The 56277-nt window shown below is 64.6% G+C and carries 53 protein-coding genes and 1 pseudogene; 24 read left to right on the top strand and 30 right to left on the bottom strand.

Going from position 1 to position 56277, the window contains the following annotated elements; translation table 11 throughout:
• Positions 1-100: 100 nt before the first annotated feature.
• The 4 genes from ada to AC0L3E_RS04820 all read left to right on the top strand — a co-directional run bounded on the left by ada (position 101) and on the right by AC0L3E_RS04820 (position 3080).
• Positions 101-1216 (top strand): bifunctional DNA-binding transcriptional regulator/O6-methylguanine-DNA methyltransferase Ada, encoded by a 1116-nt coding sequence (ada, locus tag AC0L3E_RS04835; protein ID WP_473604375.1) that lies wholly within the window; start codon positions 101-103, stop codon positions 1214-1216.
• Positions 1217-1234: 18 nt separating this feature from the next.
• Entirely contained in the window at positions 1235-1453 is a 219-nt protein-coding gene (locus tag AC0L3E_RS04830) for a hypothetical protein (protein WP_473604355.1), read from the top strand.
• Between the two features lie 332 nt (positions 1454-1785).
• Positions 1786-2340, top strand: a complete 555-nt coding sequence (locus AC0L3E_RS04825; RefSeq protein WP_473604354.1) for a methylated-DNA--[protein]-cysteine S-methyltransferase — start codon at positions 1786-1788, stop codon at positions 2338-2340.
• Positions 2337-3080 carry a 2OG-Fe(II) oxygenase gene (locus AC0L3E_RS04820; protein WP_473604353.1) on the top strand — a complete coding sequence of 248 codons (744 nt, stop codon included), beginning with the start codon at positions 2337-2339 and terminating at the stop codon, positions 3078-3080. The genes AC0L3E_RS04825 and AC0L3E_RS04820 overlap by 4 nt, the downstream gene beginning before the upstream one ends.
• A gap of 24 nt (positions 3081-3104) precedes the next feature.
• Here the strand turns inward: AC0L3E_RS04820 and AC0L3E_RS04815 are convergent, their stop codons facing one another.
• Positions 3105-3704, bottom strand: a complete 600-nt coding sequence (locus tag AC0L3E_RS04815) for a dihydrofolate reductase family protein (RefSeq protein ID WP_473604352.1) — start codon at positions 3702-3704, stop codon at positions 3105-3107.
• A gap of 103 nt (positions 3705-3807) precedes the next feature.
• On the opposite strand from AC0L3E_RS04815, the gene AC0L3E_RS04810 reads away from it, so the two are divergent.
• Both AC0L3E_RS04810 and dinB read left to right on the top strand, forming a co-directional pair.
• Entirely contained in the window at positions 3808-4224 is a 417-nt protein-coding gene (locus AC0L3E_RS04810; RefSeq protein WP_473604351.1) for a winged helix-turn-helix transcriptional regulator, read from the top strand.
• Between the two features lie 117 nt (positions 4225-4341).
• Positions 4342-5589 (top strand): DNA polymerase IV, encoded by a 1248-nt coding sequence (dinB, locus tag AC0L3E_RS04805; protein WP_127320207.1) that lies wholly within the window; start codon positions 4342-4344, stop codon positions 5587-5589.
• Between the two features lie 13 nt (positions 5590-5602).
• Here dinB and AC0L3E_RS04800 read toward each other — a convergent pair whose 3' ends face one another.
• The 12 genes from AC0L3E_RS04800 to groES all read right to left on the bottom strand — a co-directional run bounded on the left by AC0L3E_RS04800 (position 5603) and on the right by groES (position 17165).
• A complete protein-coding gene (locus AC0L3E_RS04800; RefSeq protein WP_127320209.1) occupies positions 5603-5944 on the bottom strand; it encodes an excalibur calcium-binding domain-containing protein in 342 nt (113 codons plus the stop codon).
• Between the two features lie 128 nt (positions 5945-6072).
• Positions 6073-7095, bottom strand: coding sequence for a cupin domain-containing protein (locus AC0L3E_RS04795; protein WP_473604349.1), 1023 nt, complete (start codon positions 7093-7095; stop codon positions 6073-6075).
• Positions 7096-7241: 146 nt separating this feature from the next.
• Positions 7242-8843, bottom strand: coding sequence for an FGGY-family carbohydrate kinase (locus tag AC0L3E_RS04790; protein WP_473604348.1), 1602 nt, complete (start codon positions 8841-8843; stop codon positions 7242-7244).
• Between the two features lie 153 nt (positions 8844-8996).
• A complete protein-coding gene (locus tag AC0L3E_RS04785; RefSeq protein ID WP_292336826.1) occupies positions 8997-9725 on the bottom strand; it encodes an SDR family oxidoreductase in 729 nt (242 codons plus the stop codon).
• Between the two features lie 22 nt (positions 9726-9747).
• Positions 9748-11007, bottom strand: coding sequence for a sugar ABC transporter permease (locus AC0L3E_RS04780; protein WP_292336825.1), 1260 nt, complete (start codon positions 11005-11007; stop codon positions 9748-9750).
• A complete protein-coding gene (locus tag AC0L3E_RS04775) occupies positions 11004-11825 on the bottom strand; it encodes an ATP-binding cassette domain-containing protein (RefSeq protein ID WP_352674192.1) in 822 nt (273 codons plus the stop codon). The genes AC0L3E_RS04780 and AC0L3E_RS04775 overlap by 4 nt, the downstream gene beginning before the upstream one ends.
• 93 nt (positions 11826-11918) lie before the next feature.
• Positions 11919-13007 carry an ABC transporter substrate-binding protein gene (locus AC0L3E_RS04770; RefSeq protein ID WP_127270010.1) on the bottom strand — a complete coding sequence of 363 codons (1089 nt, stop codon included), beginning with the start codon at positions 13005-13007 and terminating at the stop codon, positions 11919-11921.
• A gap of 247 nt (positions 13008-13254) precedes the next feature.
• Complete coding sequence (locus AC0L3E_RS04765; protein ID WP_473604347.1) at positions 13255-14139, bottom strand: helix-turn-helix domain-containing protein; 885 nt, start codon at positions 14137-14139, stop codon at positions 13255-13257.
• A gap of 331 nt (positions 14140-14470) precedes the next feature.
• Positions 14471-14767 carry a DUF982 domain-containing protein gene (locus AC0L3E_RS04760; protein ID WP_473604346.1) on the bottom strand — a complete coding sequence of 99 codons (297 nt, stop codon included), beginning with the start codon at positions 14765-14767 and terminating at the stop codon, positions 14471-14473.
• Between the two features lie 98 nt (positions 14768-14865).
• Positions 14866-15093: a hypothetical protein gene (locus AC0L3E_RS04755; RefSeq protein ID WP_013530720.1), complete on the bottom strand. Its 228-nt coding sequence runs from the start codon at positions 15091-15093 to the stop codon at positions 14866-14868.
• A gap of 69 nt (positions 15094-15162) precedes the next feature.
• Positions 15163-16794, bottom strand: coding sequence for a chaperonin GroEL (gene groL / locus AC0L3E_RS04750; RefSeq protein WP_127301758.1), 1632 nt, complete (start codon positions 16792-16794; stop codon positions 15163-15165).
• Between the two features lie 56 nt (positions 16795-16850).
• Entirely contained in the window at positions 16851-17165 is a 315-nt protein-coding gene (gene groES / locus AC0L3E_RS04745; protein WP_127255658.1) for a co-chaperone GroES, read from the bottom strand.
• 332 nt (positions 17166-17497) lie between these two features.
• Here groES and AC0L3E_RS04740 point away from each other — a divergent pair, with 332 nt between their 5' ends.
• Both AC0L3E_RS04740 and AC0L3E_RS04735 read left to right on the top strand, forming a co-directional pair.
• Positions 17498-17776, top strand: coding sequence for an usg protein (locus AC0L3E_RS04740; protein WP_127320453.1), 279 nt, complete (start codon positions 17498-17500; stop codon positions 17774-17776).
• Between the two features lie 173 nt (positions 17777-17949).
• Positions 17950-18732 (top strand): SDR family oxidoreductase, encoded by a 783-nt coding sequence (locus tag AC0L3E_RS04735; protein ID WP_128307829.1) that lies wholly within the window; start codon positions 17950-17952, stop codon positions 18730-18732.
• A 134-nt stretch (positions 18733-18866) separates the two neighbouring features.
• Here the strand turns inward: AC0L3E_RS04735 and AC0L3E_RS04730 are convergent, their stop codons facing one another.
• Entirely contained in the window at positions 18867-20369 is a 1503-nt protein-coding gene (locus tag AC0L3E_RS04730) for a helicase HerA domain-containing protein (RefSeq protein WP_127297074.1), read from the bottom strand.
• A gap of 208 nt (positions 20370-20577) precedes the next feature.
• Here AC0L3E_RS04730 and AC0L3E_RS04725 point away from each other — a divergent pair, with 208 nt between their 5' ends.
• On the top strand, positions 20578-20883 hold the full coding sequence (locus tag AC0L3E_RS04725) for a hypothetical protein (RefSeq protein WP_013530714.1): 306 nt from the start codon (positions 20578-20580) through the stop codon (positions 20881-20883).
• 73 nt (positions 20884-20956) lie between these two features.
• Here AC0L3E_RS04725 and AC0L3E_RS04720 read toward each other — a convergent pair whose 3' ends face one another.
• The 3 genes from AC0L3E_RS04720 to AC0L3E_RS04710 form a co-directional block, all read right to left on the bottom strand.
• Positions 20957-21805 (bottom strand): aldo/keto reductase, encoded by an 849-nt coding sequence (locus tag AC0L3E_RS04720; RefSeq protein WP_473604345.1) that lies wholly within the window; start codon positions 21803-21805, stop codon positions 20957-20959.
• A gap of 146 nt (positions 21806-21951) precedes the next feature.
• The gene (locus tag AC0L3E_RS04715) at positions 21952-22584 is read right to left on the bottom strand and encodes a Vgb family protein (protein ID WP_256746852.1); all 633 of its coding nucleotides are present in this window, start codon (positions 22582-22584) and stop codon (positions 21952-21954) included.
• A 36-nt stretch (positions 22585-22620) separates the two neighbouring features.
• Positions 22621-23841 carry a helix-turn-helix domain-containing protein gene (locus tag AC0L3E_RS04710; RefSeq protein WP_473604344.1) on the bottom strand — a complete coding sequence of 407 codons (1221 nt, stop codon included), beginning with the start codon at positions 23839-23841 and terminating at the stop codon, positions 22621-22623.
• 306 nt (positions 23842-24147) lie between these two features.
• Here AC0L3E_RS04710 and AC0L3E_RS04705 point away from each other — a divergent pair, with 306 nt between their 5' ends.
• From AC0L3E_RS04705 to AC0L3E_RS04695, 3 genes are all read left to right on the top strand, one after another.
• Complete coding sequence (locus AC0L3E_RS04705) at positions 24148-24900, top strand: DUF899 domain-containing protein (RefSeq protein WP_473604343.1); 753 nt, start codon at positions 24148-24150, stop codon at positions 24898-24900.
• 83 nt (positions 24901-24983) lie between these two features.
• The gene (locus AC0L3E_RS04700; protein ID WP_127267446.1) at positions 24984-25244 is read left to right on the top strand and encodes a hypothetical protein; all 261 of its coding nucleotides are present in this window, start codon (positions 24984-24986) and stop codon (positions 25242-25244) included.
• Between the two features lie 49 nt (positions 25245-25293).
• Complete coding sequence (locus AC0L3E_RS04695) at positions 25294-26298, top strand: zinc-dependent alcohol dehydrogenase family protein (protein ID WP_473604342.1); 1005 nt, start codon at positions 25294-25296, stop codon at positions 26296-26298.
• Between the two features lie 63 nt (positions 26299-26361).
• On the opposite strand, the gene AC0L3E_RS04690 is transcribed toward AC0L3E_RS04695, so the two are convergent.
• Together AC0L3E_RS04690 and AC0L3E_RS04685 are read right to left on the bottom strand one after the other, a co-directional pair.
• Entirely contained in the window at positions 26362-27360 is a 999-nt protein-coding gene (locus AC0L3E_RS04690; protein ID WP_473604341.1) for a bestrophin family protein, read from the bottom strand.
• A 53-nt stretch (positions 27361-27413) separates the two neighbouring features.
• Positions 27414-28034 (bottom strand): TetR/AcrR family transcriptional regulator, encoded by a 621-nt coding sequence (locus AC0L3E_RS04685; protein WP_473604340.1) that lies wholly within the window; start codon positions 28032-28034, stop codon positions 27414-27416.
• 484 nt (positions 28035-28518) lie between these two features.
• Between AC0L3E_RS04685 and AC0L3E_RS04680 the strand changes: the two genes are divergently transcribed.
• The 7 genes from AC0L3E_RS04680 to AC0L3E_RS04650 all read left to right on the top strand — a co-directional run bounded on the left by AC0L3E_RS04680 (position 28519) and on the right by AC0L3E_RS04650 (position 36759).
• Positions 28519-29016 carry a (2Fe-2S)-binding protein gene (locus AC0L3E_RS04680; protein ID WP_473604339.1) on the top strand — a complete coding sequence of 166 codons (498 nt, stop codon included), beginning with the start codon at positions 28519-28521 and terminating at the stop codon, positions 29014-29016.
• Positions 29013-30071, top strand: a complete 1059-nt coding sequence (locus AC0L3E_RS04675) for an FAD binding domain-containing protein (protein WP_473604338.1) — start codon at positions 29013-29015, stop codon at positions 30069-30071. Before AC0L3E_RS04680 ends, AC0L3E_RS04675 begins: the two co-directional genes overlap by 4 nt.
• On the top strand, positions 30061-32319 hold the full coding sequence (locus AC0L3E_RS04670; protein WP_473604337.1) for a xanthine dehydrogenase family protein molybdopterin-binding subunit: 2259 nt from the start codon (positions 30061-30063) through the stop codon (positions 32317-32319). Before AC0L3E_RS04675 ends, AC0L3E_RS04670 begins: the two co-directional genes overlap by 11 nt.
• Before the next feature lie 230 nt (positions 32320-32549).
• Positions 32550-33029 (top strand): (2Fe-2S)-binding protein, encoded by a 480-nt coding sequence (locus AC0L3E_RS04665; protein WP_128308262.1) that lies wholly within the window; start codon positions 32550-32552, stop codon positions 33027-33029.
• Positions 33026-34009: an FAD binding domain-containing protein gene (locus AC0L3E_RS04660; protein WP_128308261.1), complete on the top strand. Its 984-nt coding sequence runs from the start codon at positions 33026-33028 to the stop codon at positions 34007-34009. Before AC0L3E_RS04665 ends, AC0L3E_RS04660 begins: the two co-directional genes overlap by 4 nt.
• Positions 34006-36300, top strand: a complete 2295-nt coding sequence (locus AC0L3E_RS04655; protein WP_473604336.1) for a xanthine dehydrogenase family protein molybdopterin-binding subunit — start codon at positions 34006-34008, stop codon at positions 36298-36300. The genes AC0L3E_RS04660 and AC0L3E_RS04655 overlap by 4 nt, the downstream gene beginning before the upstream one ends.
• 123 nt (positions 36301-36423) lie before the next feature.
• Positions 36424-36759: a hypothetical protein gene (locus AC0L3E_RS04650; RefSeq protein WP_128308259.1), complete on the top strand. Its 336-nt coding sequence runs from the start codon at positions 36424-36426 to the stop codon at positions 36757-36759.
• 70 nt (positions 36760-36829) lie between these two features.
• Here the strand turns inward: AC0L3E_RS04650 and AC0L3E_RS04645 are convergent, their stop codons facing one another.
• Positions 36830-37891, bottom strand: coding sequence for an isopenicillin N synthase family dioxygenase (locus tag AC0L3E_RS04645; protein WP_164898615.1), 1062 nt, complete (start codon positions 37889-37891; stop codon positions 36830-36832).
• On the bottom strand, positions 37888-38847 hold the full coding sequence (locus tag AC0L3E_RS04640) for a LysR family transcriptional regulator (protein ID WP_127268795.1): 960 nt from the start codon (positions 38845-38847) through the stop codon (positions 37888-37890). The genes AC0L3E_RS04645 and AC0L3E_RS04640 overlap by 4 nt, the downstream gene beginning before the upstream one ends.
• Positions 38848-39067: 220 nt before the next feature.
• Here AC0L3E_RS04640 and AC0L3E_RS04635 point away from each other — a divergent pair, with 220 nt between their 5' ends.
• The 4 genes from AC0L3E_RS04635 (at position 39068) to AC0L3E_RS04620 (ending at position 43722) form a co-directional block, all read left to right on the top strand.
• Positions 39068-40183 (top strand): BMP family ABC transporter substrate-binding protein, encoded by a 1116-nt coding sequence (locus AC0L3E_RS04635; protein WP_164898614.1) that lies wholly within the window; start codon positions 39068-39070, stop codon positions 40181-40183.
• A 65-nt stretch (positions 40184-40248) separates the two neighbouring features.
• On the top strand, positions 40249-41733 hold the full coding sequence (locus tag AC0L3E_RS04630; RefSeq protein ID WP_473604334.1) for an ABC transporter ATP-binding protein: 1485 nt from the start codon (positions 40249-40251) through the stop codon (positions 41731-41733).
• Positions 41726-42784, top strand: coding sequence for an ABC transporter permease (locus tag AC0L3E_RS04625; RefSeq protein ID WP_127270302.1), 1059 nt, complete (start codon positions 41726-41728; stop codon positions 42782-42784). Before AC0L3E_RS04630 ends, AC0L3E_RS04625 begins: the two co-directional genes overlap by 8 nt.
• 14 nt (positions 42785-42798) lie before the next feature.
• Entirely contained in the window at positions 42799-43722 is a 924-nt protein-coding gene (locus tag AC0L3E_RS04620) for an ABC transporter permease (RefSeq protein WP_473604333.1), read from the top strand.
• 394 nt (positions 43723-44116) lie between these two features.
• Here the strand turns inward: AC0L3E_RS04620 and AC0L3E_RS04615 are convergent, their stop codons facing one another.
• The 9 genes from AC0L3E_RS04615 to AC0L3E_RS04575 form a co-directional block, all read right to left on the bottom strand.
• Positions 44117-44827 carry an outer membrane protein gene (locus tag AC0L3E_RS04615; RefSeq protein WP_164762590.1) on the bottom strand — a complete coding sequence of 237 codons (711 nt, stop codon included), beginning with the start codon at positions 44825-44827 and terminating at the stop codon, positions 44117-44119.
• Positions 44828-45042: 215 nt separating this feature from the next.
• On the bottom strand, positions 45043-46002 hold the full coding sequence (locus tag AC0L3E_RS04610) for an AraC family transcriptional regulator (RefSeq protein ID WP_127271117.1): 960 nt from the start codon (positions 46000-46002) through the stop codon (positions 45043-45045).
• A 207-nt stretch (positions 46003-46209) separates the two neighbouring features.
• Positions 46210-47091, bottom strand: a complete 882-nt coding sequence (locus tag AC0L3E_RS04605; RefSeq protein ID WP_128308255.1) for an EamA family transporter — start codon at positions 47089-47091, stop codon at positions 46210-46212.
• A 221-nt stretch (positions 47092-47312) separates the two neighbouring features.
• Entirely contained in the window at positions 47313-48395 is a 1083-nt protein-coding gene (locus AC0L3E_RS04600) for a sensor histidine kinase (RefSeq protein WP_128308254.1), read from the bottom strand.
• Positions 48396-48560: 165 nt separating this feature from the next.
• The gene (locus AC0L3E_RS04595; RefSeq protein ID WP_473604332.1) at positions 48561-50051 is read right to left on the bottom strand and encodes an efflux transporter outer membrane subunit; all 1491 of its coding nucleotides are present in this window, start codon (positions 50049-50051) and stop codon (positions 48561-48563) included.
• 12 nt (positions 50052-50063) lie between these two features.
• Positions 50064-53207: an efflux RND transporter permease subunit gene (locus tag AC0L3E_RS04590; protein ID WP_473604331.1), complete on the bottom strand. Its 3144-nt coding sequence runs from the start codon at positions 53205-53207 to the stop codon at positions 50064-50066.
• 3 nt (positions 53208-53210) lie between these two features.
• Positions 53211-54476, bottom strand: coding sequence for an efflux RND transporter periplasmic adaptor subunit (locus AC0L3E_RS04585; RefSeq protein ID WP_127327741.1), 1266 nt, complete (start codon positions 54474-54476; stop codon positions 53211-53213).
• Between the two features lie 243 nt (positions 54477-54719).
• Positions 54720-54908, bottom strand: coding sequence for a hypothetical protein (locus AC0L3E_RS04580; RefSeq protein WP_245469950.1), 189 nt, complete (start codon positions 54906-54908; stop codon positions 54720-54722).
• 170 nt (positions 54909-55078) lie between these two features.
• Positions 55079-55753: a hypothetical protein gene (locus AC0L3E_RS04575; protein WP_128308881.1), complete on the bottom strand. Its 675-nt coding sequence runs from the start codon at positions 55751-55753 to the stop codon at positions 55079-55081.
• A gap of 211 nt (positions 55754-55964) precedes the next feature.
• Here AC0L3E_RS04575 and AC0L3E_RS04570 point away from each other — a divergent pair.
• Positions 55965-56168 (top strand): annotated as a pseudogene (locus tag AC0L3E_RS04570) (response regulator); the annotation flags it as partial.
• Between the last annotated feature and the right edge of the window lie 109 nt (positions 56169-56277).

The raw sequence follows: 56277 nt of genomic DNA, 5'->3' as shown, positions 1-56277 counted from the left end.
GCTGCACCCATGCCCCAGTTCAGTGTGCTGTTCGTGTAGAAAGCTATGTAGCTGGAGATCATCTGGTCGGTCGGCCCCCCGACAAGCGTCGGGGTGATGTATTATACAAGTTCGAAGAAAAAAAACAAAACCCCCCCACCTCCACGCCCCCGATACCCGGCGGGGGGGGGGTATGGTCGTGCGCGACAAGTCGGCCGACGGCGCATTCTGGTATTCGGTGGCGACGACCGGCGTCTATTGCCGGCCTTCCTGCCCGTCTCGGCGCGCCAATCCGAAAAATGTGCAGTTGCACGACACGCTCGATCAGGCCAAGGCCACCGGCTTTCGCCCGTGCCGGCGCTGCCGACCGGATGGCCCGTCGCTCGAGGCCGGCAACGCGGCGATGGTCGCCGCTGCCTGCCGCAGGATCGAGCAGAGCGAGGAAGAACCATCGCTGGCTGAACTGGCTGATGCTGCCGGCCGCAGCACCGGTTATTTCCATCGTATCTTCAAGGCGGCCACCGGGCTGACACCGAAGGACTATGCCGCCGCGCACCGCGCCGCCAGGGTCCGCCAGGGCCTGGAAGACGGCGCCAGCGTGACGACGGCGATCTACGATGCCGGCTTCAATTCGAGCGGACGTTTTTATGAGAAATCCACTGGCATGCTCGGCATGACGCCGACGCGCTATCGCGCCGGCGGCGCCGATGAAGAGATCCGCTTCGCCGTCGGCGAGACCTCGCTCGGCGCCATCCTGGTCGCGTCCAGTCAAAAGGGCGTCGCCTCGATCCTGCTCGGCGACGATCCTGACGCACTGGTGCGCGACCTGCAGGACCGTTTCCCCAGGGCACGGCTAATCGGCGGCGATCACGACTACGAGGCGCTGGTCGCCCGCGTCGTCGGTTTCGTCGAAGTTCCGGCGCTCGGTCTCGATTTGCCGCTCGACGTGCGCGGCACGGCGTTCCAGCAGCGCGTCTGGCAGGCCTTGCGCGACATCCCCGTCGGCCGCACGGTTTCCTATGCCGAGATCGCGCAGCGCATCGGCGCGCCGAAGGCAACCCGCGCCATCGCCGCCGCCTGCGCGGCCAACAACCTTGCCGTCGCCATTCCCTGCCATCGCGTGATCCGCAGGGATGGCGCCCTGTCCGGCTATGCCTGGGGCGCGGAGCGCAAACGCGCGCTGCTGGAGCGTGAGGCCGGCGAATCTGACAGCGCCTACCGATCCGCGCGGAGATGACGGCCAAGCATGCGCGCGATGGCAAGATCTCATGACAGCGTCACCGATGGGACCACCCGCACCGCCGCCAGCCAACACGCCCAGGAGGCGAAGTCCCAGGTCATGGCCGCCATCGGCGGACTTGTCGATGAGGGTAAGGCTGAGTGGAACCACACCGCAACCGGCGACATCGAGCTGCGGCTGCTGAGCGGTGAGGTCTTCGTGCTCGGCGAAGTGTCGGTCACGCGTGTAGCATGAGCATGCTTGGCTGAAGTGCGGACGGTTCAAAATCAGCACTCTATGGCGCCCCCCTCTGTCCTGCCGGACATCTCCCCCACAAGGAGGCAGATTGGCAGTTCCGGCGCCGGCTCTCGTCCTGCAACGTTGGAGATTGGCGAAGGCGGTGGTGACAGCCAATCTCCCCACCCGTGGGGGAGATGTCCGGCAGGACAGAGAGGGGCGCCGTAGAGCGCTTACCTTGGGCGTCCTTCACCCTCGTACGCGGGCGATTGGAATTTGAAAGCAAGCATCGGAGTGAGCACCCGATCGGCGCACAGCTAGGGTTCGCGCACAGACAAAGGAGTAACGCAATGAACCTTATGCAAACCCAAATGGCGCCACCGGCGAGCGTCCCCAATGCCCTCGGCACCATCGCCTATGCCATCGGCGAATCCCCCATCGGCAAAATCCTGGCGGCGCGCAGCCAGATCGGCGTCTGCGCCATCCTGATCGGCTCGGATGCCGACACACTGGAGCAGGATCTCGCCAACCGCTTCCCAGGCAAGATACTGGCCAAGGACGAGGCCGCACTGCGCGACGATCTCGCGGCAATCGCGCGCTTCATCGAAATGCCCGGCGTCGGCTTCGACCCGCCGCTCGACCTGCGCCACGGCACGCCATTCCAGCAGCGCGTGTGGGAGGCGCTCCGAGGCATCCCTTGCGGCGCCACCATCACCTACACCGCGCTCGCCCGGCATATCGGCCAGCCGAACGGCGCCCGCGCCGTGGCGACGGCCTGTGCGGCCAATGCAATCGCGCTGGGCATTCCCTGTCACCGTGTTGTCCGCGCCGCCGGCACGCTGTCGGGCTACCGCTGGGGCGTCGAGCGCAAGCGCGCCCTGCTCTACAAGGAGGCTACGATATGAATGCCCATGCCAAAATTGCCGCATCGGCGGTTGAAGCTGCTCAGACACGTGTTGCTGATTACGACTGGCCCGCCCTTGCCGCCGAACTGGACGGCTTCGGCTGCGCGGTGATTGAAAAGCTGCTGTCGCCCGAAGAGTGCCGACAGATCGCCGACCTCTATCCCGAGGAGAAGCATTTCCGCAGCCACATCCATATGGCCAGGCACGGCTTCGGCAAGGGCGAGTACCGCTATTTCCGCTATCCCTTGCCCGACCTCCTGGGTGACCTGCGCAGCGCGCTCTATCCCAGGCTGGCCGAGGTCGCCAATCGGTGGAACGAGCGCATGGGGCAGGCCATGCGCTATCCCACGACGCATGCCGCGTTTCTCGAGCAGTGCCATGCCGCCGGCCAGACACGGCCGACGCCGCTGCTGCTGCAATATGTGCCTGGCGACTTCAACTGCCTGCACCAGGATCTCTATGGCGACCTCGCCTTTCCGCTGCAGGTGGCGATCCTGCTCTCCGAACCGGGCCGGGATTTCACAGGCGGCGAGTTCGCGCTGACCGAGCAGCGCCCGCGCATGCAGAGCCGAGTCGAAGTGGTGCCGCTGCGGCAGGGCGACGCCGTTGTGTTCGCCGTCCACAACCGGCCGGTGCAGGGCACCAAAGGCAACTACCGCGTCAATCTGCGCCACGGCGTCAGCCGGCTGCGCTCAGGCATGCGCCACACGGTAGGGATTATTTTCCACGATGCCAAGTGAGCAGGGAGAAGATGGAGGTTCCCCTCACCCCGCCGGTGCATAACGGCTGACCACCATGCCGCAGGCATAGGCCTTCGAGCCGAGCAGCCGCAGGTTCCTAAAACCGCCCTGATCAAAAATCCGGCGGCCCGCCCCCAGCACCGCCGGGTTGACGAACAGCTGGAACTCGTCGACCAGCCCGGCCGCGATCAGCGCTGACGCGAAACCGGCGCCGCCGAACACGGCAATGTCGCCACCCTCGCCCGTCTTCAGCGCGTTGACCTCGCGCGGCAGGTCGCCGCTGGCCACACTGGTGCGCTCCCAAGCCGACTCCCAGGCCGATTGCTTGAGCTTGTTGCTGAGCACCACCTTGCGGGCGTCGACGATGCGCTGCGCAAAGGCGTAGAACGGATCGTGCGGAAACTTCTTCGCCGCAGTGCCCCAATGGGTGAGGTAGCCCTCCTGTGCCATTTTGCGGCTGAGCAGGATGGTATCGACGCCTGCGAAGACAGCGTTGAAGTCCTGCTTCAGCGCGTCGTCCCAGGCGCTGTCGTCGCCCCATTCCCAGAGCTGCCAGGGATGGTCCTCATTGGCGCCGACAAAGCCGTCGACCGACGTCTGCATCTGCAGGACCAGCTTTTTCACCGTCATTCTCCCCACGGCCATCGCAAAACAGTTTACATTTGCAACCGTTGACGCAAGGCCAAAACGATGTCAATAGTAAAGTGATTTAAAAATGGAACCGTAGATGTCGACGCGCGAAAAATCCGGCTGCCCGATCAACCTGTCGCTCGAACTGATCGGCGACCGCTGGACGCTGCTCATCATCCGCGACATGGCCTTCGCCGGCAAAAGGCACTTTCGCGAATTCCTGCAATCCGACGAAGGCATCTCCTCGCGCACGCTGGCCGAGCGGCTGCAAACGCTTCAGGAGGAAGGCATCCTCACCAGAAGCGATGACCCGACGCATGGCTTGAGAACGGTCTACCGGCTGACCGAGGCAGGTATCGACCTCTTGCCGGTGCTGGCGACGCTCGGCGCCTGGGGCAGCAAGCACCGCAAGGCCGACGATAGGCTGGCGCGGATCGCCGACGAGTTGGCGGCGGGTGGCGAGGCGGAACTGGAACGAATGAAGGCGGCGCTGCGGGCGGAGCATATTGTCTAGGTGGTTGCGCTCGAACTGGCTTGGCTGTTGCTGCACAAATCGCCCTTCGCTTGACAACGACCCGTGCTTGTTCTTTATTTGTTCCAATTCTATCAGCAACTGTGATGTGCGGTCGGGATGGAAACGACAGCCACCATCCTGCATGCCGATCTCGACGCTTTCTACGCCTCGGTCGAGCAGTTGCTCGATCCGTCGCTGCGCGGCAAGCCGATCGCGGTGGGCGGCGGCGTCGTGCTCGCCGCTTCCTATGAGGCGCGCGCCTTCGGCGTGCGCGGCGGCATGCCAGGGCGCAAGGCGCGCGAACTCTGCCCGCATTTGATCTTCGTCGGCGGTAATTTCAGCCATTACCAGCGGCTGGGCGACGCGGCGATCAAGGTGCTCGACGATTTTACCCCGGTGGTCGAGCGCATCTCCATCGACGAGGCCTTTGCCGATGTCGCCGGCTGCACGCATCTGTTCGGCTCGCCGCAAGAGATCGCGACGACCATCCGCCGCCGCGTGCGGGCCGAACTCGGCCTGCCGATCTCGATCGGCGTGGCACGCACCAAGCATCTGGCCAAGATCGCCTCGCAGGTGGCCAAACCGGATGGGCTGGTGGTGGTCGACCCCGGCAGCGAGCTCGCTTTCCTGCACGACCTGCCGGTCGGGCTGATGTGGGGCGTCGGCCCGGCGACCAGGGCGCGGCTGGCGGAAATCGGCGTCGAGACCATCGGCCAGCTGGCCAGGACGCACAGCGGCGCACTGACGCGGCTGCTCGGTCCCGCCGCCGGCGAAAAGCTCGCCGCCTTGTCATGGAACCGCGACCCGCGAAAGCTCGAAACGCATCGCCGCGCGCATTCGGCCGGCGCCCAATCGGCGCTGGGCCAAAAACCCGCCGTGGCGCGGATCATCACACCCACTCTGCTGCATCTGGCCGACCGCGTCGCCAGCCGGCTGCGCGCCAAGGCGCGGCCCGGCCGCACGGTGACGGTGCGCGTGCGCTTTGCCGATCTCACCGCCGTCACGCGCTCGATCACGCTCGGCCAGCCGATCTCGGCGACCGCGATGCTGGCCGAGATCGCCGGCGATCTGGTGCGCGGCGTCCTCGCCGACAACCCCCACGAAAGAACGATCTCGCTGCTGGCGATCTCGGTGTCGCATCTTGAGGAAAGCTTCGAGCTGCAGCTCGAACTGCCGCTCGGCCTCGCCGACGAGAAACGCCGGCCCGGCACCCGAAAAGGCCTGGCACGCTTCGACGCCGACCGCGCCATCGACAAGATCCGCGAACGCTTCGGCAAACAGGCGGTCGGCTACGGCACGGTGGCACTGGAAGCGGCGCGCTCCGTGCCCGACGAATTCAGGGAGCTGGCGGAGAAGGAGCTTTGAGGCCAGGGCAAGGCTATGGGCCGGTACGCGAGTAGCGATGGACCCGGACGCCACTAGAGCTTGTCCCGTGCCAGGGCTCGCAGGCTATGCCGTCATGGTCGGCATCGTGAGTCGGCCAATAGCCAGGTTCGCCCCTATGCGCAGAGGCGAGACCAACGGCACGGGCGGCAGTGCAGTTCGGGAATGCCGCAAGGTGCCTCAGCACCGAGAGAGATGTATCAAACCGAATGCCGATGAAGCCATAGATGATATAGCCCGACAACAGAATGAACGGCGCAAACAAGGCCACCCATCTCAGCCTGCCAAGGCGGCGACGGTGATAGGGTGAAGGCCGTCGCAAGAATGGCAGGAGCATTCCCCGCCAACTCCCCGGTTGGAGTGCCCGAACCAGACTAGCGTCAACCAGGTACAGTAGCAATAACGGTCATCTCCGAACGGTTTCCTGCGTTCAGAGCACGGCTATTGGATAGCGAAACGCCAGTTCTATGCCTCGCCGTCCCAGTACCGCCTCACCGCTCCCATGTCGAAAATGCCGTCGCGCCGGCGCAAGGCGTCGACCGCCATCTTGTTGGAATCGGGATAGACGCAGACCTCGTTGGGATTTTTCTCGCCGATCATCAGATAGCGGCACGGTTCCGTACCGCTGTTGAGGAAGGAATGCCCGACCGCCAGGCCGGCGGGAAAGCAGACATAATCGCCGGCCTTCATCTCGTGACGCTCCTCGCCAAGCAGCAGCGTCACCTGCCCTTCCAGAATCAGCGCGTGCTCCTCTTCGAGCATGTGGTAGTGCCTGGGCGCCAGGCGCATGCCGGGGGCCGGCGCCTCGATCAGCATGCCGACATGATAGTCTGGTAGTCCCAAAGCCGCATAGGTCAGATGCCTGGACCGGCCGCCGAACCGCGGGCCTTCGCCCTCGACCTTCCATTCGACGGCATCGCTGGCGACAGGCGGGATCGGCACGGCTGGGAGTTTGGTGATACCGGACATCACATCCGACGGCAGCGGATCGCCGGCGGCAAGGCCGGTGTTCTCGCCGTCCCAGTAAGTTCGGGTTGCCGAGAGGTCGAAGATCGCGCGCCTGCCCAGCGCCCGCACCAGGACCTTGTTGGAGGCCGTGTAGACGACCACGTCATTCGGGTTGCGCTCGCCGACGATGACATAGCGGCACGGCGCGTCGCCGGTGTTGATGAGGCAATGCCCCGCCGCGGCACCAGCCGGAAAGCAGATGTAGTCGCCAGTCGTCATGGCATAGGCAGCGTCGCCGACATAAGCGGTCAGCATCCCTTCGAGGATGAAGACATGCTCTTCCTCGAAAATATGGTAATGCGCCGGCGACGTCTGCTTGCCCGGCGGCAGTTCCTCGATCGCCACGCCGACATGGTAATTCTCGCCGAGGGCGGCAAGCGAAAGATGCCGGTAGCGCACACCGAAGCGCGGCACATCGGACCATTCCGTCCATGGCACGCTGTCCGATGCGAATGGCACGGGCGCTTTATCGTCTGCCATAGGGCCTCCCTGGTCCTGTCCCCCTGCCCTCGTCGCACTGCCATGCTGCTAGAGGATCCACGACAGGACAAAGCTGCCAGCTTCCGGCTAAACCGCCAAGCGGTGTTCGCGACGCTCCTGACAAAGCCAGACAGGAATCGCTCGCTTCAACCCCTGATCGCCTTGCCGGCCTGCTGCAGCAGCTCGAATGCCGCGAAGCGCTTGGCGTGCCAGCCGGCCAGCGTGGCATCGGGATGATAGACCTCGCCGAGTTCCGACATGCCGGCCATCGCCCGCGTCAGATCCTTGTAGGCACCGGCGGCGACCGCGCCCAGCATCGCCGAGCCGAGCAGCACCGGTTCCGGCGAGGTCGACGCCACCACCACCATGCCTGTGGTATCGGCAAGCAGCTGGCGCACCAGCGGGCTTTGGCCGGCGCCGCCGCTGACCACGATGGTGTCGACGGCAATGCCCTTGTCATGCTCGGCCCGCACGATCTGGCGCGCGCCATAGCCCAGCCCGCAGACCCCGGCGACATAGAGCCCGACCAGGCTGTCGAGGCTGGTGTCGAGATCGAGCCCGGCGATCAGCGCTCGCGCCTCCGGGTCGGCGAAAGGTGCGCGGTTGCCGAGAAACTCCGGCACCACATGGATACCGCCGACCAGCGCCGGCGTCGCTGCGGCCCCGTTGCGGCCTTGCGCCTGCAACGACAGCCAGGCGCTGAGGCTGAGCCCCTCGGCTTGCGCCTTGGCGGTCGCTTCGCCAGCCGCGGGATGCATGCGCACCAGATGGTCGATAGCAGCACCGGCTGCCGACTGGCCGCCCTCGTTCAGCCACAGGCCCGGCACCATGGCCGAGAAATACGGACCCCAGACGCCGTCGACGAAGGCCGGCGCCGCGGTCGACGACATGGTGCAGGCCGAGGTGCCGAAAACATAGGCCATGCGCGACAGAACGCTGCCGAACTCGCCGCGCGCACCGACCGTACCGACGCCACCGGCATGCGCATCGATCAGGCCTGCCGCTACCGCGATGCCGGGGACGAGGCCAAGGTCCGCAGCCGCCTGCGCGGTCAGCCCGCTGCCAAGTGCGCCACCCGCCGGCACGATCTGCGTGCCGATGCGCGCGAATGCCTCGTCGGCCAGGCTCCCTAGTCCGATGGTGCGGAAATAGGCCTCGTCCCAGCGGCTTTCATGCGCCAGATAGGTCCATTTGCAAGTCACCGTGCAGACCGAGCGGGCAAGGCTGCCGGTCGCCCGCCAGGTGAGGAAATCGGGGAGGTCCATGAACTGCCAGGCGGCGTTGAACGTGTCGGGCAGGTTTTCGGCCAGCCAAAGGAGTTTCGGCGTTTCCATCTCCGGCGAGATGACGCCGCCGACATAATTCAGCACCGCCTCTCCGCTGCGGTTGATGCGGCGCGTCTGCTCGACCGCGCGGTGATCCATCCAGACGATGATGTTGCGTTCCGAATTGCCGGATCTGCTCACCGGCAGCGGCACGCCGCCCTCGCCCAGCACCACCAGCGAACAAGTGGCGTCGAACCCGATGCCGGCGATCGCCTCGGGCGCCACGCCCGATTGAGCGACCGCTTCCCGCGTGGCCGCGCAAACCGCCCGCCAGATGTCATTGCTCGACTGCTCGACAATGTCGCCGGCCTCGCGCCAGACCTCGATATCGCGCTTGGCAGAGGCGAGCATGTTTCCAGTGTGGTCGAACACCCCGGCCCGCGCGCTGCCGGTGCCGACGTCGATGCCGAGGAAATTAGGCATGGGGGAAACCTTCGGTTCAGGGCAGTAGGCAGTAGGCAGTAGGAGATTAGCGAGTTGGGATAGGGAGCAAGAAGCGTTTTCGACAGCAAGGTCGTGCCTTTATCTTCCCCCTACTGCCTACTGCCTACTGCCTATTCCCTATTCCTCACCCACTCACAAATCATTGCTCTGCGGCAAAATCACCAGATCGCGGATCGTCACGTTGCGCGGGCGGGTCAGCATGAACATCACCGCTTCGGCCACTTCGCGCGGCTGCATCAGGCCACCGGCGGCGAGTTCTTCCTCGAGCTTGGCCTTCGGCCAGTCGTCGACCAGCGCCGTCACCACCGGGCCGGGCGCCACCGCACCGACGCGCAGGCCGTGCTTGGCGACCTGCCGGCGCACCGTGTGGACGAAGGCCTGCACGGCGTGCTTGGAGGCCGTGTAGATCGGCTCCCAGACCACCGGAACCAGTCCGGCAATCGAACTGGTGACGATGACGTCGCCCGTCTTGCGCTCGATCATGTGCGGCAGCACCGCCTGGATCGAGCGGAAGCAGGCATTGATGTTGAGGTTGAGCATCCGGTCCCAGGCGTCGGGATCGCCGGTCGCCACCTCGCCGCCGACATAGGCGCCGGCATTGGCATGGAAGATGTCGAGTTGGCCGGCCTTCTCCAGAATCTGCGGCATCATGGTGGCGACGCTGGCCGGCTGCATCAGGTCGATGACCAGCGGGATCGCCTTGGGGCCGAGTTCGGCGCAGAGTTTGTTCAGGGTCGCCTCGGCACGGTCGACCAGCACCACGGTGGCGCCGGACGCCAGCATATGCCTGGCGCATTCGAGGCCGATGCCTGATGCCGCGCCGGTGACGGCGGCAACTTTTCCGGACAGTTCTTGGCTCATGTCTTGCTTCCTGTTGATGGGTTCAGGCCCGGCCATGGGAGACACGCGAGCGGCGTGCCAGCGAGTCGACGATGACAGCGATGGCAAGCACGGCGCCGGTGATCATGTACCGAAGCGACGAGGACAGATCGAGCAGCGTCAGGCCGCTGGCGATCGACTGGATGACGATGATGCCGAGCAGCGCCGAATACGCACTGCCGCGACCGCCGAACAGGCTGGTACCGCCTATGACGGCCGCCGCGATGGCGTTGAGGTTGACGTCGCCGGTGCCGGCCTGCTGGCTGGCCGAGGCCAGGCGGGCCGCCGACAGCACGCCGCCGAAAGCAGCCAGCATCGAGCACAGCACGAAGGCGCTGGAATAGATCAGCCGCACATTGATGCCGGCGCGCCTTGCCGCCTCGCGGTTACCGCCGACCGCCGACATCGAGCGGCCCCATTTGGTCCGCGTCAGCGCGTAATGCATCGATATGACCAGGCCGACGAACAGGCCGAACATCCACGGAATGCCGCGCGCCTGGTTGAGATAGAAGACGATGAGTTCGAGAATGACCGTGATCACCACCGCCCGTATAACCAGGCCGCCGGTCGACGGCGCCGACAGATTGGCGGCGCGGCGGCGCGTAACGGTGCGCAGGCCGGTGACCAGCATGACGATGCCGGGCACGGCCGCCAGGGCGAACGAAACGAATTTCGGCATCATCAGCAGCTGGCCGAAATTCACCAGGTTCGAGCCGTAGGGCAGATTGATCGAGCCGGTCGAGCCGAGGATGTAGAGCTGCAGGCCAAGCACCGCCAGCAGACCGGCCAGCGTCGAGACGAAGCTCGGCATGCCCAGCCGGTTGAACAGCAGCGCGTACAGTGCGCCGATAAAGCCGCCGACAGCGACAGCGGCCAGAATGGCGAGCGCCACCGGCCAGCCCTGGTTGACCCAAAGTGTGCCGACCATAGCCGAGGCAAAGCCGCTGATCGAACCGACAGACAGGTCGATCTCGCCGACCATCAAAACGCAGACGATGCCCAGCGCAATGACGCCCACGGTGGAGCAATCGAACAGCAGATTGACCAGATTGCTTGATGACAGGAAGATCGGGTTGATGCTGGCAAACACCGTCCAGATGATGACCAGCCCGACGATCACCGGCAGCGAGCCGAGATCGCCCGAGCGGACCCGGTCGAAGAACCTGCGGATGGCGCCGCCGATCCCCGCCTCATGCTTGACGCGCACATCGGCGCGGTCGAGCTGCGGCGGCACAGGGGCGGCCTGTTCGGCTTCGCGGCTCATGGGCGTGGCTCCTGGGTTTGGTCTTGCCTGGCCTGTCTGCGCTCGGCGCGCCGCGACACCGAATTGTTCGACGCGCCAGTGATGGCGCTGACCAGTTCCTGGTTCGAGGCGTCGGGCGAGAAGATGCCATTGTTGCGGCCAAGCCGCAGCACGACGATGCGGTCGGCGACGGCGCGCACGTCTTCCATATTGTGGCTGATGATGACGACGCCGAGACCGCGGTCGCGCACCCGCTCGATCAGGTTGAGGACTTCCGCCGTCTGCGCCACGCCAAGTGCCGCCGTCGGCTCGTCGAGCAGGATGAGCTTGGGTTCGAGCAGCAGCGAGCGGGCGATCGCCACCGTCTGGCGCTGGCCGCCCGACAGCGAAGCGACCACTTCGCGCACGCTTGGGATGCGCGCCGATAGCTCGTTGAGCAGCGTCCAGGCGCGCACTTCCATCGCCACCTCGTCCAGCCGCAGCGGGTTGAGCTCACGACCGAGAAAGATGTTGGCGACGATGTCGAGGTTCTCGCACAGCGCCAGGTCCTGGAACACGGTGGCTATGCCGAGCGTCAGCGCCGCACTTGGATCTGCAAGCGTCACCTGCTTGCCGCGAAAACTTATCGTGCCTGAGCTCGGCTGATGCACGCCGGCCAGGATCTTGACCAGGGTCGACTTGCCGGCGCCATTGTCGCCGACCAGCGCCACCACCTCGCCGGCATGGACATCGAGATCGATGTCGGTGAGCGCCGAAACGGCGCCGAAATTCTTCGAAACGCCGCGCAGGCTGAGCACCAGCTCGCCTGCCGGAACCGGTTCGTCCGGGGTATCGATCATGCCAGGAAGCCTTTCAAAACCGGTTCAAATGTCGGATGAGCGCTGCCTGGCCACCGCGCGGTGGCCAGGCAGCGGAGCGGGCAAGGGTCGCGGTCAGTTCCCGATGCCCAGCTTCTTGCAGCCTTCCGCGTAACGATCGACGCAGAGTTCGGCCGCGGTGTTGATCTTCTTGTCGATGATCTCGGCCTTCAGGTTTTCCTGCGTCACCACGGCTGGCGTGAACAGCTGCGAGGGCGTGTCGTACAGCGTCATCTCGGCCTTCGGCGTCTCGCCCGAAAGCAGCTTGATGGCGATGTTGGCGGCCGCCGCCGCCACGATCTCGCTCGGCTTGGAGATGGTGTTGTATTGGTCGCCGGCGATGATCAGCTGCAAGGCCGCGATCGTCGCGTCATTGCCGGTCACCGGCGGCACCGGATCGACGCCGGCCGCTTTGAAGGCCGCGATCGCGCCGCCGCCGGTGCCGTCATTGGCCGCAACCACGCCGAGGATTTTTGGTCCGAAGCGGGTGATCTGGCCGCCGGCCCATTGCTGCGCCTTCGGCGGCGCCCATTCCGGCGTGTCGTATTCGGCCAGGATCTTGTAGCCGCTATTGTCGAGGCCGGCATGGATGCCCTTCTTGATCAGGCCGGCCGCCGCGTCGGTCGGCGAGCCGTTGATCTGCAGCACGCCGCCGCTGGCCGGATCGACCTTCAGCGCCTTCAGGTGCTCGACCAGCGAGTCGGCGATGGCCTTGCCGATGCCTTCATTGTTGAACGACACATAGAAATCGGCCGGCGCGGTCGGGATCGGCCGGTCGTAGGCGATGACCTTGATGCCCTGGCTCTGCGCCAGCTTGACCAGCGAGGCGGCGGCGGTCGAGTCGACCGGGTCGAGCACGATCGCCTTGGCGCCCTGCGAGATCACCGAGTTGAACTGCTGCTGCTGGCGCGAGGCGTCGGCATCGGCATTCTGGTAGAGCACCTTGCAGCCCGGGCACAGCTTCTTCATCTCGGCGGCGAAGCCGGGATAATCATGCTGCTCGTAGCGGGTCGAGGCCTGGTCGGGCATCAGGAAGGCGACGGTCGCGTCGGTGACTTCGGCGGCCCTGGCGATAGCGGCGGTGCCGGCCAGCAGCGACAGCGCAAGGGCTGCCACGCCGGCGGACTTGCCAGCGGACTTCAATGAAGATGAAAGTTTGGTCATTCGGTCTTCTCCGTTTCTGGATATGGTTGTAAGAAGGTCGTTGACTGCTTTGGTCTGAAGACACCCATCCGCCCTCGCCCAAACTGCATTGGGAACCGGGACCCGGCGCCGGCCTTTCGAGCCGCGCCGACAACCTCCGCCGACGGAGGAATTCGAGACAAGCGTTCTCCATCGCGAACCGCTCCACGCGGCTCACGTCGTCATGCAAAAGAAAAAATCCTCCCTTGGTTCCTCCCTGGCTCCTCCGTTAAGCGGCTTTTCCCGCGTTGATGTTGTCGGCCAGCAGGCGCCTGAAGCGCGAGGGCGGCATGCCCTTCTCCGCCAGGAACTGCCGGTTGAAATTGGACAGATTGTTGAAGCCGACCTCGTAGCAGATGTCGGTGATCGAGGCCTGCTCGTCGCTCATCAGGATCTGGCAGGCAAGGTTGATGCGCAGCCGCTTCACATACTGCACCAGCGACATGCCGGTGTGACGGCGAAACGAGCGTGAGAAAGCGCCGGTCGATTGGCCGGCGATGGCGGCGAGGTCCGCCTCGTCGAACAGCTGCGTCAGGTTTTCCCTGATATAGGCGAGCGCCTTATTCATGCCGGCGGTCATGTAGCCGGAGGGATCGGGCCGGTAGCTGGCGCTGGCCAAAAGCTGGAATTCCTGGGCGCGGCTGAGCAGGCCGGCGATCATCATGAACAGCTCGATGCGGCGCACACCTTGTGCCTGCATCATCTCTTCCATCAGCGGCGCCAGCGCCTTGCTGGTGCGGCTGGAAAACAGCACGCCGCGCCGCGACGCCTCGAGCAGAGCCGCAAGTCCCGCCAACTCCGGCAGCACGTGCATGGCATCGCCGATGAAACTTTCTGAAAACTGGATGATGCGGCCGCGCAGCGGGATCGAACTGCCCCTGGCGATATCGCTGACCCAATTGTGCGGCAGGTTCGGCCCGGTCAGCACCAGATTGCCCGGCTCGAACTCGCCGATGAAGTCGCCGACGAAATAGCGGCCGTTGGTGAAGATCACCTGATGCAGTTCATATTCGGGATGGAAGTGCCAGCGCACCGTATGGAAGGGGTAGCCGTGCGACCACGCCTTGAAGGACTCACCGCGTCGTATCTGGACAACTTCCAGGTCCGGTTCCATGTCCGTTTCCTCCCGGGCCGGCACGGATATCTGCCGCGTTCGGCCCAATTCCCTAAACCGGCCGAATTGGTTTCGGCTCTGCATTTCAAGAGCCAAGGTACCGGCTCATGACAACAGGCGCCACCACGATTCAAGACAACGGATGATACTTTTTTAACCGGGAGGCGGCGCTCAGAAGCGCTATTCGGGCAGAACAGGTCAGTCTTGCTGACGCGTTCGCTCAATTGACCAACGAGGATGCCGCCCGCCTGGAAAGGAATTCCGGCGTCTCCGTGTTCGCCTGGCTTATCGCAAGACCATGGTCTTCAGGTGCTGTTGTAGCGCCGCATCGTCAGTTCACCTCGTGCGCAGCGCCACCCGTCACCGTCGCGAGGGGCGTGACCATGTCAGGCACCAGTATGTCGTGGCGGCGCGCGAAGCTGACCAGCGTGGCTCGCACCGTTTCCGGATCGATCTCGCCGACGATGCCCGCCTTGCAAGCGTTGAGCGCGACGGCATGGGCGCCGTTGCGGCCGGCGCTCGGCCAGTCCTGCAGCAGTGCGTAAGCTTCCATCACGCTGTCGATCTTCCTCGGAAAGCCCATGCCGACCAGAAGTGTGACCGGTTCCTCAAATTGCCCGTGATTCATGGCTTGTGCCTCCTCTCGATTGTTCAGGGCCTGCAGCGCGCCGAACACCGGGGAGCACGGCCCGCCGCGGATAGGTGAATGGACTGGCCGATTCCCGTTCAACCGCTGCCGGCGGATACCTCGGATGTTGCCGACACTTGCTGCGCGGCAAGGAACATCAGTGCCGACGCCGCGGTTCGCCGGTTCCAGCCGGCAGCTTCAGCCATGTCGAGCAGCCCTGCCAGCAGCGGCTTCAGCACGTTCCTGCATTCTGTTTCATAGGCCAGGAATTCCTTCGCCTGGTGCGTAGGAGCCGGTACGGATCCGAGGCCAGCCATTGCATCCATCTTTACCTCCACTTTCTCTTCGGATGACGCCCGCTCCCCGCCAGGGAAGCGGGCGGATTGGCCGTGACCTCAGAAGTCCATACCGGCGCCGGCGGGCATTGCCGGGGCGGCGGCTTCCTTCTTCGGCTTCTCGGCCACCATCGCCTCCGTGGTCACCAGCAGGCCGGCGACCGATGCCGCGTCCTGGAGAGCGGTGCGCACCACCTTGGCCGGGTCGATGACGCCCTGGCCGTAGAGATCGCCGAATTCGTTGGTCTGGGCGTTCCAGCCCCAGCCGAATTCGCTTTTCTCGCGCAGCTTGCCGACGATGATCGAGCCTTCGGCGCCGGCATTCTCGGCGATCTGCCGGACCGGCGTTTCGATGGCACGGCGCACGATATCGACGCCAGTCTTCTGGTCCGCATTGTCGGTCTGCACGGCATCGAGCGCCTTGGCTGCCCGCAGCAGCGCGACACCGCCGCCAGGCAGCACGCCCTCCTCGACGGCCGCGCGGGTCGCATGCAGCGCATCGTCGACGCGGTCCTTACGCTCCTTGACCTCGACCTCGGTCGAGCCGCCGACCCGGATCACCGCAACGCCGCCGGCGAGTTTGGCCAGCCGCTCCTGCAGCTTCTCGCGGTCGTAGTCGGAGGTGGTCTCCTCGATCTGCGCCTTGATCTGCGCGACACGGCCCTGGATCTCTTCCTTGCGGCCGACACCGTCGACGATGGTGGTGTTTTCCTTCTCGATTACCACTTTCTTGGCGCGGCCCAGCATCTGCAGCGTCACGTTTTCCAGCTTGATGCCGAGATCTTCCGAGATCGCGGTGCCGCCGGTGAGAATGGCGATGTCTTCCAGCATGGCCTTGCGGCGGTCGCCGAAGCCCGGCGCCTTGACGGCCGCGACCTTGAGGCCGCCGCGCAGCTTGTTGACGACCAGCGTCGCCAGCGCCTCGCCTTCCACATCCTCGGCGATGATCAAGAGCGGCTTGCCCGACTGCACCACGGCTTCAAGCACGGGCAGCATCGCTTGCAGGTTGGAGAGCTTCTTCTCGTGGATCAGCACATAAGGCTCATCGAGTTCGACGCGCATCTTGTCCTGGTTGGTGATGAAATAGGGCGAGAGATAGCCGCGGTCGAACTGCATGCCTTCCACGACTTCCAGTTCGGTCTCGGCGGTCTTGGCCTCCTCCACCGTGATGACGCCTTCATTGCCGACCTTCTCCATTGCCTCGGCGAGGAAACGGCCGATCTCGGCATCGCCATTGGCGGAGATCGTGCCTACCTGCGCGATCTCGTCGTTTCGGGTGACCTTGCGGGCATTGGTCTTCAGTTCGGCGACCACCGCATCGACCGCCTTGTCGATGCCGCGCTTCAAATCCATCGGGTTCATGCCCGAGGCAACCGCCTTGGCCCCTTCCCTGACGATCGCCTGTGCAAGCACCGTTGCGGTCGTCGTGCCGTCGCCGGCAAGGTCGTTGGTCTTGGAAGCCACTTCGCGCACCATCTGGGCGCCCATATTCTCGAACTTGTCTTCCAGTTCGATCTCCTTGGCCACGGTGACACCGTCCTTGGTGATGCGCGGCGCGCCGAACGACTTGTCGATGACGACATTGCGCCCCTTGGGACCGAGCGTCACCTTCACCGCATTGGCAAGGATATCGACGCCGCGCAGCATCTTCTCGCGCGCTTCGGTATGGAATTTCACTTCTTTGGCAGCCATTGGATCACTCCTTTATCTAGGCAGCATTCGTTGACTGGACGGATACGAAGAAGCCGTCAGGCGGCCTTCTTCACTTCGGCGATCTCATCGATGACACCCATCACGTCGCTTTCCTTCATGATGAGCAGGTCCTCGCCGTCGAGTTTGATTTCGGTGCCGGACCATTTGCCGAACAGGATGCGGTCGCCGACCTTGACATCGAGTTCGACAAGCTTGCCGCTGTCGTCGCGCGCGCCGGGACCGACGGCGAGCACTTCACCTTCCTGCGGTTTTTCCTTTGCGGTATCGGGGATGATGATGCCGCCGGAGGTCTTCTCCTCGGCTTCAAGGCGGCGGACCAGAATACGGTCATGCAATGGACGGAACGCCATGTCGTTCTCCTCGTGGACAAACAGGTTTTTGAGGTTCCTCCGCACCGAACCGGCAATATCGGACCGGTGCGGAACGCCCCGACCCTTCGTCAGGCATCGCGGCGCATATCGAGCTAGTTTTGCCGTTTTTCGGTTTCAAGAGACCGGCGAAAAAATTTTTCCATTCGACCAGAAAGGGCGCCAACGCACTGTTATGGCGCGGCTATTTTCGGAACCCCCGAGCTTCTCGCGACGTTGTTTGAAGAGGAACCGATCGTCCCGGCATGGCATCGGGCGAGTTCAATACGGACGTCGCGGGCTGGAGGCCTGAACGGAGAGAGAAGGAGAAAGACATGGCCGATACGGTCAGCAGCGAATTCCGCCTGCAAATGGAAGGTTATGGCCTGACGACGGCCGAAATCCACTATCACCTGCCTGATCATCCGAGCCTGCTTCAGCTCTATGTCTGGCAGGACTATGATCTCGCTCCGGCCTTTCCCGAACTCAAGGGCTTTCTCCAATATTGGGAGCGCGAACTCGACGGTCCGCTGCACTCGGTCCGCGTTGCTCATCACCGGCTCATCCGGCCTTCGGAGTGGCGAGCCGTCGAGGGCATCATCACGGTCCACTAGAGGTCTTTGGGACGGACTCCGCTCCTGCTTCGCCCCCGGAGCGACGACGTTGGAGCAGGCTCTTGCCGGCCCCACGCAGCGCCAACAATCTCCGCTCCAAGATTTCCAATTTCCATGTTGTAAAACGATCCTGCCGCGCTAGCCTGAAACCAGATGCGAGGTGGGGAAGAGGAATGGAGCTTCAGCTCAACGGCAAGGTGGCGCTGGTCACCGGCTCGACGCAAGGCATCGGCCGCGCCATCGCCGAGACGCTGGCGCGCTGCGGCGCCGGCGGCCTGCTCGTCACCGGGCGCGAGAAGACCCGCGGCGATGCCGTGGCGGAAGAGCTTTCGCGGCTCGGCACGCCGACGGTCTTCGTCGCCGCGGACCTCGCCGACCCGGCGGCCCCTGCCCTTTTGGCGCAAGCCTGCATCGAGCGCTTCGGCCGCATCGATGCGCTGGTCAACGCCGCAGGGCTGACCGACCGGGCCTCGTTCCTCGACGCCGATCTCGATGGCTGGGCCTCGCTGTTCGCGGTCAACGCGCGGGCACCGTTCTTCCTTATGCAGGCGGCCATCGCCGACATGAAGAAGCGTGGCCAGGGCGGCGCCATCGTCAACATCCTGTCGATCAACGCCCATTGCGGCTCGCCGGAACTCGCCGTCTATTCCGCCAGCAAGGGCGCGCTGGCCACGCTGACCAAAAACGCCGCCAACGCCCATCGCTTCGATCGCATCCGCGTCAACGGCATCAATGTCGGCTGGACCGACACGCCGGCCGAACGTGTCATGCAGGCCGACACGCTGGGCAACGGGCCGGGCTGGCTCGATGCCGCCAACGCTTCGCAACCCTTCGGCCGCCTGTTCTCGACGAGCGACATCGCCAACCTCGCCGTCTTCCTGCTTTCGGATGCTGCCGGGCCGATAACCGGCACGCTCGTCGACCAGGAACAGTGGGTGATCGGGGCGAACCGGTGAGCGCCATCGAAACGCATGCGCCCTGCATGACGCATTTCGGCGTCGGCGCTTTCACCGTTGCCGCCAGAAGTTGGTCGCGATGACGGTGACTGAAAACGCCTATCGCCTCATTCGCTCAAAGCACCCACGCCGCCTCACAGCGCCAGGCTCCCCTGCTCCACCTCCTCGGCATTTGGATCTCCCGGTGCGGTGGCCCAGGCCAATTCGACCAGCGTCACGGTGCGCCGGCCTGTCCCGTCGAGTTGGCAGACGATGAGCCCCTGCTCCTCGATATAGGTCAAGAGGCGCCGGGCGCGGCGCAGCGAGTGCGAGCCGTAGGCGCGGGCGATCGCGGCGTCGCTCGGGCATGGCCAGCCCTCTTTCGCCGCACGGGCGATCATCATGAACACGCCCTGCATGTCGTCGGGCAGCAGCGACGCGCGGACGGAAACGTCCCGCCACGCGTCATCCTGCGTCGTCTCGGAACCAAGGCCGGCACGGGCGCGCGTCAGCATGCGGCGGAACTCCGGCAGGTCCGGCACAACCGACGCGAGGCCTTCTATGCGGCAGCGAACCACGAATTCCTGATAGAGCACGCCGATCACGCGAAAACCGGCATCGGGCTGCGCCAGGATGGCGCGCAGCACACGGTCGACGCGCTCACGACGCTCGGCCAGATCCTCGGCGCTGATTTGCGGCTCCGCCGGCTCGGGGCGCATTTCCAGTGCCGCCGATTTGGCCGCCATCAGCTGGTCGAGCAGGTCCGGCGACGCCGGGCGGCGCGGCGTGCGCACCGTCTCGGGTGGCGGCGCCGCCAGGATGATCGCGCGTGCGTCTTCCAGCGCGGATTCCGGCATTGCCATGAGCCGCGGCGTGCCGTTGCGCGGGCTGGTGTCGGTCGGGCCGATGCGCAGCCCCAGCGGACGGCGCGACAGGGCCGGGCCGAGCGCCATGAACTGCCCGCGTTCCAGATCGCGGAACGCTTCCGCCTGGCGTCGCTCCATGCCCAGAAGATCGGCGGCACGCGCCATGTCGATATCGAGGAAGGTGCGGCCCATGAGAAAATTGGACGCCTCGGCGGCGACGTTCTTGGCGAGCTTGGCCAGCCGCTGGGTGGCAATGATGCCGGCCAGCCCGCGCTTGCGGCCACGACACATCAAATTGGTCATGGCGCCGAGCGAGAGCTTTCGCGCTTCGTCCGACACCTCTCCGGCCACCGCTGGCGCGAACAGCTGCGCCTCGTCCACCACCACCAGCATCGGATACCAGTGGTCACGGGCGACCTCGAACAGCCCGCCGAGGAAGGCGGCGGCACGCCGCATCTGGTTCTCGGCGTCGAGCCCCTCGAGATTGAGCACGGTGGAGACGCGATGCATGCGCGCCCGCTCGCCGGCCGCCTGCAGGCCGCGCTCGGTATGCTGCTCGGCATCGATCACCAGATGGCCGTAACGGTCGCCCAGCGAGACGAAGTCGCCCTCGGGATCGATGATGGTCTGCTGCACCCAGGGCGCGCTCTGCTCCAGCAGGCGCCGCAGCAGATGCGACTTGCCGGAGCCTGAATTGCCCTGCACCAAAAGGCGAGTCGCGAGCAGTTCCTCAAGATCCAGCTTCGCCGGGGCGCCCGCGGTCGTCTGTCCCATCTCGATCGCAACGGTCATCTCGACTCAGGCGCTCCTTTCGCAGACGGGCTTATCAACTGGGTCACAGCCCGTCGAGCGTGCATGACCGCCTGCGGCGTGTTGCGCACAACTGTGCAGGCACCGCCTGGAGGGGTCATCAGCCAATGCCTGGCGCAAACTTTGGGTTGACCCCTTCGGACCACGAGGCGACACTCCACCCAACGCTACGAGTGCGAGGAGGAATGCGATGGACGAGCCCGAACGGTGGCGCCACATGTCGACGGCGCCGAAGGATGGCAGCCGCATCCTGGTCACGGTGCGTCCGTCCGAACAGGGACCGGCGGAAGTAGACCTTGCCTATTGGTCGCGTGCCGACCAGTTCGCCTCGGAAGGCTGGCGCGCGTCGGACTCCTCGCCCGGGCGCGTCATCGAATATGCCGACCCGGAACTGAAGTGCTGGATGCCGTTGCCGACGGCCAACCTCAGCCGCGCGTCCATGCCAGCGCCCTGGGAAGGCGAAGACGCCCAGCAGCTGGATGGGTCCGGGATTTAAGCGCGCGGAGAGGCCGGAGATTGGCCAATCTCCCCCTCGTGCGGGAGATTGGCAGCTTCGCGGTCGGCAGTCCTCAGAACAGGAACGCGGCCGTGGCGGGGTTGGGCCCGTTGCGGCCTTCGGGCGAATCCATGCCGCGGATCGTCTGCAGGTCCTGGGCATCCAGTTCAAAATCGAAGACATCGAAATTGGCGGCGATGCGATCCCTGCGGATCGACTTTGGAATGACGATCAGCCCCTCTTGGAGATGCCAGCGGATGATCGCCTGGGCGACGGACTTGCCATGTTTTTTGGCGATGCCTGAAATGGTCGGATCGCCGAGCAGCCGGCCGCTGCCCAACGGGCTCCAGCTTTCGATACGGATGTCGTGCTTGGCGTGAAAGTCCCTGACACCGCGCTGCTGGAACTGGGGATGCAACTCGATCTGGTTGACGACGGGCGTCACGCCGGTTTCCGCGATGATCCGCTCCAGATGGTCCTGGTTGAAGTTCGAAACGCCGATCGACTTGATGCGGCCGGCCTGCAGGAGTTCGACCAGCGTCTTCCAGGCCTCGACATATTTGTCCTGGCTGGGCACAGGCCAGTGGATCAGGAACAGGTCGATCTGCTCAATGCCGAGCTTGGCCATGGTGTCATCGAAGGCGCGTAGCGCCGCATCGCGCTGGTGTGCGCCGTTGCGCAGTTTCGAGGTGATGAACAGCTCAGCCCGCGACACGCCGGCGCTGCGGATCGCCTCTCCGACCCCTTCCTCGTTCTGGTAGCCTTCGGCGGTGTCGATCAGACGATAGCCGGCCTCGATGCCCCAACCCACCACCTCGGCGGTAATATCCTGGTCGACCTGCCACACGCCAAGGCCGAGCTGGGGAATGGCGGAGCCGTCGTTCAATGCAATCTGTTCAGGCATGATGGGCTGTTCAGGCATGGGGGGATCCTTTGCAAATCGGGTCCGGGCGGTCTGCCCGGTGCACAGCCTATCTAGGTCCGACAGGATGCGACGACCAGCCGACAGCGGACAAATTGCCGTGTGAAGTGCGCCTGCAAGTGTGACTTTCGGCGTCGGCCGCATCCTCACCGCGGCCGGCGCACCGCCCTCACCACCCCGGCGGATGTGCTGCCGCAATAGAGGCGGTCGCCGCCATCGGATTCCAGCCCCGACACGCCCATGCCGGCCGGCATGTCGAGCTTCTCGAGAACCTTGCCTGATCGCGGGTCGACGCGGCGCAGGTCGCTCTGGTCGCCTTCCCAGGTGGCGTGCCACAGCTCGCCCTCGACCCATGTCACCCCGGTGACGAAACGGTTGGATTCGATGGTGCGCAGGATCGCCCCTGTCTCCGGGTCGATCTGGTGGATCTTGCGTTCGCGATATTGCCCCACCCAGAGCGTCCCTTCGGCCCAGGTCAGCCCGGAATCGCCGCCGCCGCCCGGCGCCGGAATGGTCGCCAGCACCTGGCCGGTATCAGGGTCGATCTTCTGTATCAGGTCGTCGGCAAGCTGGAAGAAGTGCTGGCCGTCCCAGGCGGTGCCGGCATGCGCCGCGACGTCGATCGAGCGCAGCGCTTGGCCGTTTTCCGGGTCGAAGGCGTTCAGCTTCTCGCCCGAGGCGAACCAGACATTGTTGCCGTCAAAACTCACCCCATGCACCCTCTCCACATCGGCAAAGGGTCCGTATTCGCGCAGGATTTCGGCCGTTGACTGTTTCATGTCCTTGTCCTCGTTGAGATGATCCGATGTCACTTCCTAACCGTTCGGCAGCGGGGCCGGGAGTAACAAGGTGGTCGTGAATCCCGCCACCGGCGGCGTCATCCAGCGGCGCGCCCGGCCGTGACCGAAAAACTGCACCTTGCCGGCCTCGCCAAGCTGCTCGAGCGCCCGTTGCACACTGCGTTGGCCGGTGCCAAGCGCCAGCGCCAACGCCGAACTCGCCCAGGATTCACCATCGGCAAGGAAAGCCAGCACCGCCGCGTGCCGCTCCTCGATCGGCCGCGCCAGCACCAGCACCTCGCGTGCCTGGCGCGGCGCCAGCGCGAAGCCCTGGCTGGTCGCGCCGATGTCGGCCAGGCCGCGCAATTCGGTGCGCAGCCGGCCGATCTCGACCCGCAGCCGTGCCCGGTGCGATTCATCGGCGTGCCTGCCGCCGAAGGCTTGCGCGATCAGCCTCGCCCTCGACACATCGCCTGGCCACGCTTCGGCGAGCGTACGGGCCAGCGCAAACAGCACCGGGCGCGTTGCCAGCGAGACCGTTTTCTCCTGTTGGCGCACGACATAGCGAAAGCTATCGACCAGCAATGCCGGCGACGCTTGCAACGCCTCGACGTCCTCAAGCAGCAACGAGCGCTGCTCGCCAGCCGCGATCAGCCGCGCCGCCGGTGTGTCCAGCGCCAGGAATGCGCGATCGACTTCAGCGATGAGCCCCGCAATGCCGGCCTGGCGGGCGGCGTGGCGTGCCCACTCCAACGCCCTGCGCGCCGGCTTCGTCTTGAGGCGCCGCATCGCGATGCCGGCGACGGCCAGCTCGTGGGCGGCGCGCGAGGCCGGCGGAAGCGGCATCGGATCGAGCCCGCCCAGCACGTCTTCGGCCTCGTCGAGACGGCCGATCAATAGCAGGCGGCGCACCTTGAGGTGGCCGGCATGCGCTGCGTTCAGCCGGTCGCCATGCTTTTCCAGCGTCGCCCGCGCCGCATCCAAAGCCTTGGCCGGCCAGCCGAGATCGCGTGAGACCAGCGCGATCTCGGCCTCGGCAACAACGCATCTAGCACGCGCTACCGCTTCTTTCGGGCCGAAGCCACGCGCGGCCCGCCGCAGCAGCGCCTTGGCGCGATCGAGATCACCGAGCTGCGCCATGGCGATGCCGCGCAGCGCCAGCGCCGGAGGGTCCTCGCGCAGGGCGACGCGATCCAGCGCGCCGAGCGGATCGCCTCCGGCCAGCGCCAGCGCCGCGGCGGTGATCAGCGAATCCATTCAAATCCCGTCACACTTGTAACTCCCACCCTTGTGCGTCGCCGCCCTAACTTAAATCCGTACCATCAACCGGCAAGCCGCATCGGCCAACTCTATCGGCAACGCGCGGCACGCCAAGGGAGAACCGACAATGCCAACCGACACTCCTCTCCATGACGCGGCCGAAGGCACCGTGAGGGTGCGCCACCCCTGCTGCGACGGGCCGGCTCCTGCAAATCCCGTCACACTTGTAACTCCCACCCTCGCGCTTCACCGCCCTATTCTGGCTGACAGCAAGCGACAACAGACTGGCAAAGGAAACAGCCAATGACCAAGCACATCGCAATGAAGACCCCGCCGATCGTTTCGAGGCAGGACTGGGAAGCTGCCCGCGAACAGATGCTGGTGAAGGAAAAGGCAACGCTGCGGGCCAAGGACGCATTGGCCGCCGAGCGCCGGCGCATGCCGTGGATGAAAGTCGACAAGGCCTATGTGTTCGAGGGGCCGAATGGCAGAGCGAGCCTGCTCGATCTGTTCGAAGGCCGCCGCCAGCTGATCGTCTACCGCGCCTTTTTCGAGCCCGGCGTGCATGGCTGGCCCGATCATGCCTGCCGCGGCTGTTCGCTGGGCGCCGACCAGGTCGGCCACCTCGCCCATCTCAACGCCCGCAACACCACGCTTGCCTACGCTTCGCGTGCCCCGCAAGCCGACATTGCGCGGCTGAAGCAGCGGATGGGCTGGCAGATGCCCTGGTACACAATCACTGACAGTTTCGACAAGGACTTCGGGGTCGACGAATGGCACGGCCACAACGTCTTCATCCGTGACGGCGACCGCATCTTCCGCACCTATCTCATCAACAGCCGCGGCGACGAGGCGATGGGCACCGTCTGGAGCTATCTCGACGCGACGCCGCTCGGCCGCCAGGAAATCTGGGAAGACTCGCCCGAAGGCTATCCGCAGACCCCGCTCTATTCCTGGTGGAACTGGCACGACAATTACGACGCCGGGGCCGACAAGAAATGGGAAGAAGTGTCTGCTGCCGGCGAGGCTGCATTCCGCGACAAGGGCGAGCAGTAACGGTTGTTCAGTCTGGGTTCCTCTCCCCACTCCGTGGAGAGAGGAACCTGTCGTGGCTGGCATGATCATCAAGGATTAAGGCGATGAGCGATATCCATACCGGTGCCGGCAGCACGATCCCGGAAGCCGCAACCCTCGGGCTGGCCGACTGGCTTTGCCTTGCCGCGGCACCGACTTTCGCCGTGATGGCGCTGCTCACCTGCATCTTCAGCGGCGATGCGGCCATGCAGTGCATGGGCATCGACGCCTCGCCCCTCACGGGCATGGCCGCGATGTATCTGCTGATGAGCGCCTTTCATCTGGCGCCCTGGCTGCGGGTGATCTCAGGCCGGCAGGCCCGCTAGGCGCAGCGCGCCATTCCAATTCCAGACACCCCACACATCGGAGAAGACAATGAGACTGGTCAGGCTGAGAGCGCCGGGCGGCTTGGGCAATCTCGACCTGGTCGAGGAAGATCCGCCCCAGCCAGGGCCGGGCGAGGTTCTGGTCAGGATCCGGGCCTGCGCGTTGAACATGCGCGACGACTTTGCCGTGCAAGGCAAGATGCCTCTCGCCGACGGCCGCGTTCCGCTCTCCGACGGCGCCGGCGAAGTGATTGCCCTCGGCGACGGTGTCGATGCACTCAAGCCCGGAGACAGAGTCGTCAGCGTCTTCTATCCCTGGTGGCTGGGCGGTGACATGACGCCCTGCACCCGGCGCGATATTCCGGGAGACAGTTTCGACGGCTTCGCCAGCGAGTATGTGTGCATGCCGGCGCACGCTTTCACCAAGGCACCGGCAGGCTATACGCATGTCGAGGCGGCGTCGCTCACCTGCACCGGCGTTACCGCCTGGCGCGGCCTGGTTGTGTGCGGCAAGGTGAAGCCGGGCGACGCGGTGCTGGTCCTCGGTTCGGGCAGTGTATCGCTGTTCGCGCTGCAATTCGCCAAAGCCGCCGGCGCCCGGGTCATCGCCACCTCATCCGACGAGCAGAAGCTGGAAAGGCTCACGCGCCTCGGAGCCGACGCCGTCATCAACTACAGGTCCGTCCCGGACTGGGGTCGCAAGGCCAGGGACCTGACGGGCGGGCGCGGCGTCGATCACGTGATCGAGGTCGGCGGACCCGCCACGCTGGCGCAGTCGATTACCGCCTGCCGCACGGGCGGTCACATCGCCCTGGTCGGTGTGCTGACCGGCTTTGCGGCGGAAGTCTCTATCCCCGCCCTGTTTTCCAACCAGATCCGCATCAGCGGCATTTCCATCGGCAGCCGGGCCGACCAGGAGGATATGATCCGCGCGATAGAGACTATCAGGCTGAAGCCCGTCATTGACCGCCACTTTCCGCTGCAGGACATCGCCACCGCCTTCGCGCATTACGAAACCCAAAAGCATTTCGGCAAGGTCTGCCTCGACGTTTGAGCGGCCTCCGCCAGCAGCACGATGAAGGGGACCGTCGGGCCCGCGCCTTCGTCGTGATCCTGCCTAGGTCGCGATGTCGTTGACCGGCATCAGGGGCTTGGGAAGGCCGGCCTCGCCGAGCCCGCTGCGCAACTCGATCTCGATGTCGCGGCAGATCTGCGAGATCGGGACGTCGTTGGCGTTGCCTTCGAACGGGTTGGCGCTGCTTTCGCCGACCTGGTCGAGGGACATGTAAGCCCAGCCGAGCAGCGTGCTGAACGGGATCGTCAGCCAGATTGCGATCGACCCGAGCGCGCCGCCCAGTTTGCCCATATCGGCAAAGACGGGAACGACCCCGAACGGCAACAGCGTGCAGAAGATCATCACGAACATCGAACTGACGATGGCGTATTGCCGGGGATAGGGATTGTTCTTGATGCGATCGCAGCGCGCCTGCTGGTCATGGAAGTCGCGGATCAGCTTGGTCAGCTCGCCATAGATCTGCGGAGGGATTTTTGCATCCTTGAACAGCGCATTGACCTGGACAGATTGCAGTTCGAGCAGGGCTATCGCCGGCTGGGGCGATTTCAGGACGTCCTCGGCCTGTTCGGCGAGCAGCGGATGCAGCTCATCAGCGATCGAGCTCGCATCCTCATGGATACGGTAGCGCCGCCGGTATTCGATATTGGCGGCCCGCGCCATGGATTCCCATGGCATCGGCCGGCGCAGGGAAAAACGCAATGCCGTCATCCAGGCGATGTGGCGATAGATGAGCTGTCTGGCCGTCGGCGCGTCGAGGAAATCCCTGCAGAAATTGGACCACAACCGGCTGCTGGCCGTAATTTGCGTAAAAGCCTGCAGCGCGTCGCTGCTGCGGGTGAACACCTGCGAATTCTTGAACCCGGCAACGAGTGACACGGTGGTGCCAAGCACCAGCACCACCGACCATGGCACCGAAAACCCGGCGATGCCTGGAAGACGGTAGGCGGCCACGGCCAGTCCGCTCACCACCACCATGTAGATGACGCTGCGCCGCGACCACAGCGCGAAATCCACTATTTTGTAGGAACGGCCTACATACATCGGGTCCCCTCAAATCGGCAGGTGTGGTTTTGCACGGGCGGAATCTCGTCGCCTCATTGTGCCTTTGCAGCCCCGAACCGCAACCCGTCCATCAACAGCTTGACCAGCCGGCGCGAGCGGTCGCGCCATTCGGGGGTGTCGGGCGCTGAATAGATGCCGCCCAAGGCGTGCAGCACGTCGGAAGCGTCGACGTCGCCGCGGATGGTGCCGTCGGCCACCGCCGCCTCGACCAGCTGCCGCAAGGCTTGCGACACCCGGCCGAACGTGTCGGAAAACAGCGTCGAATTGGTGGTGAGCACGATGCGCAGGCTGGTCGCCAGGCCGCGCTTGGTGGCGATGTAGTCGACGAAGCGCTGCATCCACTGTTCCAGCGCGACATCGGACGGATGTTTTTGGGCAAGCTCGCCGGCGGCCGCGCACAGCGCCTCCACCTCACGACGATAGACCACCTCGACCAGATGCTCGCGCGTCGGGAAATGCCGGTAGAGCGTGCCGATGCCGACGCCGGAGCGGCGCGCGATCTCCTCCAGCGAGCCATCGATTCCGCGCTCGGCAAAGACGGACACCGCCACCTCGACCAGCCGGTCGCGGTTGCGCCGCGCATCGGCGCGCAGCGGCTTTGCGTCTACGGCCTCGGCCTTCTGTACAGCAATGGCGGACGGCTCGCTGGCCAATTTTTTCTCCACATCGTGTCAGGGGGCTTGAACCCGGCCGGGTCAGCCACCACGTAATAAACGGAGGCGCCTCCGTTTTAGTGGAGCACCTTTATCATATAATCAGGGGAACCGGTATGTCACGTCTTTCGAACACGCAAGCCGACATCTCCCCTGCCCACTGGGCGTCGAAAACGCTGGAGAGCGTAATCTCCCCCCTTGAGGGGGAGATGGCCGGCAGGCCAGAGGGGGGCGCTGTCCCGCCGACCCATCAACTGATCGTAATTGCTTCCTCGGACAGGTTTCCACCTGGAGGGGGCAGAAGTCGCAAAGTTAGCGATCCTTCGCGCCCCCCTCTGCCCTGCCGGGCATCTCCCCCTCAAGTGGGGAGATTGGCTGTCGCCACTGTCTTCGCCCTTCAGACCTAGCCGTCCCTGCACTTGCCCTTCTTCGGCAAGACACCAGTTCAATCCCATCCGCGTCAAGCAACTGGAGCCAGACGCCCATGACCCGCCTTCCCATCACCCTCACCATCAACGGCCACCGACACGAACTGGAGGTCGATCCACGCGTAACCCTGCTCGACCTGCTGCGCGAGCGGCTCGATCTCACCGGCACCAAGAAGGGCTGCGACCGCGGCCAGTGCGGCGCCTGCACGGTGCTGGTCGACGGCAAGCGCATCAACTCATGCCTGGCGCTGGCGGTCAGCCATGACGGCGCCCAAGTCTTGACCATCGAAGGCGTCGCCCACGGCGAGGAACTGCATCCTGTGCAGACCGCCTTCATCGCCCATGACGGCTTCCAGTGCGGGTTCTGCACACCCGGCCAGATCATGAGCACGCTCGGCCTGATCGCCGAGGCACAGGCCGGCGACGATCCCGAACGCATCCGTGAGGGGCTGAGCGGCAACATATGCCGCTGCGCGGCCTATGGCGGCATCGTCGAGGCCGTCCTGGAAGCCCAGCAACAGCTTGTCAAAGCCGACCGGAGGACCGCGGCATGAGAGATTTCGATTACATCAGGCCCGCCACCATCCTCGACGCCATCGCCGCGGCAGCCGAGCCGGGTTCGGCCTATCTCGCCGGCGGCACCAATCTGCTCGACCTGATGAAAGGCGGCATCACCAATCCCGAGCGTATCGTCGACATTTCCCGGCTGCCGGAGCTCAACCGCATCGAACGTCTGGACGATGGTGGCCTGCGCATCGGCGCGCTGGTCCGCAATGCCGACCTTGCCCATGATCCGGCGTTCGCGAAATCCTATCCGGCGGTGGCCGAGGCGCTGCTGTCGGGTGCTTCGGCGCAGCTTCGCAACGCCGCCACCGTCGGCGGCAATCTGTTGCAGCGCACGCGCTGCAGCTATTTCTACGACACCGCCAGCGCCTGCAACAGGCGCGAGCCAGGCACCGGCTGCGACGCGCTGGAAGGCGAGAACCGCCTGCACGCCGTGCTCGGCTGGAGCGATGCCTGCATCGCCACCCACCCGTCGGACTTCTGCGTGCCGCTGGTGGCGCTCGACGCCGTGGTCGAGATCGAGGGCAAGGGGGGTCGGCGCCATGTGACACTGGAGGAATTCCACCGGCTTCCCGGCGAAACGCCGCAGCGGGAGAATGCGCTGGAGCCCGGCGACCTGATCGTGGCGGTGCGCCTGCCGGCGGAGGCGGCCTCCTTCTCCGCCAATGCCCGTTACCTGAAAGTCCGCGAACGCACCTCTTATGCTTTTGCCGTCGTATCGGCCGCGGCAGCGCTCGTCGTCGATGGCGGCAAGATCCGCGCCGCAAGGCTGGCACTGGGCGGCGTCGCGGCCAAGCCGTGGCGGGCCCGAACGGCGGAAGCCGTCCTGCTTGGCGCGGACGCCGGCGAGGCGACCTTCGCGAGCGCCGCGGACGCTGCCTTGGCCGATGCCAGCCCCTCCGGCGACAATGCCTTCAAGATCGAGCTTGCCCGCCGCATCGTGGTCAGGGCGCTGGTATCAGCGCTTTCGGGAACGCCCGAGCGTCTGCCAGCCCTTCCTGCCTCCCCGTTCTCGAACATTCCCGGAGCGCGCCATGACGCTTGAACTCAGCCTCAACCAGCAACCCGCCCATGCCCGGCAGGGCTCCAGCATCGGCCAGCCGCTGACCCGCCGCGACGGCTTTCTGAAAGTCACCGGAGCCGCGCGCTATGCCGCCGACAACCACCCGCCCGGCATGCTCTACGCCGTGCTGGCGGTCAGCAGCATCGCGCGCGGCCGCGTTGCCGCTCTGGATATCGAGGCGGCCAAGGCGCACCAGGGCGTGGTCGAGGTGATGACGCCCAAGAACCGGCCGGCGCTCGCCGCTGACCCGGACGCCAAGGACCACCCCTTCATGTTCCGGCTCGACCTGCTGCAGAACGATCAGGTCCGCTACCCCAACCAGAGCATCGCCGTGGTAATCGCCGAGACGCTGGAGGCGGCAACCGAGGGGGCGGCTTTGCTGTCGCCGCGCTATGAAGTGCTGCCGGCGCGCGTTGGCCTGGACGGCGCTGAAAGCTTCGTGCCGCGTGGTGTCGGCGTCGGCGGTCCGGCCGTGCAGCACAAGGGCGATGTCGAGGCCGGCCTCAAATCGGCAAAGACACGGATCGAAGCCACCTACGAGACGCCGGCCCAGTACCACAACGCCATGGAGCCGCATGCGATCGTCGTCGCCTGGAATGGCGACACACTGTCGATCGACACGCCGAGCCAGGGCCTTGCCATGGCACAGGGCCGCATCGCCGGCCTGTTCGGCATCGCGCCGGAAAACATCCACATCCGCAGCCCGTTCCTGGGTGGCGGCTTTGGCTCGAAAGGCATGATCTCCGGGCCGCAGGTGCTCGGCATCCTGGCGGCGCGCCTCGTCCGCCGTCCGGTCAAGCTGGTGCTGCGGCGTGAGCAGATGTACGGCCCGGTCGGCCACCGTGCGCCGACGCGCCAGACGCTGCGCATGGGCATGGACGGCGAAGGGCGGCTGACGTCACTCGACCATCATGCCAAGACTGCGTCGAGCACGTTCGACGATTTCTTCGAACCGGCCGCGGACGCCTCGCACACGCTCTATGCCAGCCCGGCCATCGCCACCTCGCACGATGCGGTGCGGTTGGACACCGGTACGCCGCTGTTCATGCGGGCGCCTGGCGAAGCGACCGGCTCGATCGCACTCGAAAGCGCCATCGACGAGGCGGCTCACGCCTGTGGCATGGACCCGCTGGAATTCCGGCTGCGGAACTATGCCGAGGTCGAGCCCATGACCGGCAAGCCGTTTTCCTCCAAGGCGCTGCGCGAATGCTACAGGCAAGCGGCCGAGACGTTCGGCTGGGCAAGCCGCCCGCTTCAGCCGCGGCTGATGCGCGACGCGGACGGTTTCCTGACCGGCTGGGGCATGGGCACGGCGACGTTTCCGGCCCTGATGTTCCAGGCCGAGGCCCGCGCCGTGCTGAGAAGCGATGGCAGCGGCCTGATGGAGACCGGCGCGCAGGACATGGGGCAAGGCGCCTGGACCGCCTTCGCCCAGATCGCCGCCGACGGACTGGGACTGGATATCGACCAGGTCGATTTCAGGGCCGGCAGTTCCGATCTGCCCAATGCAGGCATTGCCGGCGGCTCCGGCCACACGGCGACGGCCGGCATGGCGATCCACAATGCGGGTGCCGCCGTCATCGCCAGGCTCGCCGATCTCGCCACCAGTGACGAGCACTCACCGCTCTACGGCGCCGGCAATGAAGGCGTGCTGGCGCGCGGTGGCCGCCTCTATCGGCGCGACGATGAAAGCCGCGGTGAAAGCTATGCCGAGATCCTCACGCGCGCGGGCCTCACCGAGATCGAGGGCCATGGCAAGGGCGCTGCGGACCCGGCATCCCAGGAGGCCTATGCCAAGCACGCGCACGGCGCCGTGTTCGCCGAGGTGAAGGTCGATCCGGATTTCGGCCAGATCCGTGTCACAAGGCTGGTCGGCGCGTTCGCCGCCGGGCGGATCATCAATCCCAGGCTGGTGCGCAGCCAGTATTATGGCGGCATGATCTGGGGCGTCTCGTTCGCGCTGCATGAGGAAGCCATCACCGACCGGCGCTCTGGCCGGATCCAGAATGCCAACCTCGCCGAGTATCATGTCCCGGTGAATGCCGACGTTCCGTCGGTCGAGGCGCTGCTGGTCCACGAGGACGACCCTCACGTCAACGCGCTCGGCATCAAGGGCGTCGGCGAAATCGGCATCACCGGCACGGCCGGCGCCGTCGCCAATGCGGTCTGGCATGCGACCGGGGTGCGGCCTCGGCGCTTTCCGATCCGCATCGAGGATCTGCTGGGGTGAGGAGTGGTCCGCATAGCGGACGGGAAGCCAATTGCTTGGCTTCCCGAACGACGAACGGTGAAGGCCCGGTCCGCCTTCGGGCGGATCAAAAGGTCCAGTGGACCTTTTTAAAGGGCCGAACGCCCGAACGGTCCGGAGCGACAGCGAAGGGCCGGACAGCGGGCGCTAGCTCCTCGCCGGCCCAACATCAGATCAACGACTTCGCGTCAAGCAACTGGAGCCAGATGCCCATGACGAAAACAACGATCCCGGTCCATCTCGACATCAACGGCGACCTTCACGGGCTCGACATCGAGCCGCGTGTGACGCTGCTCGACGCCCTGCGCGACCGGCTCGGCCTGACCGGAACCAAGAAGGGCTGCGACCACGGCCAGTGCGGCGCCTGCACCGTGCATGTCGACGGCGAGCGCGTGCTGGCCTGCCTGACGCTGGCCGCACAAGCCGAAGGCCGCACCATCACCACCATAGAGGGGCTTGCACGGGAGGGCGAAATGCATCCCGTGCAGGCTGCCTTCCTCGAACAGGACGCCTTCCAGTGCGGCTATTGCACGCCGGGCCAGATCATGTCGGCGGTCGCCTGCATCCGTGAGGGCCATGCCGGCTCCGACGGCGAGATCCGCGAATACATGGCCGGCAATCTCTGCCGCTGCGGCGCCTATCCGCACATCGTCGCCGCCATTCGCCAAGCCGCCTTGGAGGTCGCATCATGAGGGATTTTTCGTATGTGCGCGCCAACTCGGTCGATGCGGCACGCCAAGCGGCCGCCCTGCCCGGCGCCATGCTCTTGGCCGGCGGCACCACGCTGGTCGATCTCGCCAAATGCGGCGTCGCCGAGCCCGAGACGCTGGTCGACATCGCTCATCTCAAGGGGTTGGACAGCATCGAGGTGAACGAACGCGGCGCCACCATCGGCGCGCTGGCCAGGATGAGCCATGTCGCCGACCATGCCGACATCAAGAGCCGCTTTCCTGCGGTGTCGGAAGCCCTGTGGCAGGCGGCTTCCGCGCAGATCCGCAACATGGCGACCATCGGCGGCAATCTGATGCAGCGCACGCGCTGCCCCTATTTCCGTGATCCCGGGAATTTCTCCGCTTGCAACAAGCGGGAACCCGGCAGTGGCTGTTCGGCCATAGGCGGCGTCACCAGGGGCCACGCCGTGCTCGGCGCCAGCGACGCCTGCATCGCCATGTATCCAGGCGACCTCGCCGTGGCGCTGGTCGCCTTCGACGCAACAGTCCATCTCGGCGAGCGTCAGATCCCGGTCGACGATTTTTTCCTGCTGCCCGGCACCACGCCGGATAGAGAACATGCGATCGAACCGGGCGAGATGATCACCGCCATCGAGATCCCCGGCTCGTCCTCTGCCCGGCGTTCGACCTACCTGAAAATCCGCGACCGGCAGTCCTATGAATTCGCGGCGGCAAGTGCCGCTGTCGGCATAGAGTTCGAACCCGACGGCCGAACGATCCGCGATTTGCGGGTGGCGCTTGGCGGCATCGCGACCAAGCCGTGGCGGGCGCGAGCCGTTGAGGCAGCCTTGATAGGCAACGCGCTGGAGCCGGACGCAGTCCGCGCCGCCAGCCTGCTCGCAGTCGAAGGCGCCGTTGATCACGGCGCCAACCACTACAAGATCGAACTGGCGCCGCGCGTCGTCGCCCGCGCCATCCTCAAATTGGGAGAGACGGCATGACCGTTCACAACATCAGGCATGGAGCGTCCGACGGCGCTTTTGCCGAAGCCGTCGGCGGCCGGCTGTCGCGCGTCGACGGCCCGGCCAAAATCACCGGCGCGGCGAAATACGCCATCGAGCAGCAGCTCGAAGGCCTCGCTTACGCCGTGCTGGTCGGGAGCACGATTGCATCCGGCAAGGTGCGCGCGATCGACACCAAGGCAGCCGAGGCCGCTCCCGGCGTGCTGCAGGTGCTGACGCCGGACACCATCATCAGCCTGAAGACCGCGGCGGACTGGTTCGGCACACCGCCGCCCGACAAGCCCTATTGCCCGCTCGCGCGCGACATCACCTTCTCGGGTCAACATGTCGCTGCCGTGGTCGCCGAGACCTTCGAACAGGCGGTCGCGGCGGCGGCCCTGGTCAAGGTCAGCTATGACGAGACGCCTTCCATCGTCGACCTCAGCGACGGCAAGGCCGGCGACGGCATCCCGATCGACGCCATGACCAAGGAATGGGGCGATGCGCAAGGTGCGTTCGCCTCGGCACCGGTCCGCATCTGCGCCGCCTACAACACGCCGCGCGAATACCAGGCGCCGATGGAGCCGCATGGCCTGATCGCCCGCTGGGAGGGCGACAAGCTCACCGTGTGGGAGCCGAGCCAATGGCTGGATGGGATGGCGCGCACCTATGCCGAATGGTTCGGCGTGCCGTTCGAGAACGTGCGGCTGGTCTCGCCCTATATTGGCGGCGGCTTCGGCTCCAAGGCACTGGCGCTCAGCCATGGCGCGGTGGCCGCATGTGCGGCCAGAATGCTCGGCCGGCCGGTGCGGCTGGTGATGACGCGGCCCCAGACCTTCACCGGTTACGGTGGTCGCGCCGCGACGCGGCAGACGGTGACGATCGGCGCCGACGCTGACGGAAAGATCCAGTCGATCGTGCATCGCGGCGTCAATGAGACCTCCACCGATGGCATGTGGGTCGAGCCGCTGGGATCGGTCACCTCGATCATGTATGCGACGCCGAATTTCTCCTCGAAGCAGAATGTCGTGCGGGTCAATTCGGTGGTGCCGGGCGCCATGCGCGCACCGGGCGAAAACCCCTCGGCCTTCGGCATCGAAAGCGCCATCGACGAGCTCGCTTACGAGGTCGGCATCGATCCGCTGGAAATCCGGCTCCGGAACTATGCCGAGCAGGATCCGCATGCCAAAAAGGCTTGGTCTACCCGGCAGTTGCGCGAGGCTTTTGCCGCAGGTGCGGAGCGCTTCGGCTGGGCCAGGCGCTCGCCCGAACCGCGCTCGATGCGCGACGGCACCCAGTTGATCGGCTGGGGCGTCGCGGCCGGCACCTATCCGGTTCGGCGCGCCTATGGCGAGGCGATCGTGCGTATCCTGGCCGACGGCTCGGTCGAGGTCGAAAGCTCGTCGATCGACATGGGCCAGGGCACCTACACCATTCTGGCGCAGACCGCCGCCGAAACGGTCGGCGTGCCAGCTGACGACGTGGTGGTGAAGCTCGGAGACTCCCGCTTTCCGCGTGCCGGCGTCACCGGCGGCTCGCGGCTGGCCGGCGTCATGACCGGCGCCGTATACAAGGCCGCGAGCTCAGCGCTCGACCAGTTGGTGGGCCTTGCCATCAGCGATCCGCGGTCGCCTTTCCACGCGCTGCAGGCCAACACGCTGGTCGTCGCCAATGGCCGCATCGCTTCGCCGCGCGGCGACGGCCCCGATGTCTCGATCGCCGAACTGCTCAAAAGCGTCGGCCGCGACCACATCGAAGCCACCGGCGACACCATGCCGGAAAACTCGACGCCAGAGGAGCGCTACAAGAACTACACCACCATCGCCATGGCATTGCCGCACACCGAGGGCGACTATTCCCGCCACTCCTGGTGCGCGCATTTCATCGAGGTGCGCGTCGACGAGGATTTCGGCACGGTGCGTGTATCGCGTGTGGTGTCGGCGCTGGATTCGGGGCGGCTCTACAACCCGAAACTTGCCGAAAGCCAATGGAAGGGCGGCATCATCATGGGCATCGGCCAGGCACTGCTGGAAGAAGGCATCGTCGACCGCCGCCACGGCCGCATCGTCAATGACAACCTCGCCGATTACCTCGTGCCGACCAATGCCGACATCCCCGACATCGAGGTGATCTCGGTCGGCATCCCCGACCTGCATTCCTCGGTGCTCGGCGGCAAGGGCGTTGGCGAACTGGCCATTGTCGGCGTGGCGCCGGCGATTGCCAACGCGGTGTTCCATGCGACGGGAAAACGCGTGCGGGATTTGCCGATCACGCTGGAGAAGCTGATTTAAGGGCGGTGGCCCATCTCCCCCTTGAGGGTCCCCTTGTGGGGAGGCCAGGCCGCAGCTTCGGGCGGTGGTGCTCCCTCCACACTTTCACCTTCAGCACTCGCGCAACCATCAAGGGGTAAGACCATGAGCGACATCCATTTTGGCACCGGCAAAATGCCCCCTGAAAACATTACCCCCCTCAGCATCGCCGACTGGCTGTGCCTTGCCGCGGCCATAGCCGAAACCGAGGCCCGCCACGCGATCCGAAAACCGCTGACCCGGACGACGAGCCGTGACTTCCTTATGCAGGTTTTCTGCTCCGTTGCTGCTCAAAGCCCAAATCGGCAAGACCGCGCTCCACGAAGCCCTCAAAGCCGAAAAATTAGCCACATCCACCGTCAAACCGAAATGGGTTCTTCTGGTGACTCCATGGCTAACCAGTTAACCCGACGCTACCCATCGAGGGCGCTATCATATTGATCTCGGTCAACGGGCGGCGGGTATGCGATGCGCGGCCACAGGAGCGGCCGCGCATGACGGGATTATCCGCTTAAGCCGCGGTTTCGGCGCCGGCCTCGCTTTGCGCGGCATAGTGCGCAAATGTCGCCTTGAAGCGGCCATTGACGTATTCGCCCGACGTGATCGGAGGGTACTTCGCAGGATGATCCTCATCAATGCAACTGGGAAGCACCTCGATCACGGCATCATAGTTTGGACCGAAGAAGAACGGGATCGAATAGCGTTCTTTGCCGGAACGGTTCACCGCGCGGTGGACGGTCGAGGCGAAAAGGTCATTGGTCCAACGCGCCATCTGATCTCCCACATTGACGACGAAGCAGCCGGGGACGGGATCGGCCGCAATCCACTCGCCTGTTGCATTCAGTACCTGCAAGGCTGAAATACCATCCTTCTGGGCCAGGATCGTGAAGCACTCATAGTCCGAATGCGCCCCAATGCCGATCTGTCGGTCATCGATCTCGCCAAACTGCGGTGGGTAGTGGAGCACCCGCAAAGTTGCGAGCGGCTTGCCGACCAGCAGGTCAAAATATGTCTCCTCCAACCCCAGAGCCAGAGCAAAGGCATGGAGCAGGTGGCCACTCAGCGTCAGCATCTCGGCATGGTAGGCTTCCAATGCCGTTCGGAATTCCGGCCTGCCCGCTGGCCACTGGTTGGGACCGTAGAGTACTTTGCCGGCCTTCACGTCCGGATCGTCGGCTGGCACATCCAGCGCAATATCATAGGATTCGTGCAGGTCTCCGCGCGCGGTCGGATCCGTATTCTCCTCCAATATTGCCGCATAACCGCGATTATTCTTTGAATTGGAAACGTGATTCTCCATCTTCACGTCGTCGGATTCGGCGAAATACACCTCCGCCACCTCAAACGTGGCATCGATGACATCCTTCGGAACGTGATGGTTCTTGATATAGAGGAAGCCGACTTCCGTGCAGGCCTCGCGCAGTTCCTGGGCGAGCTTTCGCTTGGCCGCCTCGTCGCCTGTGAACATGGGCTCGAGATCAATGATCGGGATCTTGTCGAAGCTGACACGCTGCGGGTCGAGTCCTCCCCCTTTCATTGCACGCGCGCCGTTGCCGGTTTCAAGGACCTTCATTTTTCTGTTCCCTTTTCTTGCTGGCTTGCATCGAAAATTGTTTCGACGTAGTAGCGCGGCCCCGTGAAAACGAAGCCGGGCGAGAAGTAGCGGCCGCAGACATCCATGAACGCGGTCATCTTACGCGACGGAGCGTGCGGGCGCGATATGCGGATGCTGACCCGCTTTTCCGCGGACTCCCATGTGTCGAGCAACGGAATGAGGTGGCCGCGTTCACACTCGATCGTGGTGAAGAAGTGCGGTAGATAGGCAATGCCCTCGCCCGCAACGGCGAAGTACTTGATAGTCCAGTATTCGTTGGCGATCAGGTTGCTGCGCGGCAAGATACTTTCCTGCGCGGTACCTTTCTGTAGCCGCCAGTGCTGCAGGCCCGCCGAGGTGCGATAGACAATGCCCTGGTGTTCCGCCAAATCGGCGGGTTTTCGTGGCATCCCGGCACGCTCGACATAACTCTTGCTGGCAAAGAGTGCGAATTTTGCGGTGGAGAGCGTTTCGCCGCCTTCGATACCTTCGTCCCATGAAATCACGGCGTCGAGCATATCGAGGCTCTCCGGCGCGTAGAGAACGTGCGGCGAAAAGAAGGTGAGTTCGATTTCCACCTTGGGGTAGAGCTTTCTGAACGCCATGAGCATCTGCGTGTAGTAGGCCGTGCCGAACTCCCCCGTGGCGCCGATCCGCAAGGTTCCGGTCACGTCGTCGCTCAGTTCCGTCACGGCGGCCCGCGCCGTATCGCAGCTTTGCAGTATCTGCCGCGCGTGCCCGAGCAGGGTTTGCCCTGCCTCCGTGAGCAACAGGACACGGCCGGAGCGCTCGAACAGAGCGACCTTCAGATCGTCTTCAAGCTGCTTGAGCCGAAGACTGAGCGTGGATTTGGGCAGGCCGTACAACTTCGCCGCGGCGGACAATGACCGCAGTTCCGCGATTTTTACAAATGATGCCAGAGCATCGGTGTTCATTTGATCGTTCACATTCCTGTGCAAAATGCCCAAAAAATGAGCATGATTATTTTTGTTGCATGAACGAACGTAATCGGCTGTTATGCACTGCACAAGAGCCAATTCGCTTTTGCCAAATCAAAAAAGACGCTCCGGCGGCAATCGTCACCGTGCAGGGAAGCTGCATGGGCGCGGCATGCTTCCGGCTGAGAAAAACAAAGAAAACAAGGGGAACCACGAAATGAAAGAGCGCAACACGAAGCCGTCCGGCTCAGTTCGCCTGTTCGCGGCGGCGGCCACGGTTTTCGCATCCTGTGCTGCGTCCGGCGCATATGCCTTTACTCTGGAAGGGTCGCCCAAGGTCGCGTTCATCTATGCAAGTTCAGCGCAAGACGGCGGATGGAACGAAGCCCTCGAGGCCGGCCGCAAGGCCGTGGAGGAACAGCTACAGGTGCCTGTCTCGGTGACGGAGAACATACCGGAAGAGGCCACGAAGCTGCGCGCGGCGATCGATCTCTACGTCAAGCGCGGCTTCAACATCATAATCGGCACCACCTATGGCTACAGCGCCCCAATGGCCGAAGCGGCCAAAGCCTATCCGAATGTGGCGTTTCTCAGTGCTTCGGGCACGGAGAATGGGGCCAACATGGAAAGCTTCTATGCCCGCACTTACCAGGGTTGGTACCTTGCAGGCATCGCGGCAGGACAGGCGACGAAGACGAAGAAGATCGGCATCCTCGCCGGCTTTCCGGTCGGCGTGGTGAACTGGGATATCAACAGTTTTGCACTCGGGGCCCATTCGGTCGATCCTACGATCGAAACGGTCGCGGTCTTCGCCAACTCCTGGTGGGACCCGGTGAAGGAAGGGCAGATCGCCCAGGCCATTCTCGACCAGAAGGCCGACGTGCTCGCCACGAATCTGAGCGCGACCTCGGCGCTCGACGCCGCCGAAAAGGCAGGCGTTCCTTCGATAGGCTTTCAGCTCGACATGTCGCATGCCGCGCCGCGAACGATCCAGACCTCGGTCATCTTCCGCTGGGAGAAATATCTTGTGCCGACGATCAAGGAGATCATCGACGGCAACTGGAAACCCGAGGAATACGGCGCCTTCGAAGGCCTTGAAACCGGCGTGGTCGATCTCGCTCCTTTTGGCCCCTCGGTTTCCGAGGAGACCAAGGCAAAGGTCGAGGCAGCAAAGCGGGAGATCATCACCGGCAAGCTTGATCCGTTCCAGGGCCCTCTGAAAAAGCAAGACGGCACCATCGTTGTCGACGCCGGCGGGAAAGTCGACGATGCGGCGCTCTGGTCGATGGACTATTTCGTCGACGGTGTCATCGGCACCATGCCGGCGAAGTAATGACGACGGCGCTTCCGAAGGCAGGAGACATGCGACAACCGCCGGGCACGCCGGCGGCTCTGTTGATGCGCGGCATAGGCAAGTCGTTTGACGGCAAAGCCGCGCTCCGCGATGCGTCCTTCTGTCTCGAATGGGGGGAGGTGCATGCCATCGTCGGTGAGAACGGTGCAGGCAAGTCCACTTTGATGAACGTGGCGGCCGGCGTCTATGTAGCTGACGGGGGCGACCAATCGATCGACGGCGAAGCGATCAGTTTGCGCAGCCCGCTGGAAGCCGCCGCCGCCGGTCTCGGCATGGTCCATCAGCATTTCCGGCTGGTCGAGAGTTTTACGGTTGCCGAAAATGTTCTCCTCGGCTTCGGTCGCAAGGCTGCTGTGAAAACGCTGAGCGATGCGGCGGCGATCGTTTCCGCCAAGTCGAGCGAGATCGGCCTGCCCGTCGATCCGCACAAGCTGGTAGCGAACCTTTCGATCGCCGAACGCCAGCGCGCCGAGATCATCAAGGTCATGCTTCTGGGCGCCCGAATTCTGGTCATGGACGAACCGACGGCGGTGCTGACCGACGAGGAAGCGCGCACGCTTCTCTCTTTTGCCCAGCGATTGTCGAGGCAAGGTCACGCCGTGGTTCTGATCACGCACAAGTTCCGGGAGGTTGCCGCTTTCTGCGACCGGGTAACGATCATGCGGCACGGCGAGACCGTGCTTGACGGTGCGCGGGTTGCGAACGTCACCGAAGCGGAGGTGGCGCGGCTGATGGTCGGCGATGCCTTGACGGTTGCGGGCCGGCCGTCATCTCGGCCGGGCGATGTGTGTCTGAGCGTGGAAAGGCTTTCCGCACGGGCGACCGCTCACGGGCAAAGCCTGAACGATCTCGGGTTCGAGCTGCATGTCGGCGAAATCCTTGGCATCGCCGGCGTCGGTGGAAACGGGCAGGAGGAACTCGTTGCCTGCCTTCTCGGACTCGACCGTGCCGGTGCCGGCGCGATCGTACTGGATGGCCAGGACATATCCACCGCCAAGCCAGACCAGCGCCGCGAGGCCGGCTTGCGCGTCATCCCCTCCGACCGCTTTGACAGCGGGTTGATCCGGGAGCTTTCCATTGCCGACAATCTCGCGCTCACGACCGTCGCCAGCGGTAGCTTCGGCGGTCCGTTTCTCCTGAGCCGGCGGGCGATGCGCGAGAAGGCCGCCGAGGCCATCGATGCGTTCGATATCCGCGGCGCGACGCCGGAACGGCCGGCCTCTTTGCTCTCGGGAGGAAACGCGCAGAAAGTGTTGCTCGCGCGGGAGCTCGATCACGGCCTGAAGGTTCTCATAGCGCATTCCCCTTCTCGCGGGCTGGACATGAAAGCGGCCGAGTTCGTCCGATCGGCGATCCGCGGAGCTGTGGAAGCCGGCGCGGCCTGCCTTCTGATCAGCGAGGATCTCCAGGAGGTCATGTCCCTGTCCCATCGGGTGGCCGTCATGAACAGAGGAAGGATCGCCGGCTGCCGTCAGACCGGCGACGTCACGCCTGAGTGGATAGGAGGCCTTTTAGCAGGCCATGCTTGACACAGCTTTCCTTGTTCGCAGGCAAAATCCCGGCTTCTTGTTGACCAGTCTCAGTTATGTTGGCGGCCTGTTGGTCGGGCTGACGGTTTCGGCGGTGCTGCTCGTGCATGCGGGCGTGCCGGCAAGCGCTCTTGTGGATGAGTTCCTGATTGCAACTTTTCTGACCTCGGACGGCCTCTCCCAGACGGCGACGGCCGCTTTACCGTTGGTGCTAGTCGGCCTCGCCTCCGGCGTTGCCATGCGCGTGCGGTTTTGGAACATCGGCGTGGAGGGCCAGCTATGGCTCGGCGCGATCGCGTCAACCTGGGTGGCGCTGAACGGCAGCGGGCCTGAAGTGCTGAGGTTGCCGACGATGTTCGTTCTGGCAGCGCTTGCGGGAGCCGCCTGGATTGCGATTCCGCTTTTTCTGAAACTCAAGTGGGGCGTTAACGAGGTTATTTCGACCCTGCTGCTGGGAAGCGTCGCGTTTCTGCTAGTGCAGCATCTTCTGTTCGGGGTCTGGAGAGACCCTTCCAACAGCTTTCCCGTGACCGCCACCTTTCCCGAGGCGAGCTGGTTTCCCGTTCTGGGATGGGGGCAGTTGCATGCCGGAATCTTCCTGGTCGCCGTTATCGCATTGTCCATCTGGTTCGTCATGGAACACAGCCGGGTCGGCTTCTACGCGGATGCTGTAGGTTTCAACGCCAAGGCCGCGCTCGCCACGGGCCTGCCGGTGCTCAGCATAGCCGTGGGGCTCGTGCTGCTCTCCGGCGCTCTCTCAGGCGTTGCCGGCATGATGATCGTGGCGGGGACGGAGCACCGCCTCAACCAGTCCGTCGGCAACGGCTATCTCTTCAGCGCGATCGTGATCGCCTACCTGGCCCGCGCGAAGCCATTGTGGGTGGTCGTGATCTCTTTCGCGCTCGGCGCGGTGTTCACCGCCGGGAATGTCCTGAAGGTTTTCTACTCGATCTCCGAAGCGATGATCGTGCTGATGCAAGGCGCGGTACTGATGTCGATTTTGATGGCGCAGTTCTTCAGCTCCTATTCGCTCAAACGGCCCAAGAACTAGGAAGGGGCAGTTGCATGGATTTTCTGATCGGCTGGATTGCCATCATTCCGAGCTATGCGGCACCGTTGCTGCTGGCGAGCCTCGGCCTCATTATCTGCGAAAGAGCCGGCGTTCTCAATCTTGGAGCGGAAGGGCTCATGGCGGTCAGTGCCATGACCGGCGCGATGACGGTGCTTTCCGGAGCCGATCCTTGGGTTGGTCTTGCCGCCGGCTCAGCGGCCGCGATGGCTCTCGCTCTGCTGTTTGGAATATCGACAGTCGCCTTGCGCGCCAATCATACGCTCGCCGGCCTAGCCGTCGTCGCAATCGGACTGGGCATCACCGGGGTCGTGGGGCGACCCTACGTGCAGAAGACCTTTTCTGGCATTTCCACACTTGGCGACCTCTTCGGGATAGACCGCGGTTCGGCATTCGGCCGCATTTTCGCGGTGCAGGACCCGGTTACGCTGGCGCTGCCGACCCTGGCCGGCGCGCTCTGGTGGTGGCTTTCCAAAAGCCGACATGGCCTCAGGTTGAGGTCCGTCGGGGAAAACCCGGCCGCCGCGGATGTCGCGGGTATCGACGTGCAACTGGTTCAGTTCGGGGCTGTCCTGGCGTCCGGGCTGTTTTGTGGTCTCGCCGGAGCCTATCTCTCAGTCGCCACAAGTCATGTCTGGGTGGAGGGAATGGTCGCGTCGCGCGGCTGGATTGCCGTTGCGCTCGTCATCTTTTCGCGCTGGAACGCGGCTCGAGCTCTCTGGGGTGCGCTTCTTTTCGGAAGCGCGGATGCGCTTGTGCCTAGACTACAAGCCATAGGCGCCGACGTTCCTGTCTATCTCATGATGACTTTGCCGTACTTGCTGACGCTTGTCGTGCTGGTGGCAGGCTCGTTGGGCGGCCGGCGCTCCGGCGAGCCGGCCTTCCTCGGCAGGGTCTATCTACGACAAGACAAACAATAAGGAACTTGCCCGGTTCATGAGCCCCGCCGCCCGCATCCTTCTGGACTTCGCGGATTTCATGGACAAGCAGCTAGGATCGCCGATGTCTGTGCCGTCCCCCCTCGCCCGGCGCTGACCCTGCGGCTCCGCTCGACGCCTATTCGCGTGCCACTAACCGTGAGATCAAGAACAAAGCGCCACGGAGACGACAGAGGGGTCGCCGCGCGTTAAGCGCCAACGTCATCCGCAACAGCAGGCCGAGCCCAGCCGGACCGCCCCCTCTGGCCTGCCGGACCCGGCCCTTCGCTTTCGCTCCAGGCGTTCGTCGTTCGGAAAGCCAAGCGATTGGCTTTCCGTCCGCTGCGCGGACCACTCCCTCACCCCCCTCAAGGAGGAGATCAGCAGCTTCAGCGGATCAGAACTTGTAGCTGAGCCCGACCCGGATATCCTGCGTCTGGAGGTCGACATGGGTTTCCGTAGGCAGACCGGCTGCCACCGAGAGATCCTGGCTGCCGAAGTCGGAGTAGCGGTATTCGGCCCGCGCGATCCACTTGTCGGTAAAGGCGTGTTCGATGCCGGCTCCAACGGTCCAGCCGACATGGCTGTCGCTGTGGAGCGTTACTTCGGCGGCAGGGCCACCGGCGCTGACCGCAATCAGTTCATACTTGGCCGCGGCGACGCCGGCAGTGATGTAGGGCAAGGTCCGATCGAAAGCATAGCCGGCGCGCAGCCGCGCCGACCCCGACCATTTGAGTTCGCTCTTGAGCAACGTGGTGACACCGCCGCCGCCGGCGTCGAGGGCCGTCAGCCCATCTATATTGCTGTACATGATGTCGGCCTCGGCGCCGATCACGAAGCTGTTCTCCATCTGGTAATTGGCGCCGATATGGACACCGCCGATAAATCCGTTCGGATCGGTGGAGACATTGAGATCGGTGGCCCCGCCCAGTCCGCCGCCGGCGATGAACAGATTGGATTTTCCGGCCGCGTAGCCGATGTCGACGCCGGCATAGAGTCCGGACCAGTCGTAGCCGGATGCAACAGGCGAAACCTCATTGATATCAGCCGCACACGCCACACCGAGCGGCGCGAGAATGAAGGCCGTTGCGAGAAGAAGAGTTTTCATTGTTGTCTGCTGCCCCATGTTGCTTCCCCGCCGCACAAATGAGCTGCGGAGATCCAGCTGTTGTCGAGAAATCCGGTGTTGCATTGTCCGCCCGCCGCGTCTTGGGCTGGGCCGCACCCGAATTGTCGGGGAAAGCATAGCAGCGCTTTCCCGGCTGGTGTGGCCATTCGGCCTCAGTCGATCAGCGCGCCGTGCATTCAGTGGCTGTCGGCAAACTACCTGGCACTGCCCGGTGTCGAGCCGAATCGGCGGCGGAAGCAGCGGTTGAAATAGGAGACGTCGGAGAAGCCGCTGAGCAGCGCGATCTCGCTGATCCGCATGCGGTCATTGTGCCTGTCGCGGAGCATGCGATGCGCCCTTTGCAAGCGCAGTTCGAGAATGCGCTCGGCAAAGCTCACCCCGGTTTCCTGCAGCAGGTCATGGACATAGCGAACGGAGAGCCGCAATTGCCCGGCAACGCCCTGCGCCGAAATGGCGGGATCGGCGAAATTATCCCGCATCTTCTGCAGTATGGCCTGCAGCCTTGCCGCGCGCAGGCCGCGCAGGCCCGCCAGTTCGGCCGCTTCGCCCTTGGCGCCGGTCGCAAGGCCGATCAGGTCGACGATCGTTTCGGTGGCGTGGCCGATGAGGTCGGGCGAGACCAGCGCCGGGCCTGCTTCCAGGAAGCTGCAATAGCGCTTGAGCATGCCGAGCGCCTCATTGTCGGCTCCAACGGTCAACGCCAGCCGATCCTCGATATGAGCGAAGGCATTTTCCAGCACGGCACGAGGGAGCACCACATTGGCCCAGACATTGCTGTCGCCGCCGGTCATCTGCAACGCTTCCGAAGCCGAGACCAGTGCGGCCTCGCCTTTGCCGACGTGATAATCGCGGCCAATCTGCGTGCCGCTGAGCACCGTATCGCCATTGTTCACCAGCAGCAGATAGCCGTCGCGACCATCGGCGGCGATATTGCCCGCCTTGCGGCTGGCATGACGGATCGTCCCGGCCATCTGCCCAAGCACCAGCGAGCCGACAGCGGTGGCTTCGATCGCGGCTTCGAACGACAGTCTCTCCGAAATCGTGTATTCGACCGACCATATCTCGGCGACATGGATGTCCTGCCAGAGCGCGAAGCGTGCGCGATGATCCAGATGCGGCGGCAGATCCGCCGATGAGAAGACGTTCTTTTGCAAGGGGCAACCGGCCTTTTCTACAATCGCGTCTTCATTTCGACACGCACCGTATGGGACCAGATCACGGTCTGTCCAGAGGCGGAAATACTTGTGCGCCAAGTGACAATTCCAGTGCCGTCCTGGACAAGGATTGGCTCAATTTCTTGGATTGGGCTGGTTGAATTTCGGATTACTCGAAAATACCCAGTGCCGACGAATCGCGCCACCCTACTCCGGCGACGGCACCGGCGGCCGTGATGTCAGCGCCGTGCCGAAGGCGGCGACAACGACGGCTGCGATCCCGGCCAACTGTGTTGCGGTCAGGCTTTCATGCAGGAACAGGAAGCCGGCCAGCGCACCCAGCCCCGGCTCCAGGCAGGTCAGCGTGCCGTAGATGCGCGCCGGCATGCGGGTCAGCGCCACCATCTCCAGGAAGAACGGCAACGCGCTGGAAAACAGCCCGACCAGCAGCGCGCTGACCAGGATCGACGGCGACAGCAGCGCGGATCCCGCCTGCGCGATACCGAAGGGCAGCACCAGCACAGCGGCGATGGCCATGCCGTAGGCAGTGGTGCGGGTACCAAGCTCCGCGCCGGCCTTCTGGGCAAGCACGATATAAAGCGCCCAGAAGCCACCGGCAGCCAGCGCCAGCACCACCCCTATCGGATCAAGCGGCGCGAGGGAATGAACGAACGGCGACAACAGCAGGATGCCGACCACCGCCAGCGCGATCCAGGCAAAGTCGCTGGCGCGCCGCGAGCTCAAGGTCGCCACCAGAAGCGGGCCGGTAAACTCCAGCGCCACCGCGATGCCGAGCGGAATCCTGGCGAGCGCTGCGTAGAACAGGAGGTTGAGCGCGCAAAGCGTCACCCCATAGGCGACCAGCCACGGCAAAGTGGCACGCGAGGGCCGCATCTGCCAGGGCCGCAGCACCGCGATCAGCATCAGCGCACCGATGACCAGCCGCAGCGTCGTCGTGCCTTGCGCGCCGATCTGCGGGAACAGGCCCTTGGCAAAGGTGGCGCCGATCTGGATCGACACCATGGCGCCCATCAGTGCCGCGACCGGCAAGGGCGCCGCTTCGCGACGGGCAACCGGCGTCGATGTCACGTGATCCCAACCTCCATGCCGCCGGGTCCAAACCCGACCGGCGGCATGGAGATAGGGCGAACCGGCCGACCTGTCGTGAGGCAGCGGCGGACTGGCTGCTGGGGCACGGACTGTTGGCACGCCATGAGCCTCCCAGCCCGCGAAGCGTTCATTGCCGCAGTGCACAAGGAATAGCTGGAGATGATCCTGTAGATGCGAGAGCGCAACGACAACGATACGCTTTAGGCAATGGCGGCCGAGCGCTTGAACACGATGATCACCTGAGTGCCCTCGCCGGCGCTCGACTTCACGTCGAACTGCGCCTTGGCATTCTCGGTCAGCGAGCGGGCGATCAGCGCGCCGAGCTTGCCGCTCTTGGGCCAGGTTTCGCCGTCCGGCAGGCCGATGCCGTCATCGGCGATCACGATGCGGCAGCCATCGCCGTCGACGATGCTGTGCAGCGTGATCGTCCCGCCGTCTCGCCCCTGGAAGGCATGTTTGAGCGCGTTGGTCAAAAGTTCGTTCACCACCAGCCCGGTCGGCATGGCGACATTGATCGACACCGGATAGGTGTCGACCTTCATGTCGAGGCGAATGCCCTCGACCGCATGCGAGTTCATCACCGCCGACGCGATCTGGCTGAGATAGACACCAAGATCGACCTCATCCTTTTCATCGTCCCCCGACAGCGTCTGGTAGAGGATTGCCAGCGCATCGACGCGACCTGCCAGCCTCTCGAAACGCTTCTGATCCGGTTCGGCCGCGTTGCGCGTCTCCATCCGGATCAGTGCGGTGATCATCTGCAGATTGTTCTTCACCCGGTGCTGCAATTCGCGCAGCAGCGTGTCCTTCTCGCGGATGCGCTCATCGATCGATCGCGCATCTTCGGTTTCGCCATGGGCCGAGACGTCGACCAGCGCCACCAGCCGGAAGCAGGCCTTGCCATTGTCGTCCTCGATGACGTTGGAATAGACGTCGACGATCACAGATTGGCCTTCTGTCCGCTCCAGCCGGAACGTACCGATGAAATCGGTGTCCTCGACCACGGCCTCGAACAGCGGCCGGTCCTTCTGCTTGTGCAGGCCGGTGCCGGAAAGCGCCGCCCAGTGTTGCCGGGCGAGCGTCGCCGCCTTGAGGCCGGACAGTTTCTCGAATTCCGGATTGGCATAGACGACACGCTCCTTCGAAACTAGGTCCGAGACGGCAATGGCGATCGGTACCTGGTCGAGGAACTTCTTGAACTGTTCGCTTTCCAGCGCGCTGGCAAGGTCCGGCGTTTCGAGCAACTGCCCGACCGCTTCGGCCTTCTGTGTATCGGATGTCATCTGCGGCGCCTGTGCTGTGTGGTCACCATCAATAACAGCGATGCGATCACCCCGCCATCGCCAAAGCTCAAGGCGGCACTTCACGCGCCGTCACGAGCGGTGTGTCGCACAATCTCGAAATCCGCGTAGCCGCCTCGGAATACTTGACCGAGCCCTGGGAACCGCTCACGAGGCCGGCTTCGACGCCAGCCTTGGCGCGGTCTTGACGTCGACGATCTCAGGCTTGGCACTGTCCACCGTGCCATCCCAGCCGCCACCGAGCGCCTTGTTGAGGGCGATGTAGTTGGTCGCCAGCAGGACGCGGCTTTGCAGCAGCGAGTCCTCGGCCGAGTAGAGCGAGCGCTGGGCGTCGAGCACATCGAGCAGGCTTGTCTCGCCGGCCTTGTAGAGCGTGCCTTCGAGCCGCGCCGCATCGCCATAGGATTTCGCCGAAGAGGCGAGCTTGGCGATCCGGATGCGCTCCTGCGACAACAGCACCAGCGCGTTCTCGACATCCTCGAGCGCCGTCAGCACCGAAGACCGGTATGCGATGAAATATTGATCGCGCTGTGCCTTGGCGACCTCGACGGCCGCCTGCAATTGGCCGGCATTGAACACCGGCACGCTGAGCGTCGGCCCGAACGACCAGCCGATCGACGAGTTCTTGCCGAGATCGCCAAGCTTCAGCGCCGCCGTGCTGATGTCTCCCGTCAGGCTGACCGAGGGATAGCGGGCGGCCTCTGCCTGGCCGATCTTGGCGGTGTATTGCGCATATTGGCGCTCCGCCATGCGCAAATCGGGCCGCGAAAGCAAGAGGTCGGCGGGAATTCCGGTGGGCATCGGCAGGCGTGGTGCAGGGATCGGGGCGACCCGCTTCAGCCGCTCGCTGAGCGAGGCAGGCGGCCGGCCGGCCAGCACCGCGAGACGATGCACGGCCTGGGCATAGCTTGCCTCCAGCGTCGGCACCGCGGCTTCGGTGCTCGCGGCCTGCCCCATCGCCTTGGCGACATCGGCGGCGGTCGCCGTGCCCGCCTGCGCCATGGTGCGGGTAAGTTCGGCGGTCTGCCTTTGCGACGCGGCCGAGCGCCGGGCGAGTGCGATGCGGGCCTGGTAGCCGCGCGCCTGGGTATAATAGGAAGCGACATCGCCGACCAGGGTGAGAAGCGTCGAGCGCAGTTCCTCCTGCGAGGCGTCCAGCCCGTAGCGCGCGGCCTCGACGCCCCTGCGGTTGGCGCCGAACAGGTCGAGCTCCCAGCTTGCATCGAAGCCGGCCTGGTACTCGCTGTAGGTGGCGTCAGAGCCTGTTGTGGTCTCGGCCGATTTGTTGCGGGTGGCCGAGCCGGAGCCGTCGACCGACGGCAGCAACGTGCCGGCACTCTGGCGGTAGCTGGCGCGCGCCTCGCGGATTTTTGCCTTGGCGGTGGCGACATCGAGATTGCCGGCAACCGCTTCCTCGACAAGCGTGTTCAACTCGGGATCGCGCAGCCGCTGCCACCATTTCGAAAGTTGCGCCGGCTGGGCAGGCTTTGTCGGCTTCTGGCCGCTCCAGCTTGCAGGCATCGCCAATATGGGCGTCTGATAATCCGGACCGACGACGCATCCAGCGAGCAGGACAGCGGTAATCATAGGCGCAAGAAGCCGCCTCGCGGCCACCGAGCCACGTTCCAAACCTGTCATGTGAAGTTTTCCTTATTGCTGGTTGGCCGTCACCGGCGTCTCGCCCGTATCTGGTTTGGCCGCCCTGCCCTTGAAGATGCGCCGCACGGTGACGAACAACAGCGGCACCAGGAAGACGCCGATCACGGTCGCCGCGATCATGCCGCCCATCACGCCGATGCCGACCGAGTTCTGCGCGCCCGAGCCAGCACCGCTGGCAATCGCCAGCGGCAACACGCCGAGGATGAAGGCCAGCGACGTCATCAGGATCGGCCGCAGCCGCTGTCGTGCTGCCTCAAGTGTCGCCTCGACGAGCCCCATCCCGGCGGTCTGCCGCTCGATGGCGAACTCGACGATGAGGATGGCATTCTTGGCCGCGAGACCGATCGTGGTCAGCAGGCCGACCTTGAAATAGACGTCGTTGGACTGGCCGAACAGGCTTGCCGCCAGCAGCGCGCCGAAGATGCCGATCGGCACCGACAGCATGACCGCGAACGGGATCGACCAGCTCTCGTAGAGTGCGGCCAGGCACAGGAACACGACCAGCGCCGAAATCGCGTAGAGCGACAGCGCCTGGTTGCCCGAAAGCCGTTCCTGGTGCGACAGGCCGGTCCATTCGTGCGAATAGCCGGGCGGCAATTGCGCCACCAGCCGGTCGATCTCGTCCATGGCCGCACCCGAACTCACGCCCGGAGCCGCGGCACCCTGGATCTCGACTGCCGCCGACCCATTATAGCGTTCAAGCCGGGGCGAACCGAACGTCCAGTGACTGGAGGCGAAGGCCGAGAACGGCACCATGGCGCCACTGGCATTGCGCACCTGCCATTTGTCGAGGTCTTCCGGCTGCATGCGGAAGTTCGCGTCCGACTGCATGTAGACCGGCTTCACCCGCCCGCGGTCGATGAAATCGTTGACGTAGTCGCTGCCCCAAGCGGAGGACAGCGTGTTGTTGATGTCGGCCAGGCTGACGCCGAGCGCGCTGGCCTTTTCCTGGTCGATGTCGACGGAGAATTGCGGCTGATCCTCCTGGCCGTTGGGCCTTGTGGCGGTGAGCAGCTTGCTCTGCCCGGCCAGGGCCAGAAGCTGGTTGCGCGTTTGGATCAGCGCATCATGGCCGGCGCCGTTGACATCCTGCAAGTAGAAATCGAAGCCGTTGGTGTTGCCAAAACCCTGGATGGCGGGCGGGGCAAGCGCGAAGACCTGCGCATCCCTGATCTTGGAGAAGGCGCCCATGGCGCGGCGGGCGACCGCTTGCGCCGACAGGGCCGGTGATTTGCGCTGGCTGAATTCCTTCATCGGCACGAAAGCAATGCCGACATTCTGCCCGGCGCCGCCGAAGCCGAAGCCGGAAGCGGTGAAGACCCCTTCGACAGCCTCCTTTTCCTCCTTGAGATAGTGATCGGTCACTTCAGCCAGCACGCGCTCGGTGCGGTCCTGCGTCGCGCCGACCGGCAGCGACACGCTGGTGATCAGGATGCCTTGGTCTTCTTCCGGCAGGAACGAGCTCGGCAGCCGGGCAAACATCCAGCCCATGGCGATGACGATGGCGAGGAAGACGGCGAGGAAGCGCCAGGACCGGTTGATGATGCCGTGCGAGCCGTCGCGATAGGCCGTCGTGCCGCGGTCGAAGACGCGGTTGAACCAGCCGAACGGGCCGGTCTGCGTCGCATGGTCCTTGGGCCGCCGCAGGATCGTGGCGCATAACGCCGGCGTCAGCACCAGGGCCACCCGCACCGACAGCACCATGGCCGAGACGATGGTTACCGAGAATTGCCGGTAGATGATGCCGGTCGAACCGCCGAAGAAGGCCATCGGCACGAACACCGCCGACAAAACAGTAGCGATGCCGACCAGCGCGCCGGTGATCTCGCCCATCGATTTTCGCGTCGCCTCCTTTGGCGACAGATCTTCCTCCTGCATCACGCGCTCGACATTCTCGACCACGACGATCGCGTCGTCGACAAGCAGGCCGATGGCCAGCACCATGGCGAACATGGTCAGTGTGTTGACCGAATAGCCGAAGAAGGAGAGCACGCCGAATGTGCCGAGCAGCACCACCGGCACGGCAATCGTCGGGATGATGGTGGCCCGCAGATTCTGCAGGAAGATGAACATCACCAGGAACACCAGCACGATCGCCTCGGCCAGCGTCTTGACCACCTCCTCGATCGACAGCCGCACGAAGGGCGAAGTGTCGTAGGGGTAGACGACCTCGACGCCCTGCGGGAAGGTCGAGCTCAACCGATTGATTGTCGTGCGCACCGCTTCGGCCGTGCTGATGGCGTTGGCGCCGGTCGCGAGGTTGATCGCGACACCGGCCGCCGGCTGGCCATTGTAGCGGGCCGCCGTCGTATAGCTTTCAGCGCCGAGCTCGACGGTGGCGACATCGTTGAGGCGAACCAGCGAGCCGTCGACCGTGCTCTTCAGGATGATGTTGCGGAACTGTTCGGCGGTCTGCAGCCGGCTCTTGGCCGTCACCGTGGCATTGAGCTGCTGGCCCTTGCGTTGCGGCATGCCGCCGAGCTGGCCGGCCGAAACCTGCGTGTTCTGCGCCTCGATCGCCGAAGCCACGTCGCTCGGCATCAACGTGTATGTGGCGAGCTTGTCGGGATCGAGCCAGATGCGCATGGCATAGCTGGAGCCGAACAGCTGCGTCGAGCCGACGCCTTCGACGCGCTTCAGCGTGTCGTTGATGGTTGAGTCGACATAGTCGGCCAGATCGGTCGAGTTCATCTTGCCGTCGCTGGAGACGAAGCCGATGACCATCAGGAAGCCGGTCGAGGATTTGGAGACGGTGATGCCGTTGCTCTGCACCACTTGCGGCAGCTGCGACTGGACCAGCTGCAACTTGTTTTGCGTCTGCACCTGGGCGGTGTCGGGATCGGCCGCGGTGGTGAAGGTCAGCGTGATCGTCGCCGCTCCGGTCGAGGTCGAGGTCGCCGTCATGTAGTCGAGATTGTCGATGCCGGTCATGCCTTGCTCGATGACCTTGGTCACCGAATTCTCGACGGTCGACGCATCGGCACCCGGATAGGTGGCGCTGATGTTGACGGTGGTTGGCGCGATCTGCGGATATTGCGAGATCGGCAGCGTGGTGAGCGCGAGCAGTCCGCCCAGCATGATCACGATGGCGATCACCCAGGCGAAGATCGGCCGGTTGATGAAGAATGCTGACATCTCTCAGTTCCCGGCCTTCGGGGCGTTGGCGGCCACTTCGGAGGCAGCTGGCACGGACGAAGAGGTCTGCGCGCGGTCCTTGACCTCGCCGGTCGTCTCGTCGATCGTCACTTCGACGCCCGTTGCGTCGCCGCCGGGGCGGACAAGCTGCAAGCCCTCGACAATGACGCGGTCGCCGTCTCCGACGCCTGAATCCACCAGCCAGTTGTTGCCGACGCTGTTGCGCACTGCGAGCACGCGTGTCTCGACTTTCCCTTGCGCGTTGATGACCATGGCAGTCGCCTCGCCCTTGGTGTTGCGGCTGACGCCGCGCTGCGGCACCAGGAAACTGTTCTGGGCAACGCCCTCCTCGACCAGCGCCCGCACATACATGCCGGGCAGCAGCAAGCGATCGGGATTGGGGAATTCGGCCCTGAGCGCGAAGGTGCCGGTGGTCTGGTCGACATTGGCGCCGGCGAATTCCAGCTTGCCGGTCTGCGTGTAGATGGTGCCGTTCTCGAGCTTCAGCTTGACGCTGACATTGGGGCCGCTGAACTTCAGCCGGCCCTCATTGATGGCCTGGCGCAGATTGAGCAGATTGGTGCTCGATTGTGTGACATCGACATTGATCGGATCTAGCGAACGGATGGTGGTGAGCAAGCTGTCCTGGTTGGCGGTGACGAGCGCGCCCGGCGTCAGCGACGACTTATCAATGCGACCGGCGATCGGCGCGGTGATCTTGGTGTAGTCGAGGTTGATGCGCGCGGTCTCGACACTGGCCTTGGCGGATGCAACATCCGCGTTGGCCTGCGCCAGCGTTGCCGCAGCATCGTCATAATCCTGTTTGGAAACAACGTTCTGCTTCAACAGGCCGGCATAGCGGTCGAACTTGGCCTGCGCGGTCGGCACCGCCGCTTCGGCCTTCTGCTGGGCTGCCTGCGCGCTGTCATAGGCTGCCTGGTAGCTCGCCGGGTTGATGAGGTAGAGCGGCTGCCCGACCACCACCTCACTGCCTTCCTTGAACAGCCGCGCCTGGATGATGCCGTTGACCTGCGGACGCACATCGGCGGTCAGCGAGGCAGACGTCCGTCCCGGCAGTTCGGCTGTTATCGCCACCGATTGCGGGCGCAGCGTGACGACGCCGACTTCCGGTTTGCCGGGCGCGCCCATGCCGGCGGGGGCGCTGCCCTCCTGCGAGCAGGACGCCAGCAGAAAGGTAGCGGCGAACATCGCGGCCCAGGGCGCCAGATGGCGTGCCGAAAAACGAGGCTGGCTAGGCTTGGAAATCATGGCCTGGATCTTTCCCTGGAGTTGTGTACGCGTTGGCAATGGACCGCTTGGTCGAGGGGCATGCCGATCCATATGATGATAGGCCGCACCCGTCGGCGGGCGGCGACGAGCAATGCTTGGAAGCGGCTCATGTCGCGCTCCTTCTCGGCGGCCGGAGCTGCTCGAAAGTCGAGTAGCTGGCCTCGATGCCCACCAACATCATTATGCCGATCAGCGAGGACATGCCAAGCGCCTTGCCGGAGTTCACGCGATCTTGCGGTCATGATGTCCATGGTTGTCGAGCGGCTGCGAGAGCGGAAGCGACAGCCGCCAGGCGGCGAAGCGCAGGCGGATCGCGCCCTTCAGCGTGTCGACCGGGAGCGCCAGCGGCATATCGCGTCCGGCAGGTCCGAACGAGAGCCTCGGGCTGGCGGACGCGAGCAGCCGCAGCATGATCATGGCTTCCCACACTATCGTGCTTCCATTGCATGGTTCGAATTGGCATTCGAACTGGACGTGATTGAAACGAGGGATGGCGGAGATACGCCCGCCATCCCCCGGAGAACCGGCCGGCCCGAGAACGGGTTGGGTACCGGGCCGGCCGGTGCAGTCGGTCAGAGTTGTCAGTCGTTCCCGGGCTGGGGCGAGAGCTGCCTGCCATCGTTGGGCAGGCCTCTGGGGCCGGCTGCATCGTTCGGCGGCCCGCCCCAGGGACCGGGGGGTGATCCATGGGGGCGTTCCGCCGAAGCGAGGACTTCGAGTTGTTCGGGCGTCAGCTTGGCACGCAGTTCCGCGATCGCGTCCTTCAGTTTACCGGCCGAAACCGCGCGGGCGGTGACATCGTCGGCCAGCTTTTCCTGGAACGCGAAAGGATCAGGCTTGCCGCCGGGACCCGCCGCGTCGGGACCCTTCGCTTCAGCACTACCGGGCCGCCCGTGGTCAGGCTGAGGCGGCGAAAGCACCGCTTGCAGCGCGCTGGTGTAGTCGCGCCAGGCGTCGAGTTGTTCGGTGCGGATGCCAACGCGGGTCTCCAGCGCGGCGAGCCGGGCGGCCAGCATGAATTCCGGCGGCGGACCCATGCGGCGGGGGCCAAAGCCCTGCGGGCCAAAACCCTGTGAGCCAGGCCGCATTGGTCCATGCGGGCCGGGTCCAGCCATCGGGCCGTGATCTGGGCCGTCCTGAATGGCCATGACAGGTGGCGGCTCGCCGGGTCCGGCGCCGGGATCGGGCTGCGCTGCCAGCGCGGGGTGAATTGCGGCGACGGAAAACAGGCCGAGCGCAAGAAGTCTGCTTCGCATAAAGATGTTCCTTTCTCTCATGCTTCGGACAGTTCAGAGGATAGGAAGCGTCTTTGTCCGCTTCGCGTCGGCGTGTTGCCGAAGGTTTCCGCAAAAGGGCAATTTGTTTCCGAATGTTTCCCTCGGGCCCCCGGAAACGTTCGGTTGCAATTTTCCATGCCGCTCGGGCGCGGCTCCTCCTATAATCGTGGCCAAGGCAAGGGCACGATTGATGCAGTCACAACCCCATATCCTCGTCGTCGACGACGACCGCGAGATCAGGACGCTTCTCCAGCGTTACCTCGACAGCCAGGGCTTTCGCGTCACGGCGGCGGCGGACCGGCGCGAATGCGAGCAACGGCTTGGCGCGGGCCAATTCGACCTGATCGTGCTCGACGTCATGCTGCCGGACGGCTCGGGGCTCGATATCTGCCGCGGGGGGGGGGGCCCCCCCCCCCCCCCCCCCCCCCACCGGGGGGGGGGGGGGGGGGGAGAAATTGGGCGCCGCCGTTGGGGGGGTAAGGGGGGCCGCCCCGAAGAACGCC

It is taken from the genome of Mesorhizobium sp. WSM4822 (assembly GCF_055811155.1).
Note: the sequence above shows the minus strand (reverse complement) of the source record. Positions and strands in the feature narration are given on the sequence as shown.

Bases quoted from the DNA above. Each gene is read 5' to 3' on its own strand.
- AC0L3E_RS04760 (WP_473604346.1), bottom strand. From the start codon at position 14,767: ATGAATCACGGGCAATTTGAGGAACCGGTCACACTTCTGGTCGGCATG.
- dinB (WP_127320207.1), top strand. From the start codon at position 4,342: ATGGAAACGACAGCCACCATCCTGCATGCCGATCTCGACGCTTTCTAC.
- AC0L3E_RS04755 (WP_013530720.1), bottom strand. From the start codon at position 15,093: ATGGATGCAATGGCTGGCCTCGGATCCGTACCGGCTCCTACGCACCAG.
- AC0L3E_RS04740 (WP_127320453.1), top strand. From the start codon at position 17,498: ATGGCCGATACGGTCAGCAGCGAATTCCGCCTGCAAATGGAAGGTTAT.
- AC0L3E_RS04645 (WP_164898615.1), bottom strand. From the start codon at position 37,891: ATGAAGGTCCTTGAAACCGGCAACGGCGCGCGTGCAATGAAAGGGGGA.
- groES (WP_127255658.1), bottom strand. From the start codon at position 17,165: ATGGCGTTCCGTCCATTGCATGACCGTATTCTGGTCCGCCGCCTTGAA.
- AC0L3E_RS04795 (WP_473604349.1), bottom strand. From the start codon at position 7,095: ATGGCAGACGATAAAGCGCCCGTGCCATTCGCATCGGACAGCGTGCCA.
- AC0L3E_RS04825 (WP_473604354.1), top strand. From the start codon at position 1,786: ATGAACCTTATGCAAACCCAAATGGCGCCACCGGCGAGCGTCCCCAAT.
- AC0L3E_RS04675 (WP_473604338.1), top strand. From the start codon at position 29,013: ATGAGAGATTTCGATTACATCAGGCCCGCCACCATCCTCGACGCCATC.
- AC0L3E_RS04715 (WP_256746852.1), bottom strand. From the start codon at position 22,584: ATGAAACAGTCAACGGCCGAAATCCTGCGCGAATACGGACCCTTTGCC.
- AC0L3E_RS04635 (WP_164898614.1), top strand. From the start codon at position 39,068: ATGAAAGAGCGCAACACGAAGCCGTCCGGCTCAGTTCGCCTGTTCGCG.
- AC0L3E_RS04670 (WP_473604337.1), top strand. From the start codon at position 30,061: ATGACGCTTGAACTCAGCCTCAACCAGCAACCCGCCCATGCCCGGCAG.
- AC0L3E_RS04590 (WP_473604331.1), bottom strand. From the start codon at position 53,207: ATGTCAGCATTCTTCATCAACCGGCCGATCTTCGCCTGGGTGATCGCC.
- AC0L3E_RS04735 (WP_128307829.1), top strand. From the start codon at position 17,950: ATGGAGCTTCAGCTCAACGGCAAGGTGGCGCTGGTCACCGGCTCGACG.
- AC0L3E_RS04710 (WP_473604344.1), bottom strand. From the start codon at position 23,841: ATGGATTCGCTGATCACCGCCGCGGCGCTGGCGCTGGCCGGAGGCGAT.
- AC0L3E_RS04725 (WP_013530714.1), top strand. From the start codon at position 20,578: ATGGACGAGCCCGAACGGTGGCGCCACATGTCGACGGCGCCGAAGGAT.
- AC0L3E_RS04790 (WP_473604348.1), bottom strand. From the start codon at position 8,843: ATGCCTAATTTCCTCGGCATCGACGTCGGCACCGGCAGCGCGCGGGCC.
- AC0L3E_RS04640 (WP_127268795.1), bottom strand. From the start codon at position 38,847: ATGAACACCGATGCTCTGGCATCATTTGTAAAAATCGCGGAACTGCGG.
- AC0L3E_RS04690 (WP_473604341.1), bottom strand. From the start codon at position 27,360: ATGTATGTAGGCCGTTCCTACAAAATAGTGGATTTCGCGCTGTGGTCG.
- AC0L3E_RS04620 (WP_473604333.1), top strand. From the start codon at position 42,799: ATGGATTTTCTGATCGGCTGGATTGCCATCATTCCGAGCTATGCGGCA.
- AC0L3E_RS04785 (WP_292336826.1), bottom strand. From the start codon at position 9,725: ATGAGCCAAGAACTGTCCGGAAAAGTTGCCGCCGTCACCGGCGCGGCA.
- AC0L3E_RS04765 (WP_473604347.1), bottom strand. From the start codon at position 14,139: ATGGAACCGGACCTGGAAGTTGTCCAGATACGACGCGGTGAGTCCTTC.
- AC0L3E_RS04655 (WP_473604336.1), top strand. From the start codon at position 34,006: ATGACCGTTCACAACATCAGGCATGGAGCGTCCGACGGCGCTTTTGCC.
- AC0L3E_RS04720 (WP_473604345.1), bottom strand. From the start codon at position 21,805: ATGCCTGAACAGCCCATCATGCCTGAACAGATTGCATTGAACGACGGC.
- AC0L3E_RS04575 (WP_128308881.1), bottom strand. From the start codon at position 55,753: ATGCGAAGCAGACTTCTTGCGCTCGGCCTGTTTTCCGTCGCCGCAATT.
- AC0L3E_RS04800 (WP_127320209.1), bottom strand. From the start codon at position 5,944: ATGCTCCTGCCATTCTTGCGACGGCCTTCACCCTATCACCGTCGCCGC.
- AC0L3E_RS04780 (WP_292336825.1), bottom strand. From the start codon at position 11,007: ATGAGCCGCGAAGCCGAACAGGCCGCCCCTGTGCCGCCGCAGCTCGAC.
- AC0L3E_RS04730 (WP_127297074.1), bottom strand. From the start codon at position 20,369: ATGACCGTTGCGATCGAGATGGGACAGACGACCGCGGGCGCCCCGGCG.
- AC0L3E_RS04630 (WP_473604334.1), top strand. From the start codon at position 40,249: ATGCGCGGCATAGGCAAGTCGTTTGACGGCAAAGCCGCGCTCCGCGAT.
- groL (WP_127301758.1), bottom strand. From the start codon at position 16,794: ATGGCTGCCAAAGAAGTGAAATTCCATACCGAAGCGCGCGAGAAGATG.
- AC0L3E_RS04695 (WP_473604342.1), top strand. From the start codon at position 25,294: ATGAGACTGGTCAGGCTGAGAGCGCCGGGCGGCTTGGGCAATCTCGAC.
- AC0L3E_RS04650 (WP_128308259.1), top strand. From the start codon at position 36,424: ATGAGCGACATCCATTTTGGCACCGGCAAAATGCCCCCTGAAAACATT.
- AC0L3E_RS04665 (WP_128308262.1), top strand. From the start codon at position 32,550: ATGACGAAAACAACGATCCCGGTCCATCTCGACATCAACGGCGACCTT.
- AC0L3E_RS04585 (WP_127327741.1), bottom strand. From the start codon at position 54,476: ATGATTTCCAAGCCTAGCCAGCCTCGTTTTTCGGCACGCCATCTGGCG.
- AC0L3E_RS04660 (WP_128308261.1), top strand. From the start codon at position 33,026: ATGAGGGATTTTTCGTATGTGCGCGCCAACTCGGTCGATGCGGCACGC.
- AC0L3E_RS04595 (WP_473604332.1), bottom strand. From the start codon at position 50,051: ATGACAGGTTTGGAACGTGGCTCGGTGGCCGCGAGGCGGCTTCTTGCG.
- AC0L3E_RS04820 (WP_473604353.1), top strand. From the start codon at position 2,337: ATGAATGCCCATGCCAAAATTGCCGCATCGGCGGTTGAAGCTGCTCAG.
- AC0L3E_RS04810 (WP_473604351.1), top strand. From the start codon at position 3,808: ATGTCGACGCGCGAAAAATCCGGCTGCCCGATCAACCTGTCGCTCGAA.
- AC0L3E_RS04705 (WP_473604343.1), top strand. From the start codon at position 24,148: ATGACCAAGCACATCGCAATGAAGACCCCGCCGATCGTTTCGAGGCAG.
- AC0L3E_RS04775 (WP_352674192.1), bottom strand. From the start codon at position 11,825: ATGATCGATACCCCGGACGAACCGGTTCCGGCAGGCGAGCTGGTGCTC.
- AC0L3E_RS04700 (WP_127267446.1), top strand. From the start codon at position 24,984: ATGAGCGATATCCATACCGGTGCCGGCAGCACGATCCCGGAAGCCGCA.
- AC0L3E_RS04830 (WP_473604355.1), top strand. From the start codon at position 1,235: ATGGCAAGATCTCATGACAGCGTCACCGATGGGACCACCCGCACCGCC.
- AC0L3E_RS04600 (WP_128308254.1), bottom strand. From the start codon at position 48,395: ATGACATCCGATACACAGAAGGCCGAAGCGGTCGGGCAGTTGCTCGAA.
- AC0L3E_RS04625 (WP_127270302.1), top strand. From the start codon at position 41,726: ATGCTTGACACAGCTTTCCTTGTTCGCAGGCAAAATCCCGGCTTCTTG.
- AC0L3E_RS04770 (WP_127270010.1), bottom strand. From the start codon at position 13,007: ATGACCAAACTTTCATCTTCATTGAAGTCCGCTGGCAAGTCCGCCGGC.
- AC0L3E_RS04615 (WP_164762590.1), bottom strand. From the start codon at position 44,827: ATGAAAACTCTTCTTCTCGCAACGGCCTTCATTCTCGCGCCGCTCGGT.
- AC0L3E_RS04680 (WP_473604339.1), top strand. From the start codon at position 28,519: ATGACCCGCCTTCCCATCACCCTCACCATCAACGGCCACCGACACGAA.
- AC0L3E_RS04580 (WP_245469950.1), bottom strand. From the start codon at position 54,908: ATGCTGCGGCTGCTCGCGTCCGCCAGCCCGAGGCTCTCGTTCGGACCT.